General features: G+C 70.7%; 60 protein-coding genes, 1 other RNA gene and 4 pseudogenes. 33 read left to right on the forward strand and 32 right to left on the reverse strand.

From position 1 onward, the window contains the following. On the reverse strand, window positions 1-427 hold a 427-nt coding region (locus ACE3OG_RS07390; RefSeq protein ID WP_374307199.1), incomplete at its 3' end, for a hypothetical protein. Window positions 428-562: 135 nt separating this feature from the next. Between ACE3OG_RS07390 and ACE3OG_RS07395 the strand changes: the two genes are divergently transcribed. Together ACE3OG_RS07395 and ACE3OG_RS07400 are read left to right on the forward strand one after the other, a co-directional pair. Then, window positions 563-961, forward strand: a complete 399-nt coding sequence (locus ACE3OG_RS07395) for a helix-turn-helix domain-containing protein (RefSeq protein WP_374307201.1) — start codon at window positions 563-565, stop codon at window positions 959-961. Next, on the forward strand, window positions 958-2,208 hold the full coding sequence (locus ACE3OG_RS07400; protein WP_374307203.1) for a DNA primase: 1,251 nt from the start codon (window positions 958-960) through the stop codon (window positions 2,206-2,208). Before ACE3OG_RS07395 ends, ACE3OG_RS07400 begins: the two co-directional genes overlap by 4 nt. 70 nt (window positions 2,209-2,278) lie before the next feature. Here the strand turns inward: ACE3OG_RS07400 and ACE3OG_RS07405 are convergent, their stop codons facing one another. Beyond that, window positions 2,279-2,635 (reverse strand): helix-turn-helix domain-containing protein, encoded by a 357-nt coding sequence (locus ACE3OG_RS07405; RefSeq protein WP_374307205.1) that lies wholly within the window; start codon window positions 2,633-2,635, stop codon window positions 2,279-2,281. Window positions 2,636-2,647: 12 nt separating this feature from the next. Then, window positions 2,648-2,887, reverse strand: a complete 240-nt coding sequence (locus ACE3OG_RS07410) for a type II toxin-antitoxin system RelE/ParE family toxin (protein ID WP_374307207.1) — start codon at window positions 2,885-2,887, stop codon at window positions 2,648-2,650. 77 nt (window positions 2,888-2,964) lie between these two features. Here ACE3OG_RS07410 and ACE3OG_RS07415 point away from each other — a divergent pair, with 77 nt between their 5' ends. The 10 genes and pseudogenes from ACE3OG_RS07415 to ACE3OG_RS07460 form a co-directional block, all read left to right on the forward strand. Then, the gene (locus ACE3OG_RS07415; RefSeq protein ID WP_374307209.1) at window positions 2,965-4,578 is read left to right on the forward strand and encodes a primase-helicase family protein; all 1,614 of its coding nucleotides are present in this window, start codon (window positions 2,965-2,967) and stop codon (window positions 4,576-4,578) included. A gap of 312 nt (window positions 4,579-4,890) precedes the next feature. Then, on the forward strand, window positions 4,891-5,481 hold the full coding sequence (locus ACE3OG_RS07420) for a transcription termination/antitermination protein NusG (RefSeq protein ID WP_374307211.1): 591 nt from the start codon (window positions 4,891-4,893) through the stop codon (window positions 5,479-5,481). A gap of 90 nt (window positions 5,482-5,571) precedes the next feature. Next, complete coding sequence (locus ACE3OG_RS07425) at window positions 5,572-5,955, forward strand: HNH endonuclease (RefSeq protein WP_374307213.1); 384 nt, start codon at window positions 5,572-5,574, stop codon at window positions 5,953-5,955. Window positions 5,956-5,958: 3 nt separating this feature from the next. Next, a complete protein-coding gene (locus ACE3OG_RS07430; protein WP_374307214.1) occupies window positions 5,959-6,603 on the forward strand; it encodes a P27 family phage terminase small subunit in 645 nt (214 codons plus the stop codon). 12 nt (window positions 6,604-6,615) lie between these two features. Continuing rightward, entirely contained in the window at window positions 6,616-7,218 is a 603-nt protein-coding gene (locus ACE3OG_RS07435; RefSeq protein WP_374307216.1) for a hypothetical protein, read from the forward strand. Then, complete coding sequence (locus ACE3OG_RS07440; RefSeq protein ID WP_374307218.1) at window positions 7,119-7,367, forward strand: terminase TerL endonuclease subunit; 249 nt, start codon at window positions 7,119-7,121, stop codon at window positions 7,365-7,367. Before ACE3OG_RS07435 ends, ACE3OG_RS07440 begins: the two co-directional genes overlap by 100 nt. Window positions 7,368-7,505: 138 nt before the next feature. Next, window positions 7,506-7,817 (forward strand): hypothetical protein, encoded by a 312-nt coding sequence (locus tag ACE3OG_RS07445; RefSeq protein ID WP_374307220.1) that lies wholly within the window; start codon window positions 7,506-7,508, stop codon window positions 7,815-7,817. After that, window positions 7,811-8,467, forward strand: coding sequence for a hypothetical protein (locus tag ACE3OG_RS07450; protein ID WP_374307532.1), 657 nt, complete (start codon window positions 7,811-7,813; stop codon window positions 8,465-8,467). Before ACE3OG_RS07445 ends, ACE3OG_RS07450 begins: the two co-directional genes overlap by 7 nt. Continuing rightward, entirely contained in the window at window positions 8,380-8,658 is a 279-nt protein-coding gene (locus tag ACE3OG_RS07455; protein ID WP_374307551.1) for a hypothetical protein, read from the forward strand. The genes ACE3OG_RS07450 and ACE3OG_RS07455 overlap by 88 nt, the downstream gene beginning before the upstream one ends. Before the next feature lie 1,042 nt (window positions 8,659-9,700). Then, a pseudogene (locus ACE3OG_RS07460) lies at window positions 9,701-10,534 on the forward strand (TrbI/VirB10 family protein); the annotation flags it as partial. Between the two features lie 244 nt (window positions 10,535-10,778). Here the strand turns inward: ACE3OG_RS07460 and ACE3OG_RS07465 are convergent. The 14 genes and pseudogenes from ACE3OG_RS07465 to ACE3OG_RS07530 form a co-directional block, all read right to left on the reverse strand. Further along, a pseudogene (locus ACE3OG_RS07465) lies at window positions 10,779-11,012 on the reverse strand (transposase); the annotation flags it as partial. 136 nt (window positions 11,013-11,148) lie between these two features. Further along, window positions 11,149-12,084, reverse strand: coding sequence for a hypothetical protein (locus tag ACE3OG_RS07470; protein ID WP_374307222.1), 936 nt, complete (start codon window positions 12,082-12,084; stop codon window positions 11,149-11,151). Between the two features lie 221 nt (window positions 12,085-12,305). After that, window positions 12,306-13,063: pseudogene (locus tag ACE3OG_RS07475) on the reverse strand (IS5 family transposase). A 68-nt stretch (window positions 13,064-13,131) separates the two neighbouring features. Next, window positions 13,132-13,575 (reverse strand): hypothetical protein, encoded by a 444-nt coding sequence (locus tag ACE3OG_RS07480; RefSeq protein WP_374307224.1) that lies wholly within the window; start codon window positions 13,573-13,575, stop codon window positions 13,132-13,134. A gap of 163 nt (window positions 13,576-13,738) precedes the next feature. Continuing rightward, on the reverse strand, window positions 13,739-15,103 hold the full coding sequence (locus tag ACE3OG_RS07485; protein ID WP_374307225.1) for an MFS transporter: 1,365 nt from the start codon (window positions 15,101-15,103) through the stop codon (window positions 13,739-13,741). Next, on the reverse strand, window positions 15,100-15,615 hold the full coding sequence (locus ACE3OG_RS07490; RefSeq protein WP_374307227.1) for a MarR family winged helix-turn-helix transcriptional regulator: 516 nt from the start codon (window positions 15,613-15,615) through the stop codon (window positions 15,100-15,102). The genes ACE3OG_RS07485 and ACE3OG_RS07490 overlap by 4 nt, the downstream gene beginning before the upstream one ends. 111 nt (window positions 15,616-15,726) lie before the next feature. Further along, the gene (locus ACE3OG_RS07495; protein WP_374307534.1) at window positions 15,727-15,939 is read right to left on the reverse strand and encodes a cation transporter dimerization domain-containing protein; all 213 of its coding nucleotides are present in this window, start codon (window positions 15,937-15,939) and stop codon (window positions 15,727-15,729) included. Window positions 15,940-15,985: 46 nt separating this feature from the next. Next, window positions 15,986-16,636 (reverse strand): annotated as a pseudogene (locus ACE3OG_RS07500) (cation diffusion facilitator family transporter); the annotation flags it as partial. Window positions 16,637-16,665: 29 nt separating this feature from the next. After that, on the reverse strand, window positions 16,666-18,771 hold the full coding sequence (locus tag ACE3OG_RS07505; protein ID WP_374307229.1) for a hypothetical protein: 2,106 nt from the start codon (window positions 18,769-18,771) through the stop codon (window positions 16,666-16,668). Window positions 18,772-18,892: 121 nt separating this feature from the next. Continuing rightward, window positions 18,893-19,708, reverse strand: a complete 816-nt coding sequence (locus ACE3OG_RS07510) for a TIGR00282 family metallophosphoesterase (protein ID WP_374307230.1) — start codon at window positions 19,706-19,708, stop codon at window positions 18,893-18,895. Window positions 19,709-19,718: 10 nt separating this feature from the next. Then, window positions 19,719-20,330 (reverse strand): 5-formyltetrahydrofolate cyclo-ligase, encoded by a 612-nt coding sequence (locus ACE3OG_RS07515; RefSeq protein WP_374307232.1) that lies wholly within the window; start codon window positions 20,328-20,330, stop codon window positions 19,719-19,721. A gap of 83 nt (window positions 20,331-20,413) precedes the next feature. Continuing rightward, window positions 20,414-20,568: non-coding RNA, 6S RNA (gene ssrS / locus ACE3OG_RS07520), on the reverse strand. Between the two features lie 51 nt (window positions 20,569-20,619). Next, entirely contained in the window at window positions 20,620-20,985 is a 366-nt protein-coding gene (locus ACE3OG_RS07525; protein ID WP_374307233.1) for a cell division protein ZapA, read from the reverse strand. A 54-nt stretch (window positions 20,986-21,039) separates the two neighbouring features. Continuing rightward, on the reverse strand, window positions 21,040-21,369 hold the full coding sequence (locus ACE3OG_RS07530) for a DUF4164 domain-containing protein (RefSeq protein ID WP_374307235.1): 330 nt from the start codon (window positions 21,367-21,369) through the stop codon (window positions 21,040-21,042). 338 nt (window positions 21,370-21,707) lie between these two features. Here ACE3OG_RS07530 and gap point away from each other — a divergent pair, with 338 nt between their 5' ends. Together gap and pgk are read left to right on the forward strand one after the other, a co-directional pair. Then, window positions 21,708-22,712, forward strand: coding sequence for a type I glyceraldehyde-3-phosphate dehydrogenase (gap, locus tag ACE3OG_RS07535; RefSeq protein ID WP_374307237.1), 1,005 nt, complete (start codon window positions 21,708-21,710; stop codon window positions 22,710-22,712). Between the two features lie 2 nt (window positions 22,713-22,714). Then, window positions 22,715-23,938 carry a phosphoglycerate kinase gene (gene pgk / locus ACE3OG_RS07540; protein ID WP_374307239.1) on the forward strand — a complete coding sequence of 408 codons (1,224 nt, stop codon included), beginning with the start codon at window positions 22,715-22,717 and terminating at the stop codon, window positions 23,936-23,938. Between the two features lie 21 nt (window positions 23,939-23,959). Here pgk and ACE3OG_RS07545 read toward each other — a convergent pair whose 3' ends face one another. The 5 genes from ACE3OG_RS07545 to purE form a co-directional block, all read right to left on the reverse strand. Further along, complete coding sequence (locus tag ACE3OG_RS07545; RefSeq protein WP_374307240.1) at window positions 23,960-24,529, reverse strand: nucleoside 2-deoxyribosyltransferase; 570 nt, start codon at window positions 24,527-24,529, stop codon at window positions 23,960-23,962. Window positions 24,530-24,547: 18 nt separating this feature from the next. Continuing rightward, entirely contained in the window at window positions 24,548-25,444 is an 897-nt protein-coding gene (locus tag ACE3OG_RS07550) for a tetratricopeptide repeat protein (protein ID WP_374307242.1), read from the reverse strand. A 75-nt stretch (window positions 25,445-25,519) separates the two neighbouring features. After that, window positions 25,520-25,759 carry a 30S ribosomal protein S21 gene (rpsU, locus tag ACE3OG_RS07555; protein WP_374307243.1) on the reverse strand — a complete coding sequence of 80 codons (240 nt, stop codon included), beginning with the start codon at window positions 25,757-25,759 and terminating at the stop codon, window positions 25,520-25,522. A 193-nt stretch (window positions 25,760-25,952) separates the two neighbouring features. Next, a complete protein-coding gene (locus tag ACE3OG_RS07560; protein ID WP_374307536.1) occupies window positions 25,953-26,972 on the reverse strand; it encodes a 5-(carboxyamino)imidazole ribonucleotide synthase in 1,020 nt (339 codons plus the stop codon). Between the two features lie 91 nt (window positions 26,973-27,063). Beyond that, window positions 27,064-27,534, reverse strand: a complete 471-nt coding sequence (purE, locus tag ACE3OG_RS07565; protein WP_374307537.1) for a 5-(carboxyamino)imidazole ribonucleotide mutase — start codon at window positions 27,532-27,534, stop codon at window positions 27,064-27,066. 280 nt (window positions 27,535-27,814) lie between these two features. On the opposite strand from purE, the gene ACE3OG_RS07570 reads away from it, so the two are divergent. The 3 genes from ACE3OG_RS07570 to ACE3OG_RS07580 all read left to right on the forward strand — a co-directional run bounded on the left by ACE3OG_RS07570 (window position 27,815) and on the right by ACE3OG_RS07580 (window position 29,927). After that, on the forward strand, window positions 27,815-28,423 hold the full coding sequence (locus ACE3OG_RS07570; RefSeq protein WP_374307244.1) for a L,D-transpeptidase: 609 nt from the start codon (window positions 27,815-27,817) through the stop codon (window positions 28,421-28,423). 71 nt (window positions 28,424-28,494) lie between these two features. Continuing rightward, window positions 28,495-29,370, forward strand: a complete 876-nt coding sequence (locus ACE3OG_RS07575) for an S-methyl-5'-thioadenosine phosphorylase (RefSeq protein ID WP_374307246.1) — start codon at window positions 28,495-28,497, stop codon at window positions 29,368-29,370. Next, window positions 29,367-29,927 (forward strand): adenine phosphoribosyltransferase, encoded by a 561-nt coding sequence (locus ACE3OG_RS07580; RefSeq protein WP_374307248.1) that lies wholly within the window; start codon window positions 29,367-29,369, stop codon window positions 29,925-29,927. Before ACE3OG_RS07575 ends, ACE3OG_RS07580 begins: the two co-directional genes overlap by 4 nt. 12 nt (window positions 29,928-29,939) lie before the next feature. On the opposite strand, the gene ACE3OG_RS07585 is transcribed toward ACE3OG_RS07580, so the two are convergent. Beyond that, window positions 29,940-30,278, reverse strand: coding sequence for a hypothetical protein (locus ACE3OG_RS07585; protein ID WP_374307251.1), 339 nt, complete (start codon window positions 30,276-30,278; stop codon window positions 29,940-29,942). 142 nt (window positions 30,279-30,420) lie between these two features. Here ACE3OG_RS07585 and rph point away from each other — a divergent pair, with 142 nt between their 5' ends. The 6 genes from rph (at window position 30,421) to ACE3OG_RS07615 (ending at window position 36,131) form a co-directional block, all read left to right on the forward strand. Then, window positions 30,421-31,134: a ribonuclease PH gene (gene rph / locus ACE3OG_RS07590; RefSeq protein WP_374307253.1), complete on the forward strand. Its 714-nt coding sequence runs from the start codon at window positions 30,421-30,423 to the stop codon at window positions 31,132-31,134. Next, window positions 31,131-31,763 (forward strand): RdgB/HAM1 family non-canonical purine NTP pyrophosphatase, encoded by a 633-nt coding sequence (rdgB, locus tag ACE3OG_RS07595; protein ID WP_374307255.1) that lies wholly within the window; start codon window positions 31,131-31,133, stop codon window positions 31,761-31,763. The genes rph and rdgB overlap by 4 nt, the downstream gene beginning before the upstream one ends. A gap of 108 nt (window positions 31,764-31,871) precedes the next feature. Further along, window positions 31,872-32,168: a hypothetical protein gene (locus ACE3OG_RS07600; RefSeq protein WP_374307257.1), complete on the forward strand. Its 297-nt coding sequence runs from the start codon at window positions 31,872-31,874 to the stop codon at window positions 32,166-32,168. A gap of 137 nt (window positions 32,169-32,305) precedes the next feature. Then, on the forward strand, window positions 32,306-33,481 hold the full coding sequence (hemW, locus tag ACE3OG_RS07605; protein ID WP_374307259.1) for a radical SAM family heme chaperone HemW: 1,176 nt from the start codon (window positions 32,306-32,308) through the stop codon (window positions 33,479-33,481). 239 nt (window positions 33,482-33,720) lie between these two features. After that, entirely contained in the window at window positions 33,721-35,553 is a 1,833-nt protein-coding gene (locus ACE3OG_RS07610; protein WP_374307261.1) for a DUF882 domain-containing protein, read from the forward strand. 68 nt (window positions 35,554-35,621) lie between these two features. Then, window positions 35,622-36,131: an MmcB family DNA repair protein gene (locus tag ACE3OG_RS07615; RefSeq protein ID WP_374307263.1), complete on the forward strand. Its 510-nt coding sequence runs from the start codon at window positions 35,622-35,624 to the stop codon at window positions 36,129-36,131. Here ACE3OG_RS07615 and ACE3OG_RS07620 read toward each other — a convergent pair. Further along, a complete protein-coding gene (locus tag ACE3OG_RS07620; protein WP_374307265.1) occupies window positions 36,128-38,149 on the reverse strand; it encodes an AI-2E family transporter in 2,022 nt (673 codons plus the stop codon). The two genes, ACE3OG_RS07615 and ACE3OG_RS07620, sit on opposite strands and share 4 nt — an antisense overlap. Window positions 38,150-38,337: 188 nt before the next feature. Here ACE3OG_RS07620 and ACE3OG_RS07625 point away from each other — a divergent pair, with 188 nt between their 5' ends. The 3 genes from ACE3OG_RS07625 to ACE3OG_RS07635 all read left to right on the forward strand — a co-directional run bounded on the left by ACE3OG_RS07625 (window position 38,338) and on the right by ACE3OG_RS07635 (window position 40,724). Further along, window positions 38,338-39,303, forward strand: coding sequence for a flagellar motor protein MotA (locus ACE3OG_RS07625; RefSeq protein WP_374307267.1), 966 nt, complete (start codon window positions 38,338-38,340; stop codon window positions 39,301-39,303). Continuing rightward, window positions 39,303-40,301 (forward strand): peptidoglycan -binding protein, encoded by a 999-nt coding sequence (locus ACE3OG_RS07630; protein ID WP_374307268.1) that lies wholly within the window; start codon window positions 39,303-39,305, stop codon window positions 40,299-40,301. The genes ACE3OG_RS07625 and ACE3OG_RS07630 overlap by 1 nt, the downstream gene beginning before the upstream one ends. A 189-nt stretch (window positions 40,302-40,490) precedes the next feature. Then, window positions 40,491-40,724: a hypothetical protein gene (locus ACE3OG_RS07635; protein WP_374307270.1), complete on the forward strand. Its 234-nt coding sequence runs from the start codon at window positions 40,491-40,493 to the stop codon at window positions 40,722-40,724. Here ACE3OG_RS07635 and ACE3OG_RS07640 read toward each other — a convergent pair. Together ACE3OG_RS07640 and ACE3OG_RS07645 are read right to left on the reverse strand one after the other, a co-directional pair. Next, window positions 40,718-41,104, reverse strand: a complete 387-nt coding sequence (locus ACE3OG_RS07640) for a hypothetical protein (RefSeq protein WP_374307272.1) — start codon at window positions 41,102-41,104, stop codon at window positions 40,718-40,720. The genes ACE3OG_RS07635 and ACE3OG_RS07640 overlap by 7 nt on opposite strands. 77 nt (window positions 41,105-41,181) lie before the next feature. After that, window positions 41,182-42,192 (reverse strand): hypothetical protein, encoded by a 1,011-nt coding sequence (locus tag ACE3OG_RS07645; protein WP_374307274.1) that lies wholly within the window; start codon window positions 42,190-42,192, stop codon window positions 41,182-41,184. Window positions 42,193-42,340: 148 nt separating this feature from the next. Between ACE3OG_RS07645 and ACE3OG_RS07650 the strand changes: the two genes are divergently transcribed. The 5 genes from ACE3OG_RS07650 to ACE3OG_RS07670 all read left to right on the forward strand — a co-directional run bounded on the left by ACE3OG_RS07650 (window position 42,341) and on the right by ACE3OG_RS07670 (window position 46,302). Beyond that, on the forward strand, window positions 42,341-42,583 hold the full coding sequence (locus ACE3OG_RS07650) for a hypothetical protein (protein WP_374307276.1): 243 nt from the start codon (window positions 42,341-42,343) through the stop codon (window positions 42,581-42,583). A 1-nt stretch (window position 42,584) separates the two neighbouring features. Beyond that, the gene (gene mtnA, locus ACE3OG_RS07655; protein ID WP_374307278.1) at window positions 42,585-43,664 is read left to right on the forward strand and encodes an S-methyl-5-thioribose-1-phosphate isomerase; all 1,080 of its coding nucleotides are present in this window, start codon (window positions 42,585-42,587) and stop codon (window positions 43,662-43,664) included. A gap of 102 nt (window positions 43,665-43,766) precedes the next feature. After that, window positions 43,767-44,534, forward strand: a complete 768-nt coding sequence (locus ACE3OG_RS07660) for an extensin family protein (protein WP_374307280.1) — start codon at window positions 43,767-43,769, stop codon at window positions 44,532-44,534. 91 nt (window positions 44,535-44,625) lie between these two features. Further along, a complete protein-coding gene (locus tag ACE3OG_RS07665; RefSeq protein ID WP_374307282.1) occupies window positions 44,626-45,444 on the forward strand; it encodes a methyltransferase domain-containing protein in 819 nt (272 codons plus the stop codon). Window positions 45,445-45,612: 168 nt separating this feature from the next. After that, window positions 45,613-46,302, forward strand: a complete 690-nt coding sequence (locus ACE3OG_RS07670; RefSeq protein ID WP_374307285.1) for a Crp/Fnr family transcriptional regulator — start codon at window positions 45,613-45,615, stop codon at window positions 46,300-46,302. A 1-nt stretch (window position 46,303) separates the two neighbouring features. On the opposite strand, the gene ACE3OG_RS07675 is transcribed toward ACE3OG_RS07670, so the two are convergent. The 3 genes from ACE3OG_RS07675 to ACE3OG_RS07685 form a co-directional block, all read right to left on the reverse strand. Beyond that, on the reverse strand, window positions 46,304-48,208 hold the full coding sequence (locus ACE3OG_RS07675) for an AsmA family protein (RefSeq protein ID WP_374307288.1): 1,905 nt from the start codon (window positions 48,206-48,208) through the stop codon (window positions 46,304-46,306). Between the two features lie 92 nt (window positions 48,209-48,300). Continuing rightward, on the reverse strand, window positions 48,301-48,672 hold the full coding sequence (locus tag ACE3OG_RS07680; protein ID WP_374307291.1) for a response regulator: 372 nt from the start codon (window positions 48,670-48,672) through the stop codon (window positions 48,301-48,303). A gap of 101 nt (window positions 48,673-48,773) precedes the next feature. Then, on the reverse strand, window positions 48,774-49,169 hold the full coding sequence (locus ACE3OG_RS07685) for a DUF423 domain-containing protein (protein WP_374307293.1): 396 nt from the start codon (window positions 49,167-49,169) through the stop codon (window positions 48,774-48,776). A 138-nt stretch (window positions 49,170-49,307) separates the two neighbouring features. On the opposite strand from ACE3OG_RS07685, the gene ACE3OG_RS07690 reads away from it, so the two are divergent. After that, a complete protein-coding gene (locus tag ACE3OG_RS07690) occupies window positions 49,308-49,961 on the forward strand; it encodes an invasion associated locus B family protein (protein ID WP_374307295.1) in 654 nt (217 codons plus the stop codon). 131 nt (window positions 49,962-50,092) lie between these two features. Further along, window positions 50,093-51,022 (forward strand): penicillin-insensitive murein endopeptidase, encoded by a 930-nt coding sequence (gene mepA / locus ACE3OG_RS07695; protein ID WP_374307297.1) that lies wholly within the window; start codon window positions 50,093-50,095, stop codon window positions 51,020-51,022. Between the two features lie 7 nt (window positions 51,023-51,029). Here mepA and ACE3OG_RS07700 read toward each other — a convergent pair whose 3' ends face one another. The 3 genes from ACE3OG_RS07700 to ACE3OG_RS07710 form a co-directional block, all read right to left on the reverse strand. After that, a complete protein-coding gene (locus tag ACE3OG_RS07700) occupies window positions 51,030-51,335 on the reverse strand; it encodes a hypothetical protein (RefSeq protein WP_374307299.1) in 306 nt (101 codons plus the stop codon). Window positions 51,336-51,484: 149 nt separating this feature from the next. Next, the gene (gene msrA / locus ACE3OG_RS07705; protein ID WP_374307302.1) at window positions 51,485-52,132 is read right to left on the reverse strand and encodes a peptide-methionine (S)-S-oxide reductase MsrA; all 648 of its coding nucleotides are present in this window, start codon (window positions 52,130-52,132) and stop codon (window positions 51,485-51,487) included. 115 nt (window positions 52,133-52,247) lie between these two features. After that, window positions 52,248-52,544 (reverse strand): hypothetical protein, encoded by a 297-nt coding sequence (locus ACE3OG_RS07710; protein WP_374307304.1) that lies wholly within the window; start codon window positions 52,542-52,544, stop codon window positions 52,248-52,250. Between the last annotated feature and the right edge of the window lie 147 nt (window positions 52,545-52,691).

A 52,691-nucleotide genomic window follows, 5' to 3' on the forward strand; every position in this document is an offset into this window, starting at 1 on the left:
TTTCGCGCCGAAGCGCTCCTCTTCGCGCGTGCGCCCGGCGTGCTTGCGATGGCCGAAAATCTCGACGATGGCCCACTCCCATGCGGCCTCGTCGCCCGGCGCGGAAACCTCGACTCGCTCGTCCATACGGGTCGCGGGTCGAGATCGACATGGCGACGATCTCGCAGAAGGCGACCGTGAGATCGGCGAGCGGCGCGGCGGCGACGATTGGCAGCGCCTGGTCGAATCCCTCGCTCTCAATCGCCCGCAGAAGGCCGCTCGCCGCATCGCGTCCGGCAAAGGGGCTGACGCCGCCCGAAAGGGAGACGCAGGGCGAGGCGCCGCTTGAATAGACCGGCCCGAGCGCCGCCACGGCGATCGTCAACGCGAGGTCGGGCCGGTTGAGCACCGACGCCCGGAAGGCATCGGTCGAGGCGACCTCGAGCACCTCGCGCAGCGCCTTGCCCGTCTTCTCCGGCGCGGGCTTCTCGGGCGCGGCGGCCGGCTCGACAACAGCCGCCGCGCCCTTCCCCGGACGCGCCCCGTCGGGAGCGCCCGAAGCCTGTCGATTGGGGGCGACGCCATGACGCGCCGCGGAACGCCGCCGGCCTACATCGTCGGGAGCTTTGATCTCTTCGCCCTCGTCGAGCGCGCCCGCGCGGCGGCGCCCGGCGACGTCGTGCTTTCGACGCGGCTCAACATGATGGTGCGCGACGGCCGCCTGATCGAGCTGCCGCCGACGAAATTCCGGTTGGTCCTGGCGTTGGCCGGCCCCGCGGCGCTATCGGTCAAGGAGTCCATCGAGACGATGTGGGGCGACGACGCGGCGGGAGGGCCTGAAAACGCGCCCCGGACGCTCTACGTCCATATGTGCCAATTGCGGCCGTGGCTTGCGCGCTTGGGGCTGAGGATCGTCAGGCCGCTCGCCGGATATTACGCCATCGAGGCCGACAGGATCACGCTCACCGAGGCCGCCGAATGAGCGGCGGCCGCTGGAAAACGAATCTCGACGACTGGATCGGCCGGGCCCGCGCCGTCGGCGTGCGCGCCGAGCTCGAGCGACGGGGACTCTGGACGAAGGCGCTCATCGGCGATCGCGGCGCGCCGTGCCCGGGCTGCGGCGGCCGCGACCGCTTCGCGGTCAATGTGCGCAAGGACGTCTGGGTGTGCCGCGCCTCCTCGAGCGGCGGCGACGCCATCGCGCTGGCGCAGCACATCGACGGCTCGGATTTCCTGGCCGCGTGCGAGACCGTGCTCGGCGAGCCGCGGCCGGACGGGCGCGCGCTCTCCGACGCCGAAAAGCGGGACTTCGCCGCGCGCGCCGAGCGCATGCGCCGCGAGGAGGAGCGGCGGCGAACGGACGCCGCGGCCAGCCAGGCGCGGTTCCGCGAGCGCGAGCGCAAATCGGCGCACGAAATCTGGTCGAAGGCGCTCCCGCTCGCCGGGACGCAGGCCGAAGCCTATCTCGCCCTGCGCGGCCTCGTCGCGCCGCCGGGCGCGCGGCTGCGCTATGAGCCCGAAGCGCCGCTGTGGGACAGGCCGCCGGAGCACGGCGGGCGCGTCCTACACCGCGGACCGGCCATGGTTGCGGCGATCGAGGGGCCCGACGGCAGATTCGCCGGCGTCCATCGGACATGGATCGATCTTTCGCAACCCGGCGGCAAGGCGCTGGTCGCCGACCCGAAGACGGGCGAGCTCGCGCCGGCCAAAAAAGTGCGCGGCTCGGTGCGCGGCGGCTCGATCCTGCTGCGGCCTGCCTGCCTGCATGTCGGTTTTCCTGGCGATTGGTTCGCGCCGACGCGGCTGTTCCTCGGCGAGGGGAACGAGACCACGCTCGCGGTCTTCTGCGCGCTCGAGGCCGCCGGCTCGACGCTGCTCGAGCGCGCCGAGTTCCGCGCCGCGGTCAGCCTCGGCAATCTTGCCGGGCGCGCCGCAGGTCGGGTGCGGCACCCGACCTTGACGCGGCCCGACAAAAACGGCGTCGCGCGGCCGGTGTTCGTGCCCTCGGCCGAGCCGGCGGAGGATGACGGCGATCCGGTCATTCCGGTTCCGGCGAGCGTGCGCGAGCTCTGGCTGCTCGGCGACGGCGACAGCGAGCCCGTGTTCACGCGCCTCGCGCTCGAGCGTGCGGCGAGGCGCTTCATGCGCGCCCGGCCTGAGTTCGAGGCGGTGCGCCTCGCCATGGCGAAGCCGGGGCGCGATTTTAACGACATGTGGAGGGCGGCGTGATGGCGGCGGAAATTCAATGGCCGGCGGCCGACGCATGAGCGCCGCGACGCAGATCGCCGCAGCGCCGGCCTCACTCCTCGACGACGAGATCCTCGATCCGCACGTCGAGCGCCGCCGCGACGCGCTTCAGCACGCCGACGGTTCCGACCCGCGCGCCGCGCTCCATGTCGGCGATCGCGCCCTGCGACGCGCCGGCGCGCTCGGCCAGCGCCGCTTGCGTGAGGCCGCGCTTGCGTCGCCAGAAGGCGAGCGGCGTCGCCGCCTCGGCGAGCTCCAGCGCCTCCGCGGGCGAAAGACGCTCTTCGTCGCCGCGCGCGAGCGCGGCCATCGCCTTGGCGTGATCGGCGGCGTCGCGCAGCGCCTCAAACTCGTCGAGCGGCAGGACGACGAGCATCTCGCCGCCTGGGGTGGTGATGGTCTGGGCCATGGGCCTCTCCTTTCAGCGATAGACCTCGCCTCGCGGGGCGATCTTGGTGACGACGATCTCGGTTTCCGTCGGCTCGAAAATGACGCGGTAGTCGCCGACCCGCAGTCGCCACGCCGAGGAGCCGACGAGCTGCGTCGCGTCGCCGGCGCCGGTCTGCGCGTAGCGCTCGATCTTGGCGACGATGCGCTTGGCGTCGGCGCGGTGAGCGCGGAGGTCGGCGGCGGCGGAGCGAGTGAGCGATACCGTTTTCATGAATGGACTATCTCATATCGCGATATTAATTGCAAGCCTATTTATCGCAATATGCGATATAAGAAGGCTCGAGCAGCATGAGCGATCCGTCCGAAATCGTCGCCGCCGTCGAGGGCGCGGAAATCCTCGAATTTCGGCCGAAGGCCGCGCTGTCGGCGCAGGCGGAAGGCGGCGCGCCGCCCCCGCCCGACGAGCCGCCCCCGCCCGAGCCTCCGGCCGGCGGCGAGGGGGATGACGGCGCGGGCGGCCTCGTCGACGTCATGAACCGTGAATTCGCCTTCGTGCTCATGGGCTCGCGCGCCGTCATCCTGCGCGAGCGTCACGATGGGCCCGCCGAGGACCGCATCAGGATCCTCGGCCTTGATGCCTTCCGATCCTACCATTTCAACAAAGTGTATAAGCTGCGACGGCGCGTCCGCGGCGAGGACGGCGAATGGACCGAAAAGATTTCCTACGTCAAATGGGCGCCGACCTGGCTCAACTCGAAGCATCGACGCACTTATGACGGCGTCGAATTCTTCCCCGATCCCGGAAACGCGCCGGGAACGCCCGGTTATTTCAATTTGTGGCGGGGCTTCTCGGTCGCACCGAGCGCCGAGCCGCCGGAGGAGCGCGCGAAGCGCTATGCGGTTTTCCTAGACCATCTGAAAACTAACATCTGCAATGGCGATCGCGAAGTCTTCGCCTGGGTTTGGGCATGGCTCGCACATATGGTCCAGCGCCCGCGCGAGCGCGTCGGCACGGCGCTGTGCCTGCGCGGCAAGATGGGCACGGGCAAGACCAAGGTCGGCGAGGTCGTCGGCTCGCTGTTCGCGAGCCATTACTTCCTGGTCGACGATCCGCGTTATGTCACGGGGCAGTTCAACGCGCATATGGCTTCGTGCCTCTTGCTGCAGGTCGACGAAGGCTTCTGGGCCGGCGACAAGGCGGCGGAGGGCCGGCTCAAAGGCCTTGTCACTGCGCCAAAACAGATGATCGAGGCCAAGGGCGTCGATCCGATCCGCCTCGACAATTACGTGCGGCTGCTCTTCTCCTCTAACGAGGACTGGGTCGTTCCGGCGGGCATGGACGAACGGCGCTTCTGCGTCCTCGACGTCGCCCCGCACGCCGCGCAGAACCACGAATATTTTGCCGAGATGGACGCGCAGTTGGGCGCCGGCGGGCGCGAGGCGCTGCTAGCTGATCTACTCGCCTTCGATCTCGACGCTGCGGGAGCGCCGAACCTTCGCGTGATTCCGAAAACCGGCGCGCTTCTCGAGCAGAAAATCCGCTCGATGGATCCAGTGACGAGCTGGTGGTTCGAGCGATTGTGCGACGGCGCGCCAACCCGACGCGGGGGCGAGTGGCGTCGGCGCGTCCCGGTCGACACCCTTTTCGACGATTTTGTTCACATGGCCGAAAAGATCGGCGTGCGCCGGAAGGCTGAGTCCACAAGCTTCGGCATGCGAATGCGAAAGCTCGTGCCCGGCCTGATCAACAAAAAGATCACTGTCTATGTCGATCTGCCCAGCGGCGGATCGGAGCCGAGACGCGTGCGCGGCTTTGCTCTGCCGCCGCTGGCGGAATGCCGCAGTCTGTTCTGCGCGCTGGTCGGGCAGGACGTGCCATGGGGCGAATTCGGCGAAGAGGAAAGCGATCAGGGGGGCGAAGGAGGCGTTGCCCCTCCAGTCGATGAGGATGCGCGCTTCTGAGCGCCCAACCTGCCCAACCTTTTTGCGGCGTAGCGGAAAGGTTGGGCGCGAAAATAATACGATATTTCAAAGATATGCCCAACCTGCCCAACCTGCCCAACCTTTTTCCTCGCGCGTGAACGGCGGCTTGCGCCTGGCGGCGTCAACAGGCTGGCGATGGTTCTGATGTCGTTTTTAGGTTGGGCAGGTTGGGCAGGTTGGGCAACTGTTTGATGTATCAGCGGAAATGTGCGCCCAACCTTTTCAATAGTCTGAAAAGAGGTTGGGCAGGTTGGGCAGCGTGTTGTTTTTCAAGGTTTACGGCGGGGCGACATGAGCGAGGCGACGATCTGGTATGTGGCCTACACGGCGGCGAAGGCGGAGAGGCGGGCGGCCAAGGCGCTGGAGCGCGTCGGCTTCAAGACGTTCGCGCCAGTCATGCGGGTGACGCGGCAGAGGCGTGGGCGGCGCTTCTCGGCCGATCGGCTGGTGTTCCCGCGCTACCTGTTCGTCGGTATGGCGCCTGTTTGCACATGGCTCGCCTTTCGCGAGGCGGACGGCGTGCTGGCGGTGCTGTCGAATGACGACCGTCCTTTGCCTGTCGAGGCGTCGATCATCGAAGGCCTACGTGCGGCGATGGCGGGCGGCGCGTTCGCCCTTCGCGAAACAGAGGCGATCGGCCCCGGCTCGAAAGTACGCATCGCGTCTGGCGCGTTTGCCGGCTTTGAGGGCGTCTGTACGTCTGCGCTCGGCGATCGGCGCATCGAAGTTGTGGTCAAACTGTTCAATCAGCCGACGATCGTCAAAATTCCGCTTGACGGATTGATCAACATCGGCCCATCGTCCGCGACAGGACACCGGTCTTCGCCGTATCGTATCGATATCGGACCGGCCCGGGCGACGGGGAGCCGCAAGGCCAGCTGATCGCCGCGAAGGGCGGCTTGTGGCCGCGACCTGCGCCCGGAGCCATGAGCGTCCGGGCTTTTTCATGCCATCATGAAACGACCGAAAACCATGCAGCCGGCGCATCGGCCGACGCCGCGCGAACAGCGCCGCGACGCGGACAGGCTGCGCGGATCGGCGCATGAGCGCGGATACGACGCGCGCTGGCGTAAAGCGCGTCTGGTGTTCCTCGCGGCGCATCCGCTGTGCGCATGGTGTGAAGCGAAGGGCCGCGTGACGGCGGCGAGCGTCGTGCACCATCGCGTAGCGCATCGCGGCGACGCGGCGCTGTTTTGGGACGAGGCGAATTGGGAGGCGCTCTGCGCGCCGTGCCACGACGTCGACGCCCAGCGCGAGGAGGCCCGGGGGGTGCGGAAACCCTGGGGTCAGCACGCCCGAGACCGGCATCCAAACACCGAAGAAAATCCCGCGAAATCCTCGGAAATCTTTTTTTGAGCCATGGGCCGACGCAAAGCCAACCCGGACGACCAGAAAGCGCAGGGCTTCCCCGGGAAGCGGCGCACGAAGGTCGAGCGCCAGATCGAGCAGGCCGAGAAGTTGGCCGCGCTGCTCGCGTCGGCCCCGGCCGAATCGGGCGACCGCCTGGCGCCGCCGGCGTTGCTGCTCGATCCACGCTGCGCCCCGGCGCTCGGCGTCTGGCGCGACTACACGCCCAGGCTCGCCAAGCTCAACCTGTTCGGCGAGCTCGACCGGCACACCTTCGCGATCTTCTGCGTCTACTCGGCCGAGTTCGCAGCGGCGCAGCAGGACATCCTCGACAACGGCTACAGCCGCAACGTGAAAACCGTCTCTGGCGACCTCATGCCCCGCGTGAATCCTAGCGTCGACCGGCGCGATACCGCGCAGAAGATCATCCTCGAGATGGCGCGCCGCTTCGGCCTGACGCCGCTCGACCAGATGCAGCTGCTCGGCCAGCAGGCTGCGCTGCCGATGGGCGGCCTGTTCGCCGGTCAGTCCGTGCGCCCGGTGGCAGGCGCCGCGGCCGATCAGCCTTCGCCCCAGCCCGAAACCGCGCCGCCCGCGCAGGACGTCGTCGGCGTCCTCGACCAGCTCGATTCGCCGGCGCCCGGCCGTCTGCAGTAGACCGCGCCCCGCATGTCCGTAGCCGCCCCCGCCCGCCTGCTCTGGCCGGAGCCCGCCTGGATCGTCCGCGCCGCCGACGAGCGCGGCTGGGCCTGGGTCCGCACCGCCTGGCGCCGCGCGGCCGCGGTCCCGGGCGCATGGTACGACGCTGCCAAGGCCGACGCCGTCGTCGCGCTCTGGCCGCAGGTGTTTCGCCTGACGGAGGACCGCTTCGCCGGCCAGCCGTTCCACCTTTCGGCATGGCAGGAGTGTGTCGTTCGGCTGCTCGTCGGCTGGAAGGCGCCGATCGAGGTGCTCGATTCGGCGACCGGCGCGGGCATGCTGGTCCATGTGCGGCTCTTTCGCCGGCTCATGCTGTGGGTCCCGCGCAAGAACGGCAAGAGCGAGTTCCTGGCCGCCCTCGGCCTCCTCTTCTGGGCCGTCGAGGGCGTCGTTGGCGGCCAGGGATTTGTGTTCGCCCGTGACGAGAAGCAGGCGAAGAGCGCTTCGTTAAGGTGCGACAGGGCGTCCAGTCGATGGGCGAGGCGACGGCGGAGTTTGAGCGCCTCGTCTTCGCGAAACTGCTCGACCACGGGGGTCATCCGGTGCTGCGCTGGATGGCCGGAAACGCGCTGATCAGGTTCGACCGCAACATGAATTTCGTTCCCGACAAGCAGAGGTCGCGCGAGAAGATCGACGGAATCGTCGCGGCGATCATCGCGCTCGCCGCCGCGATCTCGGACGAGGGCGGCGACATGATCCGCTCAGGCGTCCTCGATGTTTGATCGCTGGCGCCGTAAGCGTGCGGAGCCGGTCGAACCCATTCGCCATCTCACGCCAGAGCAACTCGGGGCGATGCGCGGGCCGCCTGCGGTCATCAAGGCCGAGACGGCCGCGCCGATCCCGCTCGGCGATCCGGGCGCATGGGAGGCGCTGTTTGGCCCGAACCTCGCCGGCGTCTCGTCCGACTCTACGTCCAGTTTTTCGACGACGCATGGTCGCCGATCGGCTCGCCGCTCGCCTTCTGGTGCGGGACCATGGACACGATCAAGGCGACGGTCCGGCAGCAGACGGCGACCGTCGAGGTCACCGCCGAGACACTGTTCACGCGGCGCGGAAAACCGCCCTACGGCTGGCTCTCCGACTCGTCGCAGCGCGGGCTCTTCCCCGGCGATTTCGGCCTGGCGATGCTCTCGGCGATCCCCTTCAAATCAACCCCATGGCCGGCATGGTGACGCTTTCCGACTATCTCTCGGCCGCCGCGGCGCGTCCGTTCGCCTGGGGCGAATGCGACTGCGCGCTGTTCGGCGCCGATTGGGTTTTCGCCCGTCGCGGCTTCGATCCAGCCGCGGAATTCCGCGGAACCTACCGCCGGTCATGCCAGGCGCAGGACGTCCTCATCCTCAATCGCGGCCTGCTCGCCCTTGTCGCGCGCCAGCTCGCGGCGAATGACGTCGAGGAGACTTCCGATCCGCAGCCGGGCGACGTCGGCGTCGTCGAGGCGACGGAAGGCGCGACGGTCGCGATCCGCGTCGAGGGCGGCTGGGCCTGCAAGTCGCCGCGCGGCGTCGTCGTGTCCGCACGCGCCAGCAAATCCTCGCGTGGCGCGCGATCGAGGGCGCGCTCGACGGGCGCGCGGGGACGATCCTCGTTCCCGCTTACGACTGGTCGCGCTCGCCGGGCGGGCGATCTCGTCTGCCCTACAGCGACGGGACGCCACATGACGACGGCTCCGAATTCGTCGGCTACGCGAGCCAGATCGTCCTCGTCGAGGTCGCCGCGGCCAATGCGACGGCTTTGCAGGTCGGCTGGAAGTTCGGGCGCGGCCCGGAGGCGGGACAGCATTTCTCGCTCGGCCGGCGGCTGCATCGCGTCGTCGCCGTGACGCCGACGGGCGACGGCCTCGCCGAGATCGTCATCCGGCCATGGCTGCGCGAGGCGCAGCCGCTGATGGCGCGGCTCGATTTCGACGATCCGGCCTGTCTCTGCCGGCTCGAGAAAGACGACGGCATGTCGCTCGACCTCGACCTCTGGAAATTCGCCTCGCCGAGCGTGTCGTTCGTCGAAGCCTTCTGACCTCACGACCCCTCAAATCTTACGACATTGGAGCGATCATGGGATCGACATTGACGCTCGCCAGAACGGCGTGGCGATCGAGCGCGCTCGACGGCGTCCCCGCGTCGGGGCCGAACGACCCCGACAAGGGCGAGATCATCAAGGTGTTTCAGGACGCCGACGCGCGCCTCGGCTCGTCCGAGACGCGGCTCGCGACGCTCGAGGCGGGCGCGACGGCGGCGGCGCGCTATGCCTACTCGAAATTCGCCACGCTCTCCACGGCCTCGGCGCGCGTGCTGCCGTTCGACGCCGCGCGCTCCGCCCTGACCTTCATCAACAACAGCGACGTGGCGTCCATCTGGATCAACGACGTCGGCGGCGATCCGACGTCAGGCTACAAGCTCGCGCCGCGCCAGCAGATCGAATATGCGGCGGGGGAGGTCGGCCCGGCGCCCGTGACGGCGCTTTCCGACACGGCCGGATCGGTCCTGCAAATCCGCGTGTCGAATTCCTCCGGGCTCGATCCGTGGATCGACGACTTCATCGTCGCGTTGCCAAATCCCGTCGCTGCGATTCGCAAGACGATCATCGCGCAGCTTCGCGGGCCCCTTCTCAGCGCCGGAATCCTCGACGTCTGCGACACCTTCCGTGGCAAGCTCGCGCACGGCCGCGCCTGTCAGGGCATTGTGTGTCGAGGTTTTGAGCATCGCTTCGATCCGGGCCGCGTCGGCTCGCGCCTGCTCCCGAATCGCCGTGAGGCCGGCAATGCGCTCGGAAAGAGCGGATTCGGCCGGGTCGAGCGATCCCGCCTCGATGGCGTCATAAAGGCGATTGAGGCGGTGGTCGGCCTCGGTGGCGCGCTGGCGCAATTCCCCGATATGCTGGCTGTGCCGCTCGACGCCTTCCTGCCGGCGGTCCAGAAGCGAAGCAAGCACGTCTTCGATTCGTTCGGGGTCAAGCAACCGTTCCTCAAGGTGTGTCACCACCATGCGGTCGAGCTTGTCCATCGGGATTGCACGGCCCTTGCAACCGGTTTCGCCCTGCCGCGCCTTGATCGAGCAGGCAGCCGGTTGTTCCGCCGACGATCACCGCGCCGGCCGTGGATCGCGCCGAGGAACGCCGGCTCGCCGAGGCAGAATCCGCGCGCACCAGCCGCGTGTTCTTCCAGACCGAGGCGCGCACCGCGAGTCCGCCCGGCACGTCCACGCCGGGGCTTACCGGCCTCGACCTCGCCGGCCTCACAGGGCAGCCCGGCCAGCAGACCGCGCAGGACAAGCAGCTTGCTTTCCTCAATGCGCCCGTCGATCGCCGCACCACATCGGCGGATCGCGTCACGGCTCCCGCATCGCCCTTCGTGCTCCAGGCCGGGGCCGTGATCCCGGCCGCGCTCATCACCGGCATCCGCTCCGACTTGCCCGGCCAGATCACCGCCCAGGTGACGGAGCCGGTCTATGACAGTCCGACCGGCCGCATCCTGCTTGTCCCACAGGGGACGCGGATCATCGGCCAGTATGACAACAACGTGCAGTTCGGCCAGCGGCGCGTGCTGCTCATCTGGAATCGCCTCATTTTCCCGAATGGCCGCTCTATCGTGCTGGAGCGGCAGCCGGGCGCGGACAGCCAGGGCTATGCCGGGCTTGAGGATGGCGTCGATTATCATTGGGGCGAATTGTTCAAGGCCGCGCTGCTCTCGACCATCCTAAGCGTTGGCTCGGAAGCCGGGTATTCGGGCAACGAGAGCGACAGGGGTGCCGCCAGCACAGCAGCGCAAATGCGGCACGCTACGCGCCGCCGATCCCCCTCCATGCTTCGCCTAATTCCGGGGCTTCCAGCCGCCCGGAATCCAGCAGCGAACCACGGAGGATTCCATGCGCGCGAAACGCCGCCACGCCCATAGGGGCCGCCCACGCAGGCAAGCTCCGCAGACGCTTGATGTCTGCGACGCCGAAAGGATCGTGACCTTCAATCAGGCTCCCGTTGGGGCCAAGGCGCCGCACTTCGTCGCCCCATGCGAAGAAAACCCCTTCGCCCTGGCGCTCGTCCATTTCGGCCGGCTTCTCGCGCGACCATGCGGCGCGTCTCAGTTCGTCCAGCAGTTTCGCCTTCTCAGCGGGCTCGATGTCGTCGGCCGCCTCAAGCGTCTGAACGCAGGTCGAGTCGATCATCACGATGTCGCCGTCGTAAGCTGTGGAAACCGCTTCGAGAAGCCGGTCCCAGACGCCCGCCTTGCGCCAGCGGACAAAGCGATTGCGGCAGGTCGTCGGCGGACTGTAGCGCTCCGCAATCTCCGCCCAGGGCGATCCCGTCCGAAAGCGCCAGAGGACGCCGTTCAGCACCCGTCGATCATCGACCCGCGGCACGCCGCGCGGCTCCATTTCTACCTCCCGGCGCGCAGACGACGCCTCTCGGGCGTGCGATTACGAATCGAGCGTTCAGCTGGCTCGTCGCTTCCGATACAGCGACTTTGAGCGCGTCGGCAGAAGCGGAGCCGGGCATTGGCCGCCGGGAATTTCAGAATTCGACGCCGATCGTCATCTTCGCCCGACTGCGCGAGAAATTGACGAGATCGAGCGTGCGGCCGACGCCCGTCGCAGCGCCGGCGACCTGCGTAGAGAAGGCCGCGGCGAGAAACAGCTTGTCGTTGAAATGGATATAGGCGGTCGGGCCGACATAAAGCGCGCGGCCGAGAAAATCGGCGGGCGCCAACTGGTCATAGGCGCGAAGATAGCCGACCTCGGCGCCGAGCACGACCTGCTTCGCGCCAAAGCGGAACGGCTCGTCGAACGCCCAGGCGAGCGCCGCGGCGAAGCCGAGGCTGGATGTCCGCTCGACGCGACCCTGTTCGGGCGCGGAGGAGAATTCCGGCGCGTAGATCAGATTGGCGGCGGCGTAGAGCTTTTCCGGAATGAGCTCGGCGTCGACGATGAAGCGCGTCTCGGCGCCGAAGGACCAGCCGGCGCGCCCGCTCTCGTCGACGCGCGACCACTCCGGCTCGATCGAAAGGGTGACGCCGAACGGCGTCCGCGGGCTCCGGTGGACGAGCACGAAGCTGAATTTCGTCTCGACGCCGCCGAGCGTCGCGCCGCGGCTGTCGTCGAGGCCCTCGACGCCGGAAATGCGGTGGAAGCTCCCGACAAGCCCGGTGTCGATCTCGACCCAGTCGGTCGGATTGACTTCGAGCGTCGCGGCCTGCGAACCGAAGGCGTAGGCGCCCGTGCGCTTGCCGAAGGCGAGATTGGTTTCGAACTCGAGTTCGCGATCCTGGGCGGGGCCGATGTCGGTTCCTGAGGTGAAGCCGAAAATATTCTTGGTTTCGAGCGGACGGGCCGCGTCCTCGGCGTCATCGCGCACGCCGTCCTGCCCGGCGTGCGACGGCGCGACGCTGGCGAGGAAGGCCGCGACGAACGCCGCGCGCGCAGGGAGGCCAAAGGACGGTCGTCCGCGCAAGGAAACCTCTCGCCATATGGGCTGCGCCCGCTGTCGAGAATTATTCCCTAATAACGTGGAAGAATCCATAACCGGCGGCGCCGAAAGCATCGCGCCTATTCCTTGACCGGCTGGCGACGATAGGCTGGCGGCGTGCTCCAGGGTCTGTGGCGAGCCTCGCAGATTGACGACGAGGCGATTTTTCGCAGCGAGAGGCCGCAACCCCTAGGTCTCGTGGACATTTATCTGAGCCATAGGACGATGGCGGCGAGGGTGACGACGGCGAGGTAGTTTTTCGCCGTCTTCTCGAAGCGGGTGGCGACGCGGCGGAACTGCTTGAGCTTTGATAAGCGGCATTCGATGACATGGCGCTCGACGTAGAGCGCCCGATCGACGGGATGTTTTCTTGCGCGCGAGGGAGTGTTCGCAATGACGGCGCGCAGCCGGTCGCTGTCGTAGGCGGCGTCGGCCATGACGACCTTGGCGGGCAGGTCGGCGATCAGCGCTTCGGCCTGCGGCGAGTCGCCTCGCTGGCCGCCGGTGAGCGCGAAGCGGACCGGCAAGCCAAGCCCGCGCGCGGCCATGTGGATTTTCGCGCTCAGGCCGCCGCGGGAACGTCCAAGGGCTTGATCTGGGGCTTGATCTGGGGCTTGATCCTGAGCCCCTTTTTTGCGCCCGAGGCGTGCTGGCGGGCGCGGATGATAGTCGCATCGACGATCAGATAGTCAAAGTCCGGGTCATCCGACATCGCCGCGAAAATGCGCCGCCAAACACCCTTGGCGCTCCAGCGGCTGAAGCGGCGGAACACGCTGTTCCATTCGGCGAAGACTTCGGGAAGATCGCGCCAGGGCGAGCCCGTGCGCACGATCCAAAGCGCCGCCTCGACGAACATCCGATTGTCTTCGCCCGACGAGCCGCGCGTGCGCTCGTCGCCGATGATATGCGGTGAAATCCGCTCCCACTGGCCGTCGCTCAGGACAAGCCGATCCAAAACGCTCAAGGCCGCCTCCAAAAAACAGCCTTGAATCACAAGCTTCGCTGCAACGGAAGCTCAAGAGTCCACGAGACCTAACTTGGCGGGGCCATGACGAAAGATTTTTCCCCGCCCGTCATTCTGGCGAAAGCCGCTCGTAAGCTTGGGCGTGGCAGGGATGTTATTTTTTTGACCGCAAATGAGGGGCGAAATGTGAGTTTGCGCAAAATGGCAAACTGACCCTTATGCTTGACTTCGTTCACGTCGCCCCGCCGTCGGCGATCCGGTCGACCCAGCCCTCGAGCTGAGCGACGCGCCGGCACAGCCGCCCACGCCTCCATCAAAGCGCGGCGCTTCTCGAGCGCGTCGGAGCGGCGATAGCTCTGCTCGGCCTTGTCGCCGATCACATGGGCGAGGGCGGCTTCCGCGAGCTCGCGCGCGAAATGCGTCTCGTTGCCGGCCCAGTCGCGGAACGACGAGCGGAAGCCGTGAACGGTGACGCCGGAGGGTTTCGTCAGTTTTGTCGGTTCCCGCTTCAAGCGTTTTCGTGTTTTTCGCCTCGTCCTCGCCCATGCGCCGCAGCAGCATCTCCATCGCCGCTGACGACAGCGGCCGGTCCGATCGCTGGCCGGGAAAGACGAAGGCGCCCATCCTCGCCCTAGCGAGCTCCCGCACTGGTTGGAAGCCGGACGGGCGGGCGCGTCAGCTCGCCGAGCGCGCCGTCTTCCCCGCCTCGGCGCGCAGGGCGTCAGGCCGTCGCCGGGGCCCCCTCCCCGGGCGCGCGGAGCCGCCCAAGGTCATGGCCAGCGCGGCGGCGAGGAGGCAGAAGCCTCCCGCGACGAACAGGGCGGGCAGATAGGTTCCAAATTCGGTGCGCGTCGCCCCGGCGCCGAAGGCGGCGGTCGCAGCGCCAAGCTGATGGCCGGTGAAGATCCAGCCGAACACCAGCGGCGCGCGCTCGCGGCCGAAGCGGTCCGCGGCGAGTTTCACGGTCGGGGGAACGGTGGCCACCCAGTCGAGCCCGTAGATCACCGCGAAAGCGGAAAGCGCGACGACGTTGAAATCCGAGAACGGCAGATAAAGCAGCGAAAGGCCGCGCAGCCCGTAGAAGCAGAACAGGAGCCAGCGGTTGTCGAAGCGGTCGGACAGCCAGCCGGACAGGATCGTGCCGAAGAAGTCGAACACGCCGATGGCCGCGAGCATGCCGGCCGCGCCGACCGGAACGACGCCGAAGTCGCCGCAGAGGCTGACCCAATGCGTCTGGATGAGGCCGTTGGTGCTGAGGCCGCAGATGAAGAAGGTGAGGAACAGCACCCAGAAGGCGCGCGTGCGCGAGGCCTCGCGCAGCGCTGCGAGCGGGCTCGTCAGGAGCGCGGCGAGCCCCTGCCCCTCCGCCGGCGGCGGGACGATCGCCGCCTCGCCGTAGGGAGGCAGGCTCACGTCGGCCGGATAGTTCCTCATAAGGAGCGCGGCGAGCGCGAAGGCGAGGGCCAGCATCGCGAGGACGAAGGCGAGCGCCTGCCGCCAGCCGAAGCTCGACGACAGGCTCGCCAGCATCGGCAGAAACACGAGCTGTCCCGTCGCGGTGCTCGCCGTCATCAGCCCGACCACGAGGCCGCGCCGCTTGCCGAACCAGCGCGTCGCGACGGTCGCGCCGAGGACAAGGGCCGTCATGCCGGCTCCCGTTCCGACGACGACGCCCCAAAGCAGCATGAGCTGCCAGGTCGCCGTCATGAAGAAGGACAGGAAAAGACCGCCGAAGATCATGGATAGCGCGGTCAGCGCCACCTGCCGCACGCCGAAGCGGTTCATCAGCGCGGCCGCGAACGGACCCATGAGGCCGAACAGCGCGAACCGCACGGCGAGCGCCGCCGAGATCTCGGCGTTGGTCCAGCCGAACTCGGCCTGCAGAGGTCCGATCAGGACGCCGGCCGAACCGAGCGCGCCGGCGGTCGCCAGCATGACGAGGAAGGTCGAGGCGGCGACGACCCATCCGTAATGGACGCCGAAGTGGGCGAAGAGCCGCGCGATCCCCGACGCCGCGCGCGGGTCGCGGACGGAGCTCATGGACGGACGTCCTTCCCGCCGGCGCGCGGCGAGGCTTTCGCGAAGGCTTGGGCGAAGGCTTCCGCGAATTCGTCCTGGACGAGAAAGCGCAGCGCCTCGCCCAGCGCGTCGGTTCGCTCCTTGCCGAACGCGGCTTCGAATCCCGCCTGGGCGCGGGCCCACAGCGCCTCGGTCTCGGCGAGCTTCGCCCGGCCTGACGCGGTCAGGCCGATCAGCCTGTTGCGACGGTCGGCGGGATCGACGGCGGCCTCGACGAAGCCGTCGCGCTCGAGCGGCTTGAGCGAATGGGCCAGCGCTCCCGGATCCATGACGAGCGCCTGCGCGAGCGCGCCGACGGTCGCCGGCGCCGAGCGGTTGATCTGGCCCAGAATCGCCCGCTGGGTGGTCTTCAGGCCGGCCGGGGCCATGGCGGCGTCGTAAAGCTGCGAGACGCGGCGCGTCGCCTTGCGCAGCGCGGTGCAGTTGCACGGACTCGCCCTGACCTCGCCCCGATCCGGCTTCGATTTCGTCACGCCCCGCTCCCGCCTGGTTCAGCGATCGTCAGCATATGCTGATAATCGACCAATGCAAGCGTATGCGGGCGAATCATCGATCCCGGAAGCTGCGCCCGTCCTGGCGGGCTCTCATCCCGCCCTGTAGACGACGCGCCCGCGGCCCGTCCCCTTCGCCTCGTTCTCGGGCTCGACGTGGATCAGCGTCTGCGCGCCGGGCTCGGCGGCGGCGGCCGCCTCGATCTTGTCGCAGAGCGCGTGGGCGCGCGCGACGCTCGTCTCCCCGTTCATGACCAGATGCAGATCGACGAACAGGACGCCGCCGGCGCGGCGCGCGCAAATCATGCGCCTCGACGACGCCGGCGCCGCCGGCCTGCAACGCCGCGGCGAGCGCCGCGTCGATCTTCTCCATCCCGGCGGCGGGCGGAGCCTCGTCCATCAGCGCGCCGGCGTTCTCGCGCAGCACATGCAGCCCGCTCCACAACACGCTCAGCGCGACGAGCGCGGCGATGATCGCGTCGAGGCGCAGGAAGCCGGTGAGCGCGACGAGCGCGACGCCGGCGAGCACGCCGGCCGAGGTCACGACGTCGGACATCAGATGGCGCCCGTCCGCCTCGAGCGTCGCCGAGCGCTTCGTCCGGCCGGCGCGGATCAGCGCATAGCTCCACGCCGCGTTGAGCGCCGTGGCGAAGACGCCGACGGCGATCCCGAGCGCCGGCGCGTCGAGGGGTTTGGGATCGAGCCAGCCGTCATAGGCCTCGCGCAGGATGGCGAGCGCGGCGAGGACGATGAGCGCGCCGATGACCGCGGCCGAGAGATATTCGGCCTTGGCGTGGCCATAGAGATGGCTGGGGTCGGGCGGACGCGCCGCGAAACGGACCGCGACGATGGCGACGAGCGCGGTCGCGACGTTGACGAGGCTTTCGAGCGCGTCCGAATAGAGCGCGACGCCGCCGGTGAGCCGGAAGGCCAGAAATTTGACGGCGAGGACGACCAGGCTGACCGCAAGGCTCGCGGCCGAAATGAACTTCACGTCGCCCATTCGACCCGCGCCCGTCTCGTCGGGGGCCGTCACCCTTGCGCCCGCGCCCCGGCGCGACCTTCATAGAGCCAGGGCGCGACGACGCCGGCGAGCAGCGCGGCGAGCCCGAGGAAGCCGAGGGCGAGCTGCGTCGAGCCGACGCTCCTCACCTCGCTCGCGCCGTTGCGCCGCACGGCGACATAGTCCGGGCCGGCGTAGACCGGGCTTTCGCGCATCGAGACGACGCGCGGCAGGGCGACCTCCTCCCCGCCCGGGACGCCGACGCGGCGCACCGAGCCGCCCGAGGCGTCCGCGGCCGGACGCAGCCTGTCGAGCGTCGAGACCACCTCCTGGAACTCGCGCGGGTTCGGCGGACCGACGACGGCGAGCGCGGAGAGGGTTCCGTCGCTGACCTTGTAGAGCCCCTCCTCGCGCGCCGGAAAGCTCGCGCGCGACAGGCCGGGCTCGGCCGGGGCGAGCGCAAGGACGCTCTGCGCGCCGGACGGCGAGGTCACGGTCGCCGGCGCCGCCTCCGCCTTGAGGCTCTGGCGCTCGACGTCGATCGTCGCGCCATGAGCGACGGCGCGCAGCGCCTCCTCCTCGAGCTCGGGCTCCTTCATCAGCCAGTGCGCGAGGCGGCGCAGGAGGTCGAGGTGCGGCCCGCCGCCGTCGTAGCCGCGCGCCCAGAGCCACATCTGGTCGGTGAGCAGCAGCGCGACGCGGCCCTTGCCCTCGCGCGAGAGCACGAGCAGCGGCTTGTCGTTCGCCCCGTTCAGCACGTTGAAGCCGCGCGTCGCCTCGGCGTCGACCTGGCGGAACCATTCGCCCCATGCGGGCGGGCTCTGGTCGGCGCCGGGCAGACCGCGCGTGACGGGGTGCTTCTCGCCGTCCTTCGACACGACGGCGCGGAACGGCTTCTCGGTGAGCCGCCCGTCCGGCCGCGCCGGGGCGATGCGCCCGAGCGGCGAGAAATAGAGCCCCTCCGGCCCGGAGAAATCGGGCCCGGCGGCGAGCATCAGGGCGCCCCCTTCGCGCACATAGCGCACGATATTCTCGAAATAGACGAGCGGCAGCACGCTCTGGTTCGAGTAGCGGTCGAAGACGATGAGGTCGAAGTCCTTGATCTTGCGCCCGAACAGGTCGGCGGTCGGGAAGGCGATCAGGGACAGCTCGTTGATCGGCGTGCCGTCCTGCTTCTCCGGCGGGCGCAGGATGGTGAAATGCACGAGATCGACGTTGGCGTCCGACTTCAGGAGGTTGCGCCACATGCGCTCGCCCGAGTGCGGCTCGCCGGAGACGAGCAGCACCTTGAGCTTGTCGCGCACGCCCTCGATGGTCACGACGGCCTTGTTGTTGACGAGGGTCAGCTCGTCGGGCGCGGCCTCGACCTCGATCTCGACGACGTTCGGGCCGCCGTGGTCGATGCGCACGGGCGCGCGCAAAAGCTGGCCGGGCGTCGCGGCGAGCGTCGCCACCGAAGCGCCGTCGCGGCGCACCTTGACCGCGACCGGGCCGCCGCCGGCCGTGTCGAGCACCTTGAGCTCGATGGTCTGGTCCTTGCCGACGATGCCGAAGCGCGGCGCCTCGACGAGCTCGATGCGCCGGTCGCGCTCGCCCTCATGGCCGCTGATCAGCGCGTGAAGGGGCGCGCGCAGGCCGAGCGCCGCCGCGGCGTCGGCGTCGGCGGGCGCGTCGTGGACGACGCCGTCGGTGATCATGAACACCGCCCCTAACCGCTCGGCCGGCACGTCGGCGAGCCCCTCGGCGAGCCCGGCGAACAGCCGCGTGCCGTCCTGCGCCGAGGCGCCCGAGCGTCCCGCCTCGATCACCCGCGTCTCGACGCCGCCAAGCCCGTCGAGCGCGGCGCGCAGCTTCTCGAGCGCCTTGCGCGTCTGCTCCGGCCGCTCGGCGAGGGTCTGGCTGCCGCTCTCGTCGACGACGATCGCCGCGACGTCCTTCAGCGGCTCGCGGTCCTCGCGCACCAGCGAGGGGCCGGCGAGGGCGCCGAGCAGCAGGGCGAGGCCGAGCGCCCGCAAGAAGGCGCCGCGCCGACGCTGGACAAGGAAGGCCGTGACGACGACGATCGCCAGCGCGCAGAAGCCGGCGAGGACCGGCCAGGGCAGCAGCGGATCGAAGGCGAGGTTGAACTGGTTCATCGGCGCTCCAGCCTGCAGGCCGCGCTCGGGCTCTCGCCTGGCGCGCCGGGCCGATTATGCCGACGGCGCCGCGCGCCGCGACAGTTTAAGCGTCGAATGCGGTCAAATTTTTTCGCGCGGCTCACCAGAAATCCGGACGCGCCGGCGCGAGCGCGCCGCCGATCCTGACCGGCGCGACCTTCACGGCGAGCCCCTGCGCGTTCGTCTCAACGGCGACGCCGCACAGCGTCGCGGGGCCGGAGGCCGGCTCGAAGCGGCTCGTCGGCAGCCTGGTCGTGAAGCGGCGCACCGGCTCGTCCTTCTCCATGCCGATGACCGAATCATAGTCTCCGGTCATGCCGGCGTCGCTCATGTAGGCGGCGCCCCCCGGCAGGATCCGCGCGTCGGCGGTCGGGACATGGGTGTGCGTGCCGACGACGAGCGAGGCGCGTCCGTCGACGAACCAGGCGAAGGCCTGCTTCTCGCTCGTCGCCTCGGCGTGGAAGTCGATCACCGCCGCGTCGCACGCCGTCCCGAGCGGGCAGGCGGCGAGCTCGCGCTCGATCGTCGCGAAGGGGTCGTCGAGCGCGTCGAGGAAGACGCGCCCGAGCAGGTTGACGACGAGGACGCGCGCGCCCGAGGCGCTCTCGATCAGGTTCGCGCCGCGCCCGGGCGTCCCTTTCGGATAATTAGCTGGCCGAATCAGACGCGGCTGGCGCTCGATGAAGACGAGCGCCTCGCGCTGGTCGAAGGCGTGGTTGCCGAGCGTGACGCAATCGGCGCCGGCGTTGAGGAGATCGTCGCAGATCGCCTCGGTGATTCCGAAGCCGCCGGCGGCGTTCTCGCCGTTGACCACGACGAAGTCGAGCGCGTAGGCGGCGCGCAGCTTCGGCAGTTCGGCGAGGACGACGGCGCGGCCGGCCTTGCCGACCACGTCGCCGATGAAGAGAAGGCGCATCGAGAGTCCTTCAGGCGGCGGAGGCCGGAGGAGACGGGCGGCAGGCGATCAGCTCCTTCTCCGTCAGCACGAAGTCGAGCGGCTCGTCGTGGTCTTCGTGAGGAATCTTCGCCGCCTCCTGGCTGGCGTAGGCGACGCCGACGGCGACGATCGGCTTGACGGCGCGCAGCCCGGCGAGCGTGCGGTCGTAGAAGCCCGCGCCATAGCCGATGCGGTGGCCGGCGCGGTCGAAGGCGGCGAGCGGCACGAACAGAAGGTCGGGCGCGACTTCCGGCGCCTCGGACGCGGGCTCGGCGATGCCCATTTTGCCTTCGACGAGCGGGTCGCCCGGCCGCCACAGGCGGAAGACGAGCGGCGTCCCGCGCCGGCCGGTGATCGGCAGCGCCGTCCGCGCCCCGTCGGCGGCGAGCCGCTCGAGGAGCAGCGCCGTCGAGGCCTCGTCGCGCAGGGAGAAATAGGCCGAGACGACGCCGGGCCTGAATTTTTCGACGAGCGCGGCGCCGGCCTGCGCGAGGTGGGCGGCGAAGGCGTCCGCGTCGACCTGCGTCTCGCGCCGGCGGGCGAGCGCCTGAGCGCGCAAGTCGGCCTTGGAGGGAACGGGACCGGCGTCTGCTGAGGTCATGCGGGCGAGAAGGGCTTGCGGGTGAGAAGGACTTGGGAGTGAGAAGGACTTGCGAGCGAGAAGAATTTGCGGGCGGGACAAGGCGCGGGGCCGCAAAAGCCGTGGGATATCGATCCCGGGAACCTACAACGTAGGTGGGCGCCGTGTGTCCCGGCCCACGGGCCGGGTCAGGGACAGCTCCCTTTGAGATCGATAAGGCCCCGGGGTATGTGATCCAGCACGAGCCCCGCAGCTCCGCCGGCTGAATTTAGGCGCGCGCGCGCGAAAACGCCAGCGGGGGCATGAAAATTCAGTCGTCCCGTCCGGTGAGCTCGAGGGCGGCCTCCTCGATGCGCCGGCTCGCCTCGCCGACGGCGGCGACGACGCGCTCGACCCATTCCTCGCGGCCGCCCTGGGCGGCGGCGGCCTCGCGGCGCAGCGCCGCGAGCGCGGCTTCAAGCGCCTCGACGCGCCGGCGCTCCTCGAAAAGCTCGTCGGCGAGGGTCACCGCGGCCATCACGGTGAGCTTCTGGTCGCCCATCTCGCCGAATTTCTCGCGCATATAGGCTATCTTGCCGTCGACGATCCCGGCGAGGTCGCCAAGATGAGCCTCCTCGCCCTCCCCGCACGCGACGCGGTAGACGCGTCCGGCGATCTGCATCGCGACCTGGGCCATCGCTTCCTCCTGCCCACCTGCCGCGCGCCGACGGCGCCGGCGGCCAAAACTGCGTCAGGGCGCTTGCGCCTCGACCTCGGCGAGCACGTCGCGGATCGCCGCGCCGGCGCCATGCACTTTTCGCGCAACGTCCTCGACGGCGGCCTCGACGCTCGCCGCCCGGGCGAGCGCGGCGTCGAGCTCGACGCCGAGGCGCGAGCGGTCGTCCTGGAGCACGGCGAGCTCCTCCTCGAGGTCGGCGCGCAGCGCGTCGGCCTTGACCCTTCGCCCGACCGCCGCCTCGAGCTTCTCCAGCGCCGTCGAGAGCCGCCGCAGGGCGTCCTCGACGCGCGGCGGCGCCGGCGGCGACCCTTGCGGCGGCGAAAAATTCTCCCAACTGTTCAACTCATCCGCCCCCGCCGCGCGCATGCGCCGATCCCGCGCGATCTTAGCGTCCGTCCGCCGCAGGCGTCCGAAATTTCCCTCAGCGCGCGGCGCGCGAAGAAATCGCCAATCGCGCTCAATATTTGCGCGCTTCGCGCGCGCGGCGCAACCACGAGACGAAAATTGCGACGTCGGCCCGCCAGCCGGCGCGACGGGCCGCGAGCGCGTCAATTCCACGCGGCCCGATAATCGCTTTTGCGGCGTTGACGGCCCCCCCGTCTACGGGACATATCACCACGCCTGCCATCGAAACGAGGGACCGGGCCGCGCTCGACGGCGCCGGCGAAAAGGAGCACGGGATGCCGGTTAGAGTCGCGATCAACGGTTTTGGCCGAATCGGGCGCAACGTCCTGCGGGCGATCGCCGAATCCGGGCGCGCCGACGTCGAGGTCGTCGCGATCAACGATCTCGGCTCCGTCGAGACGAACGCCCATCTCCTGCGCTTCGATTCCGTGCACGGACGCTTCCCCGGGGTCGTCAAGGTCGAGGGCGACGCGATCGACGTCGGCATGGGCCCGATCAAGGTCACGGCGGTGCGCGATCCCGCGCAGCTGCCGCACAAGGAGCTCGGCGTCGACGTCGCGCTCGAATGCACCGGCCTGTTCACCGCGCGCGACAAGGCCGCCGCGCATCTTGCGGCCGGCGCCAGGCGCGTGCTGATCTCGGCGCCGGGCGAAAAGGCCGACCTCACCGTCGTCTACGGCGTCAACCACGACAAGCTCAAGGCCGAGCATCTCGTCGTCTCCAACGCCTCCTGCACCACGAACTGCCTCGCCCCCGTCGCCAAGGTCCTCAACGACGCGATCGGCGTCGAGCGCGGCTTCATGACGACGATCCATTCCTACACCGGCGACCAGCCGACGCTCGACACCTTCCACAAGGACCTCTACCGCGCCCGCGCGGCGGCGCTGTCGATGATCCCGACGACGACCGGCGCGGCCAAGGCGGTCGGCCTCGTGCTGCCCGAGCTCGACGGCAAGCTCGACGGCTCGGCGATCCGCGTGCCGACGCCGAACGTCTCGGTGGTCGACCTCAAGTTCATCGCCAGGCGGCCGACGACGAAGGAGGAGATCGCCGAAGCGATCAAGGCGGCCGCCGACGGCCCCCTCAAGGGAATCCTCGCCTACACCGAGAGCCCGAACGTGTCCTCCGACTTCAACCACGACCCCCATTCCTCGGTGTTCCACATCGACCAGACCCGCGTCATCGACGGGACGCTCGCGCGCGTCGTCTCATGGTATGACAATGAATGGGGCTTCTCGAACAGGATGGTCGACACCGCCGCCGCCATGGGGAAACTTTAAAGATGACGAGATCCGGCCAAGCTTCTCCCTTTCCGACGATCGACGACGCGATCCTGACCAACAAGCGCGTGCTCGTCAGGGTCGATCTGAACGTGCCGATGGAGAACGGCCGGATCACCGACCTCACCCGCATCGACCGCGTGCTCGCCAACATCCGCGAGATTTCGCAAAAAGGGGCGAAGGTCATCATCCTGTCCCATCTCGGCCGGCCGAAGAACGGGCCGGAGGCGGAGACCTCGCTGAAATCGGTCGCCGTCGCCCTCGAGCATGAACTGGGGCAGATGGTCTATTTCGCCTCCGACTGCGTCGGACCGGTCGCCAAGTCGGCCGTCTCGGCGCTGCGCAACGGCGAGATCCTGCTGCTCGAGAACACCCGCTTCCATCCCGGCGAGACGAAGAACGACCCGACCTTCGTCAATGAGCTCGCCGAGCTCGGCGACATCTACGTCAACGACGCCTTCTCGACCTCGCACCGCGCGCACGCCTCGACGGAGGGCATCGCGCGCAAGCTGCCGGCCTACGCCGGCCGCACCATGCAGCGCGAGCTGGAGATGCTGACCGGCATGCTCGCCCACCCCGAGCGGCCGATGGCGGCGATCGTCGGCGGGGCCAAGGTCTCGACCAAGCTCGAGCTGCTCGGCAACCTCATGCGCAAGGTCGAGTTCCTGTTCATCGGCGGCGGCATGGCCAACACGTTCCTCGCCGCCTCGGGCAAGAAGATCGGCAAGTCGCTGTGCGAGATCCAGCTCGCCGAGACGGCGCGCAGGATCATGGCCGACGCCGACGAGGCCAACTGCCAGCTGATCCTACCCGTCGACGCCGTCGTCGCGACCAGATTCGAGCCCAACGCCTCCTGCCGCGCGGTCGACATCGACTCGGTCGGCGACGACGACATGATCCTCGACATCGGGCCGCGCACCATCTCGAAGCTCGTCGGCGTGCTCGCCGCCGCGCGCACGGTGGTGTGGAACGGCCCCGTCGGCGCCTTCGAGACGCCGCCGTTCCAGACCGGCACGGTGGCCATCGCCAAGGTCGCGGCGGTGCTGACCAGGACGAAGTCGCTCGAGACCATCGCCGGCGGCGGCGACACCATCGCCGCGCTCAACCAGGCGAGCGCCTTCAACGACTTCACCTATGTCTCGACCGCCGGCGGCGCCTTCCTCGAGTGGCTCGAGGGCAAGATCCTGCCGGGCGTCGAGGCCCTTCGCGCACAGAAGGCCGCGTAAGTTGCGTCGCGCGCCGCCCCTCTAGCGGCCAAAATGAGCGCGCGCCGCCTCGAGGGCGCGCGCGAAGCCCGCGAGATCGTCGTGGCTTTCGTCGTCCGCCGCCTTGCGCGCGAAACCGCCCGAGGCGGCGAGGCATTCGTCGATCATCAGATTGTCGGCGCGCCCGAAGTCCTCGATCCGCAGCCCCTCGCCGTCGCGCCAGCAGCGATCGTCCGCATCGAAACGCGCGCAGGCGTCCGCGGCGCGCGCCCGCTCGAGCAGGGTCGAGGCGCAGGCGCCATAGCCGAACACGGGCCTTTCGAGCGCGGCGAGAAAGCCGAGCTCGAACACGGTCCCGACGTCGGCGCTGAGGCTCCGGAACGGCGTCAGGTTGAAGATTCCGCCGTCGGCGCGGCGCAGCAGCGCGAGATTGGCGCGGTAGACGCGCGCCGCGGCGTCCGGCGCGGCGGCGTGAAGCTCATTGTCGAAGGGATGCAGCGCCGCGAAGCCGAAGCGCGCGCAAAGCTCGCGCTTCGCCCGCGCGATCTCGTCGGCGTTCGGCAGGAAAATGTCGGGACCGGCGAGATAGAGCCTCGGGCGCGCGTCGGCCATGGGCCGATGGCCCGTCCGTCAGCCGCGCTGGACGCGCGACAGGCCGTCCCTGGCGAGCTGGTTGCCCGAATCGAAGGACAGCGCGCGCTGGTAGGATTCGGCGGCTTTCGTCCGGTCGCCCGACTTCTCATAGGCGAGGCCAAGGCCGGCCCAGGCTTCCGCGTTGCGGTTGTCGACGTTCAGCGCCGAATTGAAGTCTTCGATCGCCTTGTCGTACTTGCCGATGGCGAGCAGGCTCTGTCCCCGCGCGAGATAGGGGGCGCCGGCGAAGGGGTCGCGGTCGATGGCGTTGTCGAAGTCGGTGATCGCCTGCGGGTGGTCGCCCTGCTTCTGGTAGATCAGCCCGCGGGCGTGGAAGGCCTGCGCGTTCTCCGGGTTCAGGCGGATCGCCTGGTCGAGGTCGGCGTGGGCGGCGTCGAGGGCGCCCTGCGTGCGGCGCAGATTGGCGCGGCCGAGATAGGCGGGAGCGTGGTTGGGGTCGAGCGTGATCGCCTGGTCGAAGTCGGCCATGGCCGCGTCGTTGCGGCCGATCTGGCGATAGGCGAGCGCGCGGTTGGTGTAGGCGGCCGCCGTCGGGGAGAGCTTCACCGCCTGCGAGAAGTCGGCGATCGCCTCGTTGAAGCGTCCGGTCTTGGCGTAGGCGACGCCGCGCGTGTTGTAGGCGTCGGCGCTGCCGGGATTGCGCTGCACCACCTCGGTGAGGGAGGCGATGTTGGCCTGAGCCTCCTGCGGCGACTGCGCCGCGACCTCGGCGACGCCCGGGGTCTTGATGGCGTTGCCCGCGGACTCGCAGCCGGCGAGCGAGAGCGCGCCGAGGGCGAAGACGCAGAGGTGGAGGCGCGGCGAGCCGAGGCTCCCGAAGCGCGCACGGAACGAGGCCGCCGCGTTGCTTCCCGAGGCCGCGCAAGCCGTCATTCGATCACCTCTGCGATCACCGCTACGCCGGGCGGGCCGACGATTCGGTCCGCGTCAATGCTTCGTGGACGCGCCTCAGCGCATGCCGACGACGGGCTTGGGCTTCATCGGCAGCAGGCCTTCGCGCTGCATCTTCTTGCGGGCGAGCTTGCGGGCGCGGCGAACGGCTTCAGCTTTTTCGCGAGCGCGCTTCTCCGACGGCTTTTCGTAATGGCCGCGCAGCTTCATCTCACGGAAAATGCCCTCGCGCTGCATCTTCTTCTTGAGCGCCTTGAGGGCCTGATCGACATTGTTGTCGCGAACGAGAACTTGCACGCAGAAGTCCTTGGCATGACGGCAGCCCGCGCGCCGCGCGCCCTGGCTGACCGGAGTTGGAAAACCGGATTGACGGAACAGGAGATCGGGCGCTCAGACCGGAGGCCTGACGCTCGGAAGCCAGCGAAATAGCAGCATCGCGCGCGCCTGTCCAGTCAAGCCTGCGCGCCGGGCGCGGCGCTTTCCCCGCGCGTCAATCCCTGATCCGCGTGACATGGCCCATCTTGCGGCCGGGCCGCGCCTGCGCCTTGCCGTAGAGATGCAGGCAGGCGCCTTTCTCGCGCAGGACGGCGTCGTAGGCCAGCGCCTCCTCGCCGATCAGGTTCTCCATCTCGACCTCGCGGCCGCGCCGGTCGGTCGCGCCGAGCGGCCAGCCGGCGACCGCCCGCATGTGCTGCTCGAACTGCGAGGTGAGCGCGCCGTCGAGCGTCCAGTGGCCGGAGTTGTGGACGCGCGGGGCGATCTCGTTGACGCGCAGCTCCTCGCCGGCGGCCGTCTCGACGACGAACATCTCGACGGCGAGCACGCCGACGTAGTCGAGCGCCTCGGCGATCCTGCGCGCAAGGCCGACGGCGCGCTCGGCGGTCTGCGGCGCGATCCGCGCCGGCGCCGTCGTGAGCTTGAGGATATGGTTCTCGTGCCGATTCTCGCAGACGTCATAGGCGGCGAAGGCGCCGTCGATCCCGCGTGCGGCGACCACCGACACCTCGCGCGAAAAAGGCACGACGGCCTCGAGGATGGCCGGGCCGCCGCCGAGCGAGCGGAAGATGACGGCGAGGTCGGCGCCCTCGCGCACCAGCGCCTGCCCCTTGCCGTCGTAGCCGAATCGGCGGGTCTTGAGGATCGAGGGGCGGCCGAACTGCGCCACGGCGCGCGCCATCGCGCCGGCGTCGTCGACGCGCATGTAGGGCGCGGTCGCGATCCCGAGCTCGGCGAGCAGCTCCTTCTCGACGAGGCGGTCCTGCGTCGCGGCGAGCGCCGCCGGGCTCGGGCGCACCGGCCGCAGGCCGGCGAGCAGCGCCGCCGTGCGCGCGGGCACGTTCTCGAACTCGTAGGTGACGACGTCGACGGCCGCGGCGAACGCCGCCAGCGCCTGCTCGTCGTCATAGGCGGCGATCGTGCGCGCGGCGCAGACGTCGAAGGCCGGGCTGTCCGCCTCCGGCGCGAAGACATGGGTCTTGAGGCCGAGCCGGGCGCCGGCGCAGGCGAGCATGCGGGCGAGCTGGCCGCCGCCGAGCACGCCGACCGTCGCGCCGGGCTTCAAGACGCCCGGCCCTTCCGCATGATCCTGCCCGCTCACGCGCTCACTCCTCCCCGTCGGCGACCGGCTCGAGCGCCACCGCCTGCGTCTGCGCCTCGCGCCAGGCGAACAGGCGGGCGTCGAGCGAGGCGTCGTTCAGGGCGAGGATGGCGACGGCGAGCAGCGCCGCGTTGACCGCGCCCGAGCGGCCGATGGCCAGCGTGCCGACCGGCACGCCGGCCGGCATCTGCACGATGGACAGAAGCGAGTCCTGCCCGCGCAGCGACTTGCTCTCGACCGGCACGCCGAGCACCGGCAGCGAGGTCATCGCCGCGGTCATGCCCGGCAGATGGGCGGCGCCGCCGGCGCCGGCGATGATGACGCGAAACCCCTCCGTCTTGGCCGAGCGGGCGAAGTCGCAAAGGCGCTGCGGCGTGCGGTGGGCGGAGACGATCCGCGCCTGATAGCCGACGTCGAGCTCCTCGAGGATCGCGCAGGCGAAGCGCATCGTGTCCCAGTCGGACTGGCTGCCCATGATGACGGCGACGGGGGTCGGCGAAGCGAACAAGGCGGCCCTGGCGCGAGCGTTGGCGAAGCGAGCGGCTATAGACCAAGGGGGGCGGCCGCGCAAGGCGGGGCGGGCATACGGAATTTCGCCCTGTTTTGAGAGGAAGCGGAGGCGTCGAGGCGGCGGGCGGGCGCGGCGGAGCGATCGGGAGATCGGCTTTCGCGCGGGCCGGCGCGCGGCGAATAAGGTTGTTTTCAGGATTTTCTGCGATGTGGACCGCCGACGCATCGCCAACCGACGCAGGACCATGACCCGTCCCTTTGCAAGTCCCCGCCTAGTTGAACGCGCGCGCGGGCTCGGCCTTTGCGCCGCGCTCCTTCTCGCCGGCGCCGTGCCCGCCGCCGCCGACCCGGCCGGCCAGCAGTTCGCCGCGCTCGGCCCGCTCGGCGATTTCCTCGACCTCTTCCGCGAGCCGGCCAACAAGCGCCAGCTCGTCGCCTGGAGCGGGCCGCAGGAGGCCGGCTCGATCGTCGTGCGCACGAGCGAGCGCAAGCTCTATTATATCCTCGGCGACGGGCGGGCGATCCAGTACGGCGTCGGCGTCGGACGCGAGGGCTTCACCTGGTCGGGGACGAAGAAGATCACGGCGATCAAGGAATGGCCGACCTGGACGCCGCCGCCGCAGATGCTGAAGCGCCGTCCGGACCTGCCGCGCCAGATGAAGGGTGGGATCGACAATCCGCTCGGCGCCCGCGCGCTCTATCTCGGCTCCTCGATGTACCGCATCCATGGCTCGAACGAGCCCGAGACGATCGGCGCGGCGGTGTCCTCGGGCTGCATCCGCATGACCAACGAGGACGTCGTCGACCTCGCCGAGCGCGTGAAAGTCGGAACGAAGGTGACCGTCGAGCTGTGACGCGCGGCTCGCGCTTTTCCTTGCGCGCCCCTCGCCACTGATTAAAACTGCCCCGCTCAAGGGGCGGAACAATGGTCAAGGCGGTCGTTGGAATCATCGGCGGGTCGGGCGTCTATCATCTGCCCGGCCTCACCGACATGCGCGAGGAGCGGGTCTCGACGCCCTGGGGCGAGCCGTCCGACGCGCTGTTGTTCGGACGCGTCGGCGAGACGGAGGCCGTGTTCCTGCCCCGCCACGGGCGCGGGCACGTCTATTCGCCCTCCGGCATCAACTACCGCGCCAACATCGCGGCGATGAAGCAGGCCGGCGTCACCGACCTCGTCTCGGTCTCGGCTTGCGGCTCCTTCAAGGAGGAGCTCTATCCCGGCCTCTTCGTGCTCGTCGACCAGTTCGTCGACCGCACCTTTTCGCGCGAGAGCTCGTTCTTCGGAAACGGCTGCGTCGCCCATGTGTCCATGGCCCATCCCGTCGCCCCCGCCCTGCAGGCGCGCGTCGCGCTCGCGGCGCAGGCCGAATCGATCCGCTTCCTCACCGGCGGAACCTATGTCTGCATGGAGGGGCCGCAATTCTCCTCGCTCGCCGAATCGCGGGCCTACAGGGCGGCGGGCTTCGACGTGATCGGCATGACCGCGATGCCCGAGGCCAAGCTCGCGCGCGAGGCGCAGATGTCCTATTGCACGGTGGCGATGGTCACCGACTACGACTGCTGGCACCCGGACCATGACGACGTCGACGTCGCCTCCGTCATCGCCGTGGTCGAGGCCAACGCCGACGCGGCGGCGCGCCTGCTCGCTCGGCTGCTGCGCGACTTCCCGGCCGAGCATGAGCCCTGCCCGGTCGGCTCCGACTGCGCGCTCGAGAACGCCGTGCTGACCGCGCCTTCGGCGCGCGACCCCGAAATCATGAAGAAACTGGAGACGATCATGGCGCCGGCGGGGAAACGATGAGCGGCGACAAGCTCTGGGACCTCGACCGCCAGGACCTCAAGGCGGCCATCCGCACCATTCCCGACTATCCGAAGCCCGGCATCCTGTTTCGCGACATCACCACCCTGCTCGGCGACGCGCGCGCTTTCCGCAGCGCCATCGACGCGCTGGTGCAGCCCTGGTGCGGCGCCAAGATCGACAAGGTGGCGGGCATGGAGGCGCGCGGCTTCATCCTCGGCGGCGCGGTGGCGCATCAGCTCTCCGCCGGCTTCGCGCCGATCCGCAAGAAAGGCAAGCTGCCGCATGCGAAGGTCTCGATCGCCTATTCGCTGGAGTACGGCCTCGACGAGATGGAGATCCATTCCGACGCCGTCGTTCCGGGCGAGAAGGTGATTCTCGTCGACGACCTCATCGCCACCGGCGGCACGGCGCTCGGCGCGGCGAGCCTGTTGAAGAAGATCGGCGCCGACGTGGTGGCCGCGTGCTTCGTCATCGACCTGCCGGACTTAGGGGGCGCCGACAAGCTGCGCGAGGCGGGCGTGCCGGTGCGCACGCTGATGAGTTTCGAGGGGCACTGAGGACGCGCGTCCTCACTTGCACTCGAGCTCCTTGTCCTCGATCGAGAACACCTCCCCCTTCTCGACCTTGACGTTCTTCGCGAGGCAGGTCTTGCCGTCCTCGAAGCCGACCTTCACGTCATAGACGCCGCTTTCCACCCCCTTCACCGCGACGCGCTCGTCGTGGTCGACCGTCTTGTCCTTGTCGTTCAGCGTCTGGTTGTCGCCGAAGGCGGTCGTTCCGGCCGGGGCGAGGCGCAGCTCGCTCACCGTCTTCGAGGTGAGGTTCCAGAAGCGCGTCGGCTTCTCGGCGAGCGCGCCGCAGGCTGACGCGAGAACGGCGAGCATCGACAGTGCGAGCGCTTTGCGCATGGCTTTCTCCGGCGTTTCGTCCCGCGCCTGTCTAGCGCAAGCGCGCGCGGCCGAACAGCCCGTGGTTGCGCGCGAAGTCGCGAGCTTCTAGAGACAGGCGCAAGCTTTGCGCCGCCCGCCGGCCCTTCCCGAAGGATTTCGAATGCGACCCTCGAAGCGCGCCGCCGGCGAGTTGCGGCCCGTCACTCTCGAACGCGGCGTCGCGCGCTACGCCGAGGGCTCCTGCCTCGTCAAATTCGGCGAGACGCATGTGCTGTGCACGGCCTCGCTCGAGGACAAGCCGCCGCCGTGGCTGCGCGGCCAGGGGCGCGGCTGGATCACCGCCGAATACGCCATGCTGCCGCGCGCCACCCACACCCGCACGCGCCGCGAGTCGACGTCCGGCAAGCCGTCAGGCCGCACGCAGGAGATCCAGCGCCTGATCGGCCGCAGCCTGCGCGCGGTGGCCAACCTGCAGGCGCTCGGCGAGCGCCAGATCGCCATCGATTGCGACGTGCTGCAGGCGGACGGCGGCACGCGCACCGCCTCGATCACCGGGGCCTGGGTCGCCCTGCACGACTGCCTGAAATGGATGCGCGCGCGCTCGATCATCAAGGACATGCCGCTGCGCGACCATGTCGCCGCCGTCTCCTGCGGCGTCTCCGCCGGCGAGACCGTGCTCGATCTCGACTACGCCGAGGATTCGGCGGCGCAGACGGACGCCAATTTCGTGATCACCGGCGCCGGCGGGCTCGTCGAGGTGCAGGCGACGGCGGAGGGCGCCGTGTTCGAGCAGGAGCAGCTCCTCGCCATGCTGGCGCTCGCCCGCTCCGGCTGCGAGCAGCTCGTCGCCTTGCAGAAGGCGACGGTGGCGTGAGCTCGGCGCTGAAGGGCCGCATCGTCGTCGCGACGCACAACGCCGGCAAGCTCGCCGAGATGCGCGAGCTCTTGAACCATTACGGCGTCGATGCGGTCTCCGCCGGCGAGCTCGGCCTGCCCGAGCCCGAGGAGACGGGGACGACTTTCCTCGAGAATTCGCGGCTCAAGGCGCTGGCGGCGGCGATAGGCTCCGGCGCGCCGGCGCTCGCCGACGATTCGGGCCTCTGCGTCGACGCGCTCGGCGGCGCGCCGGGAATCTACTCCGCCCGCTGGGCCGGCGAGACGCGCGACTTCGCCGTCGCTCGCGCGGCGGTCAGGGAGGCGCTGCGGCAGGCCGACGCGAAGCCGCCGTTCCGGGCCCATTTCATCTGCGTGCTGACGCTCGCCCGGCCGGACGGAACGATGGAGAGCTTCGAGGGCCGCGTCGACGGCGAGCTCGTCTTTCCCGAGCGCGGCTCGCTCGTATTCGGCTACGACCCGATCTTCCTCGCGGACGGACAAGCGAAGACCTTCGGCGAGATGACGCTCGAGGAGAAACAGGCGATTCCGCCCGACGGCTCGCCGGCGCTCTCGCATCGCGCGCGCGCCTTCCAGGCCTTCGCCGCGGCGCGGCTCTCGACCAGCTGAAAATGCGAAAAAGCCGCAGGCGAAGCTCCGCCTCGACGCTTGATTCCGACCGCAGCGCGACATAGGATATTGCGGTGCAATATAACGCGTCGCGCGAGGTTGGCCGCCATGTCGGCAGTCTGGAACACGAAATACGGGACCCGGCGGGTGCGCCATGATCCCCCGACCCTGAAGGAGGCGATCCTCGCCGCGCAGGGCCTGACCGACCAGCTCATGGAGCAGGTCGAGATCGCCGCGGCGCTGATGGACATGCCGATCGCGGAGGTGCGCGCCGAGCTTTTGAAGAATGCGACGCCGCGCCGCTCGGAGCAGATCGTCGCCACCTCCGGCCGCACGCCGCGCACCGTCGTCGTCGAGCGCAGGACGAGCCGCCGCATTCCTCTCGGCGCGCGCCCCGTCCGCTGACCTTTCCGGCGCATTCTACGGCTGGCGCGTAGCCGCCTTCGCGCCTGAACGCGGATTGACGCCGGCGCCGCGCCGGTCGTAAGCCCGTTGGGGCGCCGGCGTGAAATCCGCGGCGCGCATCCGGCGAGGAGAGCAATTTGGCGAACGCAGGCGCGCCGCCGCGCGGGTCCGAGGCGGGATTCGGCGTCTATGTCCACTGGCCGTTCTGCCTGGCGAAATGCCCCTATTGCGACTTCAACAGCCATGTGCGCCATGAGGCGGTCGACGAAGCGCGCCATCGCGACGCGCTGATCCGCGAGATCGAGCATCGCGCCGCGCTCGCCGGGCCGCGAATCGTCGATTCGATCTTCTTCGGCGGCGGCACGCCGTCCCTGATGTCCGCGCGCACGGTCGGCGCCGCGATCGAGGCGATCGCGGCGAGTTTCAGCCTTGCGCCCGACGCGGAGATCACCCTCGAGGCCAATCCGACGAGCGTCGAGGCCGGCCGCTTCCGCGGCTTCCGCGCCGCGGGCGTCAACCGCGTCTCGATCGGGGTGCAGGCGCTCCATGACGCCGACCTCGCGGCGCTCGGGCGCCGCCACTCCGCGGCGGAGGCGCTCGAAGCGCTGGAGATCGCGCGCAAGAACTTTGAACGCTTCTCCTTCGACCTCATCTACGCCCGCCCCGGCCAGGCGCTCGCGTCGTGGCGCGCGGAGCTCGAGCGCGCGCTTTCCCATGCCGGCGGGCATCTGTCGCTCTATCAGCTGACCATCGAGCCGGGCACCATGTTCGAGCGGCTGCGCGACGCGGGCCGCCTCGAGCTCCCCTCGCCCGACCTCTCGCGCGACTTCTTCGACGCGACGCAGGAGATCATGGAGAAGGCGGGCCTTCCCGCCTATGAAGTCTCGAATCACGCAGCCCCCGGCGAAGAAAGCCGGCACAATCTGGTCTACTGGCGCAGCGGCGAATGGGCCGGCGTCGGGCCCGGCGCGCACGGACGCCTGATCCTCGCCGGCGCGCGGCGCGCCCAGGCCGTCGAGCGCGATCCGGCCGTCTGGCTCGATCTCGTCGAGCGCGACGGGCACGGCCTCGTCGAGGACGTCGCGCTCACCCGCGAGGAGCAGGGCGACGAATTCCTGCTGATGGGGCTGCGCCTCGCCGAGGGCGTGGAGATCGCCCGGTTCGAGGCGGCGGCCGGACGCAGCCTCGACGCGCGCCGCGTCGAGACGCTGCGCGCCGAGGGCATGATCGAGGTGACCGCGCAGGGCCGGCTGAAGGTCGCGCCGCAGGGCTTTCCCCTGCTCGACGCCGTCGTCGCCGACCTCGCCGCCTGAAGCGCGGTCAAACGTCTCCAAACCGGACGCCGCCGCAAGGGCGCCACATTCGCGGCCTTTCTTGACCTTCGCGGGAAGCGGGCGCCCTCGCCGCCTTCGCGCAAGGAGCGTGCGTCACCTTCGGGCGACAGGCGTCGCGCAAAGCGCCGCTGCGTCACCGGCCGTTAACGGTTGCAGGTCTAGCTACTGCGTTCAGCATCCCGGCGGCCGCCGCCGGTTCTCAAGACGAAAGATCCGCCTTGCGATCAGCCCGCCGCCTCGCCTCCCGCCAGAAGGCGCGCCGCCTCGCCGCCGCGGCCGCCGCCGGCCTCGCCGTCACCCTCGCCGCGGGGTCCTCGACCGAGACGGCGGAGGCCAACGGCGACACGCGCACGCTCTACCTGCTGCATTCGCACACCGGCGAGACGATCGCGGCGACCTTCAGGGTCAACGGCTCCTATGATCCGGCGGTGCTGGCGCAGCTCAATCATTTCCTGCGCGACTGGCGCAACGACGACCAGACGCGCATGGACCCGCGCCTGTTCGACGTCGTCTGGGAGGTCTACCGCACGGCCGGGGCGACGCAGCCGATCGTCGTCTATTCCGCCTATCGCTCGCCCGAGACCAACGCCATGCTGCGCCGCCGCTCGAAGGCGGTCGCCGAATATTCCCAGCATATCCTCGGCAAGGCGATGGACACGACCATGCCGGGCATGTCGATGGAGCAGATCCGCGAGATCGGCATGAAGCTGCAAAGGGGCGGCGTCGGCTATTACGCGCGCGAGAATTTCGTCCATCTCGACGTCGGGGGCGTGCGCAGCTGGCCGCGCATGGGCTACGACCAGCTCGCCCGCCTGTTTCCCGACGGCAAATCCGCGCACATCGCCGCCAACGGCAAGACGCTGCCCCGCTACGAGGAGGCGCGCGCCGAGATCGCCGCGCGCGGCGGCGCCGTCGACGACGCGCCGGTGCAGATGGCGGGCGGCGGCTTCTTTTCCTGGCTGTTCGGCGCCGGCCGCGACCGGCAGGAGCAGGCGGAGGCCGATCGCGGCGCGGCGCCCGCCAGAGCGCCGACGCAGGTCGCCGCGCTCGAGAAGCCGGCGCGCATGAGCGCCGCCGAGCGGCGCGCGGCGGCCAGACTCGCGCGCGAGGCGCCGGCCGTCGCCGCCATCGAGGCCGCCAACAACCGGCCCGACGAGGCGCGCCCGGCCGACCGCACCCTGCTCGCGGCGCTCGCGCCGCAGCCTCCCGCCGCGCAGGCCCCCGCCGCGCCTCCGGCGCCGGCCCCTGTCGTGGCGCAGGCTCCCGTCGCCGCGCCGGCCGCGCCGGCGACGCAGTCCCGCTTCGCCGCCGCCCCCGTTCCTCCGCCGCCAGAACGTCCCGCGCCCGCGCGCGAGGCTGCGCCGGCGAAGCTCGTCGCCGAGGCGTCCGAGCCCGCCGCCAGGGACCGGCGCGAGGACGACGCCCGCGCGGTTCTCGCCAAGGCGCTTCTCGCGGCGCCGGTCCCGCCCGCGCGGCCCGCGGCGCCGGCGGAGCCCGCCGTGCTCGCCTACGCCGACGCGCCGCTGCCCCCCGCCCGCCCCCGCCTCGAGGTCGCGGCGCTCGCGCCCGCCGCCGCGCAGGCGGCCGCCGGGCCGGTCCAGGCCGGCGACGCCGGCAAGACCGCTGCGATCCTCGCCCGCGCCGCGAGCCTTCCCGTCGTCATCACGCGCGGACCGAAGGACAGGCAGGCGATGCCCTCCACCGTGCTCGGCTACGCCTCGGACGCCGGCGCGAGCCGGCTCGACGGCGCCCCGCAGATCGTCTCGGCGCGGCTCGACCGCTCGAACTTCGCCGAGCTCACCAGCGACACGCCGGCGGCGGAAGCCGCCCCCTCCTCGCTGCTCGGCGAGGCGTTGACCGGGCTGCGCCGCGCCGCCCGCGTCGTCCCCGACCTGCTCGCCGCCGCCCCTTCGGCCGGCTACCGGATGATCTACGGCGCGGCGACCAGCGTCGCCGACGCGGCGCAATTCTCGAAGATCGAGACCGCCGAAGCGCAGGCGGCCCCGCCGGCCTTGGACGACGTGAAGATTTCGGACGTGTCCGCCCGCTAGGCCGCGCCGGCGCGGCTTGAACCGCGCAGCCCGCTGACGCATGATTCGCGCGCGAACCCCACGGGCCCATGCGCGAAAACTCTCTTCTGCGCCGTCCGTCCGCCGGCTTTGAGGCGACGGACGCTCCCCCACGCGACGGACGCCAGTCCGACGCCGCGCTCGCCGTCGCGCGCGGGACGCGCAGGCTTTTGCGCAGCATGAATTTCGCGTCCGTGACGGAGTTGCCGCTGCTCTCGGGCCGACGCGCCGACATCGTCGCCCTGTCGGGGGCGGGCGAATTGCTGATCGTCGAAGTCAAGTCCTGCGTCGCCGATTTCCGCGCCGACCACAAATGGCCCGACTATCGCGCGCATTGCGACTGGCTCTATTTCGCCATTCCTCCCGGCATGCCCGCCGAGATCATGCCGCAGGACGCCGGGCTGATCGTCGCCGACGCCTGGGGGGCCGAGATTTTGCGCGAGGCGCCGCACCATAAAATCGCGCCGGCGACGCGCCGCGCGGTGCTGCTGCGCTTCGCGCAGGCCGCCGCCCATCGCCTGCATGGGCTCTGCGACCCCGAGGCGGCGGGCGGATTTTAGGCCGCGGCCGGCGCCGGCCCGTCGAAGACCGGCGGCGTCGGGACCGCGAGCGGCGCCTCGGGCGCCGGCGCCGCGGCCTGCGCCTCCTGCGCGAACAGGCGCGCCGCCTCGGCGAAGCTCGTGACGCAGGCGTCGGCGCGCGTTTGGGCGCAAAGCTCCTCCGCCGCCGCAGGCGCCGCGCCCCAGGCGCCGACGACGATCTTCGCATTCGGCAGGCGCCGGCGCAGGCGCCGCACGGCGTAGCGCATGTGCGCCGCGCCTTGCTCGCGGCCGACATAGGAGAGGCAGATCATCTGCGGCCCCGTCCCCGGATGGTGCAGCACGCCGCCGACGCGCAGAAGGTCCGGCGGCTCGACCTTCGTCGTCATCCCGTGCTTTTCGAGGATCTGCGCGAGCATCGCGGCCGCCGCCTCGTCGAGGGCGCCGCGGCCGCCGACGCACAGCACGGGCTTGCGCGGCGGCTCGGGGTCGGGCGGCGCCTGATCGAGCCGCGTCCCGACGCGCAGGCGCGGCGCCGCGTCCTCGCCGACGACCGCGGGCGGCTCGCCTCCCTCGCGCGCCGCCGCATCCTCATGGTCGTCGAGGTCCTCGACCACCTCCTTCACCGTGTCCCTGACGCGCTTCTGACGCTCCTCCGCCAGGCTTCCGCGGCGCGCGTCGGCCTCGGCGAGCATGAGGCCGGGCAGCGCGACCTCGTCGTAATAGGAGACGAGCGCGCCGTCCTTCAGGAAAGCCTCCGCCTGGTCGGCGATCTCCGAGGCGTCCTCGACCAGCGCGCGCTGGTAGAAATGCTCGGCCGGCGTCAGCGGCGGCGCGTCGCCGAACATCACGTCGAGGAAGCCGAGCTGCTCGACGTGGCGCCCGAGCACGACAAGACAGACGGTGAGCGGCGTCGACAGCACGAGGCCGACGGGGCCCCAGAGCCATGTCCAGAAGGTCGCCGAGACGACGACGGCGATCGGCGACAGGCCGGTGTTGCGGCCATACAGCATCGGCTCGATGAAATGGCCGACGGCGACCTCGACCACGACGAACATCGCCGCCGTTTCGAGCGCCATGGTCCAGCCGGGATCGACCGCGGCGGCGAGCGCGACCGGCAGGGCGGCGGTGACGATCGCGCCGATATAGGGCACGAAACGCATCATGAAGCCGATCAGGCCGAACAGGATCGCCCCCGGCACGCCGATCAGCGACAGGCCGACGGCGACGACCGCGCCGAAGGTCGCGTTGACGAGGAACTGCACGAGGAAATAGCGCGACAGGCGCGAGGCCGCATCGTTCATCGCGACGCTTGCGCGCTGGAGGTCGCCTGACCCCGCGAGCCGGATGAAGCGATTGCGCAGGTCCTCGCGCTGCAGCAGGATGAAGATCACGAAGATCGCCACGACGGCGATGGTCTCGAGCGGCGACAGCGCCGTGCCGAGGATCGTCTGCAGCATCGAGAGGGCGTTCGGCGCGGGCTCATGGACGACCACCGGCACCGGCTGCGGCGCCTGCGCCGCGTCGTCGTTTCCCGCGTTCCCGCCCGCCGCCGGCGCGCCCTTGTCAGAAACGCCCTCGCCCGAAATCCCCTTGTCCGAAGCGCCCTTGCCGAGATCGCCGATGTCGCGCAGCAGGTCCGCGCCTCTCTCGAGCGCCGAATTGGCGGCGAGAAGCCCGCGCAGCGCGCTCGCCTTGGCCTTGAAGGTCTCCTGGTACTGCGGCAGGCTCGCCGCGAGGTCGGCCACCTGCCGGGTCACCGTCACGCTCGCCGCGAAGGTGGCGGCGAGGGCGGCGAAGACGACGACCAGGGCCGCGAGCAGCCGGCTGAAGCCGACGCGCCGCAACGCCCGCATCGGGATCGACAGCACGAAGCTGAGCAGGACGGCGATGGCGATCGGCACGAAGACGCCGCGCGCGGCGTAGAGCGCGACGACGCAGAGCGCGGCGATCAGCAGGATGGAGAGAATCTCGACGGTGCGGGCGAGGTCGCGGCGCCCGGCCGGACGCGCATGAGGACCTTCGAACACGTCGCTCATGCCGACCCCTGAAAGCTGCGCCGCCGGACGCCAACGTGGGCGCGGCGCCAAAGTTCCGCGCCGGCGCCTGCGGCCGCTGGCCTGCGGCGGCCGAAGCGCATAAGCTTCACGCGAGTCAACCGGACCTCCCCGCCCCATGATCGCGACGCACGCGCAAAGCGAGAGCCGCCCAGCCCGGACCAACGCCCATGGTCGGTGACGCGCGCCGCCTGTCCATGCCGGTCGTCTATCTCGTCCGCATGGTCGTCTTTCTGATCCTCGCCGGCTTCTGCGCGCTGATCCTGCATCGCCAGATCGCGACCGCCTTCATGGCCAATCCGGCGCTGAACGGACTCATCCTCGGCGTGCTGGCGCTCGGGATCGTGCTCGGTCTGCGCCAGGTGCTGCGGCTGTTCCGCGAGGCGAGATGGGCGAACGCGCTTCTCGCCGGGGGAAGCGCGAAGAAGATCAAGCCGCCCGTCCTGCTCGCGCCGGTCGCCCGGCTGTTCCGCGCCCGTCCGCTCGCCGCCAGCGCGCCGGGCGAGCTTTCGCTGCGCGCCGTGCTCGACACGATCGGCGCGCGGCTCGACGAATCGCGCGACACCGCCCGCTACCTGACGGGCCTGCTCGTCTTCCTAGGCCTGCTCGGCACGTTCTGGGGCCTGCTCGAGACCGTCAGCTCGATCGGCGGCGTCATCAATTCGATGCGGGGCGGCGGCGACGCGGCGGCGATGTTCGACGATCTCAAGAGCGGCCTCTCCGCGCCGATCGGCGGCATGAGCATCTCCTTCACCTCCTCGCTGTTCGGCCTCGCCGGCTCGCTCGTGCTCGGCTTTCTCGACCTGCAGGCGGGGCACGCGCAGAACCGCTTCTACAGCGAGCTCGAGGACGCCCTGACCGCCCTGCCGCTCGCCGCGACGCCGGCGCGCTTCGAGGGTCTGCCGCCCGAGCTTTCGGCCGCGCTCGCCGAGATCGCCGCCGCCTGCGATCCGGCGCAGGCCAAGGCGACGACGACGGCCCTCGCCAACCTCGCCGACGGCGTGCAGGCGCTGGCGCAGCACATGCGCTCCGAGCAGCAGATCATCCGCGACTGGGTCGAGGAGCAGGCCGAGCGCAACCTCGCCGTCAAGGAGGCGCTGGAGCGCCTCGCCGATGGGCTGAAGGAGCGCAGCTGATGGCGCGGGCGCGGACGCGCGCGCGTCCGTTCGACTACTGGCCGGGCTTCGTCGACGCGCTGTCGACCATGCTGCTCCTCTTCACCTTCCTGCTCACCGTGTTCATGCTGGCGCAGTTCTTCCTCGCGCGCGAGGTGACCGGCAAGGACGAGGCGATGGCCAGGCTCAACCGCCAGATCGAGGAGTTGAGCTCGCTGCTGGCGCTGGAGCGCGCCGGCAAGACCGAGGCCGACGAGAAGGCGAGCCTGCTCGCCTCCAATCTCGACGTCTCGGAAAAGGAGCGCGCGAAGCTGCAGGGAAGCCTCGCCCAGCGCGCCGCCGGCGACGCCGGCGCGCTCGCGCTCTCCGCCGAGAAGGACGCGACAGCCAGGGCGCTTGGGCAGATCGAGATCCTGAACCAGCAGATCGCGGCGCTGCGCCGCCAGCTCGCCGCGCTCGAGGACGCGCTCGCGGCGTCCGAGAAGGAGGGCGCGCAATCGCAGGCGAAGATCGCCGACCTCGGCTCGCGGCTTAACATCGCCCTCGCGCAGAAGGTGCAGGAGCTTTCGCGCTACCGCTCCGACTTCTTCGGCCGGCTGCGCCAGATCCTCGGCGAGCGGCCCGGCGTCACGGTGTCCGGCGACCGCTTCGTGCTGCAGTCGGAGGTGCTGTTCCAGTCCGGCCAGGCGAGCCTCGACGACGCCGGCCGCGCGGAGCTCGACAAGATCGCCGTCGCGCTCGTCGAGCTCCAGAACGAGATACCTCCGGACATCCCGTGGATCGCCCGCGTCGACGGGCACACCGACAAGCGGCCGATCCAGTCCTCGCAATACGCCTCGAACTGGGCGCTGTCGGCGGCGCGCGCTATCGCGGTCGCGCAATATCTCGTGTCGAAGGGCGTCTCGCCGCAGCGCGTCGCGGCGACCGGCTTCGGCGAGTTCCAGCCGCTCGATTCCGGCGAGGGCCCCGACGCCGACAAACGCAACCGTCGCATAGAGCTCAAGATCACCGAGCGGTAGGAGCGCTTTCGCGCGGCGCGCGGATTTGACGTGGCCATAGGGCGCCCGGCGCAATAGCGTCGGAAGCTTCAAAGTTCTTCGCCGCGCGGGCTCATGAGACTAGGACGAATCCATTCAACGCAGCCATAGATCGATTGCGACGAAGTCGACCGCGCCGCCGTCCGCCGCCTGCTGGCGCGCTCGAGCCTGATGCACGAGATCATCGAGGCGAGCGACGGCGCCCGCGGCCTCGCGCTGGCGCGGGCATTCCGCCCGGGCGCGTCGACGACCTCTTTCGGCTCGACCGGCGCGCCTCCACGCCGGGCGCGGCCGGCGAGCGCGGCGGCGGCCTTGGCCTCCTCCTGCGCCGCGACCTTCCGCTTCATGCAGCCCGTGGCCGAAGCCGCCGCGCCGGTCGGCGGCGCGGCGGTCGGGCCTCAGTAGCGATAATAGCCCGTCGGCGGCGGTCCGGGCGGCGGCGGAGGCGGCGGAAGCGCGCCCCAGCCGGGCGGCGGCGGCCTCCAGCCCCAGCCGGGCGGCGGAGGCGGAGGCGGCGGGCCCCAGCCGGGAGCGGCGTTGATCCAGACATTGCGGCAGCGCCGCTGCGGGCCCCACGGGCCGTTGACCCAGACGCAGCGCGGCGCCCAATAGACGTTCTCGAATCCCGCCGCGGGCGGCGCGGCCTCGTAGGCCGCCGGAGGCGGCGACCCTTGCGTCGGCGGCGCGGGATAAGGCGCGTCGGCGGCGCTGGCGGCGGCTGCGCCGGCGGCGAGCGCGGCGAGGACGACCGTCGCCTTGAGGAAAGGGGGCCTCGTCAGCATCATTGGAAACTCTCCAGCCAGTTCGCCGGAAAGGCTACGTCCCCGTTCCTGAACGCCGGGTGTACGCGCAAAGACCGCCCTCACGGCGTCAGGCTGCGGTCATAGTCGATGACGCCCTGGCTGGTGACGACGATCCAGCCGGGCCCGCGCCGCTCGATCGAGCGCACGGCGCCGGCGCCGGGGATGCGGTCGCCGATCGCGACCTCCATCGAGCCGCGCGCGTTCTCGATCAGGGCGACGCCGTCGTAGACGTCGCGCACGACCCAGCTGGTGATGAGCTGCGGCCGCTTGCCCGCGTCGGGCGCCAGCGTCTTCGGCGCGCCGCCTTTCTGGTCGGCCGTCGCCGCCTTTACCATCGGCGCGATCGAGCCCGTCGCCGCGCCGGCCTGCTTCTCGATCCGCTCGAGCCGCTCGGCGACCTGCTTCAGCGTCGGATCGCGCTGCATCTTGTCGACCTTCGTCCCGAGCTCGGCGAGATTGGCCGAGACGTCGGACTTCACGGCGTCGACGCGCACCTTCAGGGCGTCGACGCTTTTCTCGAGGCTGCGCATGTCCTTCGATCCGGCCGCCGGCTGGGCGAGGCTCGCGCGCAGCGCCTCGACGTTGGCCTTGAGCGCGGCGACGTCGGAGGCCATCGCGGCGTTCTGCGCCTGCGCGCGCCGCAGCGCCTCGCCGCGCTCGGCGTCCTCGCGCGCGGTCTGCGCGGCCTGACGCTGGGCGCCCTGGTCCTGACCGAAAAAGTACGTGCCGGCGGCGAAGGCGAAGCCGAGCACGGCGAGCACGAAGCCGGCGCTCGCCGCATGGTTGAGCAGGGCGGAGACGCGGCCCGGCGGCGGCTTCTCCTCCTCGCGCTCGCCCGCCGCGAAGAGCGGCAGGAGATCGCTGAGTCCGGCGTCCGCCGGGCGCGCCGGCTCGGCCGCGCCCTCGCCGGCGAGGGAATCGGCGCGCGAGGCGCGCAGCGCGCCGGCGGGGCGCGCCTCTTCGGCGGACGCGCCGCAATCCGCGCCTTCGCCCGCTGGCGCGGCGTCAGCCTCCGCGCTCGCTCGCGGCGCAGGCAGGCCCGCGTCCCCCGACTGATCCATTGCAGTCATGTCCCTCGTCCGGTTCGACTTCGCTTACGACAGATGGGCCTTTATGCTTAAATCCGCGTTAAGAGTTTGACGGGGCGAATCGCGTTTGCGTGACGCGGGCGGTCCCGCGCCGGGTCCCGCGAAACCGGCGAGACGAAGGAGCCGGACGATGAGACATCTTCTTGCGGCGGCGGGCGCGCTGGCGCTGGCCCAGGGCGTGGCGCTCGCCCAGAACGCGCCGTCCGCGCAGCCCGACGCGTCCGACCGCCTCCTCAACCGCGACTATATAACCTCGACCGGCGAGACCGTGCCGAAGCCCGGCCAGCCGCAGTCCTCGGGCGAGACGCCGGCCGAGCGCAAGATCGAGAAGCGCGACGACAAGATCGACCGCAGCATCTGCAGCAATTGCTGACATGAAGATAGCCGGCCGGCCGCATACGACCATCTGGCCGACCCCGGCCGGCGTCGAGATCATAGACCAGACGCGCCTGCCGCATCGTTTCGAGACGGTCGAGATCGCCGACCTCGAGGCCGCCGCGCGCGCCATCTCGCATATGCAGGTGCGCGGCGCGCCGCTGATCGGCGTCACGGCCGCCTACGGGCTCGCCTTCGGCCTTTCCGCCGACCCGTCCGACGCCGGCCTCGCGGCGGCCAAGGCGCGCCTTCGCGCGACGCGCCCCACCGCCGTCAACCTGCGCTGGGCGCTGGAGCGCGTCGGCGCGCGCGTCGCCCCGCTGCCGGCGGAAGAGCGCTTCGCCGCCGCCCGCGCCGAGGCCGCCCTCATCGCGCAGGAGGACGTCGCGCTGTGCGAGGCGATCGGCGAGCACGGCCTCGCGCTCGTCCGCGAGGCGGCGACGCGCAAGGGCGGCGGCAGGGTCAACGTTCTGACCCATTGCAACGCCGGCTGGCTCGCCACCGTCGATTGGGGCACGGCGACGGCGCCGATCTACAAGGCGCATGACGCCGGAATCGACGTGCATGTCTATGTCGACGAGACCCGCCCGCGCAATCAGGGCGCCTCGCTCACCGCCTTCGAGCTCGGCGAGCACGGCGTGCCGCACACGCTCGTCGTCGACAACGCCGGCGGACACCTGATGCAGCACGGCGAGATCGACCTCGTCCTCGTCGGTACCGACCGCACGACCGCCTCCGGCGACGTGTGCAACAAGATCGGCACCTACCTCAAGGCGCTCGCCGCCTTCGACAACGACGTGCCTTTCTACGTCTGCGCGCCCTCCCCCTCGATCGACTTCTCCATGTCCGACGGGGTCGCGCAGATCCCGATCGAGCTGCGCGCCGAGGAGGAGGTCACCCATATTTGCGGGCTCGGCGACGACGGCGAGCTCGCGCGCGTGCGCCTTTCGCCGAAGGGGACGAAAGCGCTCAACCCGGCCTTCGACGTGACCCCGGCGCGGCTCGTGACCGGGCTCGTCACCGAGCGCGGCGTGATCGCCGCGAACGCGCGGGCGATCGCCGCGACGTTCCGGCGCTGAACGCGAAAACGAACTTTTCGCCGCGCCGCGCGCTATCGCCCCATGACGGGAGGCGGAGATAGGCGCAAGGGACGCAGCGCGGGACCTGCCCTGGCGCTCGCCTTGACGTTCGCCTGCGCCTTCGCTCCGGCCGGCGCGGCGCAGGACGCGGGCGCCCCGCCCCTGCCGCCGCGACGTCCGCCGGAGGCGCCGCAAGCGCCGGCGCCGGAAGCGGCGCCGCAGCCGCCGCCCAAGCCAGGGCCCGCGCCCGCCGCCGAGCCTGCGGCGCAGGCTCCGCAGCCCGACGCGCCGGCGACGCGCGGCCCTGCTCAGCCTTCCGCGTGCCGCGCCGCCCTCGCCGCGCTCGGCGCGCACGTGCGGCCGGCTCCGGCCATGACCCCTGCGGACCCGCGCTGCGTCATGGACGATCCGCTGAGCCTAGACTCGGTCGAAGCGCTCGACGGCGGCCGGATCGAATTCCCCGACGCCCCGACGCTCGACTGCGCGGCGGCCGAGGTCTTCGCGCGCTTCGTCGCGGAGGCGCTCGCCCCGCTTGCCGCGGCCGCGCTCGAGGCGCCGCTCGCGAGCGTCTCGACCGGCCCCGGCTATGTCTGCCGGCCGCGCGACAACGCGCCGGGCGCGAGGCTCAGCGCCCACGGACGCGGCCTCGCCGTCGACGTCGCGGCGCTGAGGCTGCGCGGCGGGCGGACCTACGAGGTCGGCAGGCTCGTCGACGAGCGCGAGCGCGCGCTCGACCGCGCCGCCCGCGCCGCCGGCTGCGGCTATTTCAACACCGCGCTCGGCCCCGGCGCCGATTCCTTCCACGCCTCCCACTGGCATTTCGACGTCGAGCCGCGCGGCGCCGGCGGCAAGGCCAAGTTCTGCCAGTGAAGGCCCGCGCGGCCGGGAAGGCCGCTCGAATTTGACCGGCTCGCGGCCGCGTGAGAACCTGCCCGAAACGGGTCGCGCAAGGGGCGCGAGCATGGTCGAACACCCCGCTTACGCGCTTGGCCACGCCGATCCGGAAATCGAGCGGCTGAAGCTTCAGGCGCGTCTGATCGAGGGCGTGACGCGCCGCCTGATCGAGGCGTGCGGCGTCGGCCGGGGCATGAGGGCGCTGGACATCGGCTGCGGGCCCGGCGACGTCGCCATGTTGCTCGCCGAAGCCGTCGGCCCGGAGGGCGTCGTCGTCGCCCTCGACCGCGAGCCGCGCGTCGTCGCCCTCGCGCGCGAACGGGCCGCGCAGGCGGGCCTTCGACAGATCGATTTCGCCGTCGGTTCGGACGAGGCCCTTTCGGACTATCCGCCTTTCGACGTCGCCATCGGCCGCTACGTGCTGATTCACCAGGCGACGCCGGCGGACACGGTGCGCCGCGCCGCGGCCGCCGTCAGGCGCGGCGGAACCGTGGCCTTTCACGAGCTCGCCCTCGGCCCGGCGTTCGCCGCGTCGCCGGCGGACGATCTTTTCGTCAGGGTGGGCGCCGCCGTCAGCGCGGCGTGCCGCGCCGCCATGCCGGGCGCCGACGCCGGAACGCGCCTCGTCGCCATTTTCGAGGACGCCGGCCTCGGCGAACCGAACCTGATCTTCGAGTCCGTCGCGGGCGGCCCCTCTTCGCCGGTCATCCCCTGGCTCGCCCTGACCTACCGCGCGATGCTGCCGGTCATCCGCAGCCTCGGCCTCGAGGACGCCGCCTTCGGCGATCCGCAACGGCTCGCGGCGGCGATGCGGTCGGCGGCGCAGGCGAAGCGCGCGCAGATCGTCTCCCCGCCGCAGGCCTGCGCCTGGGCGAGGCGGGAGTGAGCGGGCAGGCCAACGCGCGCGATTGACAGCTTCGCCCCGCGCGAGACTTAATCGGCGCGTCGGCGCTTCCCGTCCGGCTTCAAACCCTTGAGCGCCATCCTGTCGCCCGGATCGAACGGGTCCGATCGGGGGACGCTTCCGCCGCAACGCGAGCCTTTTGGATCAGCCATGCAAAGCCTCCGGCGCGTCGCCTTCTTCAAGGATGTGGCCGATCTCGACTTCGAGCGTTTCGACCGCCAGTGCAACTGGCGGCGCTTCGACGAGGGCGAGCTCGTCGTCGACTATGAGGACGAGACCTCGGACGTCTATTTCATCGTCGCCGGCGAGGTGCGCATCCTCATCCGCACCGTCGCCGGCAAGGAGGTGATTCTCGGCGAGAGCAAGGCCGGCCAGTTCTTCGGCGAGATGACCGCGATCGACGGCTCGAAGCGCTCGGCCAACGTCACGGCGCTGACCAAGTCCGAGCTGTGCATCATGCCGGCGCACGTCTTCCGCGAGATCATCTTCGCCTCGAACACGGCCTGCGAGCGCATCCTGCGCATGCTCGTCGGCCGCATCCGCGAGCTCAACGCCCGGCTCGCCGAGCATTCGATCTTCGACCTCAAGCACCGGCTTTATTCCGAGCTTCTGCGCATGGCCCATCCGCGTCCGGGCCGCCCGCACGAGCGCGCGCTGACGCCGCCGCCGTTCCATCACGTGCTCGCCGCGCGCATCGGCTGCCGGCGCGAGCAGGTGACGCGCGAACTGTCGGCGCTGTCGCATGAGGGCGTGATCGAGAAGACGCGCGGCGCGCTGGTGCTGCTGAAGCCCGCCGTGCTCCAGAGCCGCCTCGAGGAGGCGCTGCGGGAGGGGGGCTAGGCTAATTCGCCGGCGCGGGCTTGACGCCGCGCCCGAACAGCGGCGCGGCGGCGTCCGAGCGCCGGAGCAGGCTCTGCGCGTCGGGCGTGAGGACGAGGTCGTCGAACGGCCCCGACACCTCGAACGAGAAGCGGCGCGGCGTCCTGTCCGAGGCGTCGGCCGGCTTCGCCGTCGACTGCGCGGTCGCCTGCGCGTCGAGCGCGCGCTCGCCGAGGTCGATCCGCCCGGCGAAGGCGAGCTCGAACGAGCGGCCGTCGAGGCGCCCGTCGACGATCTGCGCGACGCCATGCGCGATCTTCAGCCCGAAGCCGGCGCTTTCGAAGCTCGTCGAGCCGTAGCGGATGTCCTGCGCGAGCGAGAGCGGACGCCCCTCCACCGAGCGCAGGCCGGCGGCGAGGTTGAGGCCGAGGATTTCGCCCTGCGCGAGGCTCGCCTGCGCGCTCCCCTCGAGGCTGCGCATCAGCTCGGCCATGGAGCGCCCCGTCCCTTGCGCGCTGGCGGAGGCGACGGCCGCGCCCGAGAGGCGCCGCGGCTCGCCGCCGGAGGGCTGCAGCGCCGCGGCGTCGACGCCGTTGAGCGCCGCCGAGACGCGCGCCTCGAGCCCCGCCTCCGTCTTGACGAAGGAGGCCCGTCCCTTGATCGTCCCCTGCCCCACGCCCGCCTCGATCAGCCCGACGTCGAGGCGCGGGCCGCGCTTCATGAGCGAGACGGCGGCGTCCTTGAGGTCGAGGCCCGGCAGCGCGAGGCGCGAGGCCGAGATCCTGAGGTCGAGATCGGCGAGATCATGCTCGTCGAGTTCGAAGGGCTCGCGCGTCCACTGGCCCTCGCGCGAGACGAGCGGGGCGAGCCGCGCGAAGAAAGGCCGCAGCGAGACGCGCCCGGCGGCGAGCGTGCCGGCGAGCGCGGGGCGCTCCTCCTCGGTCAGCACGGCGAGCGCGCCTTCATATTCGTTGCCGTCGAGCCGCAGCCGCAGGTTGGAGAAGCTGGCGGCGGGCGTCGTGAGGTTGACGTCGGCGGTCAGGGAGAAATCCTCGAGCGGCGCCGGCAGGGCGACGAAATAGCCGCCCGCCTCGGCCAGCTTGCGCAGGGAGGCGGCGGAGGCGGCGAGCCGTCCCGAAAACTGCGGCTTCGGCGCGAAGGCGGCCTCGCCCTGCCCCGAAAGCGACAGCCTCGGCCCGTCGAGCGAAAGGTTGACGTTCGAGGATGCGCCGCGCAGCAGGTCGGCCGGCCGGTCGACGACGACGGAGAATTCGGCGGCGTAGCCGCGGAAGGCGGCCGATCCCGCAAGACGCGCCGGATCGCCGGGACGGCGCCAGTCGAGCGTGGCGTCGATCCTTTCGAGGACGGATTCCGTCCCCGAGGCGGCGACGACGGCGGCGCGGCCCTCGACGATGGTCAGCGCGCCGAGCCTCGCCTCGTCGGCGTGCGCCTGCGGCGTCGCGGCGGGAGCGGCGAGCGCGCGCGCGAGGGAGCTGTCGGGCGCGCCGACGACGGGAGCGCCGCGCGCCGAAAGGTCGACGTGGATGTCAGGGCGCACCAGCGTCGCCGAGGCGACCTCGAGCCGCCCGCGCAGCAGCGCGCCGACGCGCAGATAGGCCTTGAGCTCCTGCGCCTCGACGCGCAGCGCGCCGGCGGGGTCGGCGAAGCTCACCGCCTCGACGTTGACGTGGGGCTGCGGCAGCACGACCAGCACGGCCCTGCCCTGCGCCAGCGCGGCGAGCCCCGTGGCCTTGCGGATCTCGGCGATCATCGCCTCGCGCAGCGCCGCCGGCGAAAAGGTCAGCGAGGCGACGCCGGCGAGGGCGGCGGGAACGGCGAGCAGACACAGCGCCGCGAGAAGCGCCCGGGCGCGCCGCCGGGCGCCCGCCGCGCGGACCGGCGTCCTTCCCGATTCGCTGTCGCCCACCGCCTGAAAGCTCCGCTCAAAACCAGTCCGGCGCGACTATTCGGCGACGAAGGCGGCGAAATTGCGCTGGCGCGCCCACGCGCCGGGCTCGATCAGTCGCCGAACACGCGCTCGAGCATGCGGGCGAGCTCGGCGCCGCCGAAGGGCTTGCGCAGCACGGCGCGCTTCGCATGCGCCGGCGGCAGGTCCGCCTGGTCGAAGCCGGTGGTGAAGAAGAACGGGCAGTCGCGCAGCGCCAGAAGGTCGGCGACGGCGTCGGACCGCTCGCCGCCGAGCCTGACGTCGAGCAGCGCGCCGTCGAGCCGCTCGCGCCCGATGACGTCGATCGCCCCGCGCACGTCGCCGACGCAGGCGGCGACGTCGAAGCCGAACTCGTTCAGCGCGTCCTGCAGCGAGACGGCGACGAACGGCTCGTCCTCGACGATCAGGATGCGCTTGCCCGCGGGACCGCTCGAGCGCGTCATCAGGCTCCCTTTTCTCCAGAGGTCCAAACTTTGCTACGAGGCCGGCGCCTTGTCCAGACGACGCGCGCGCGAGGCGCGCCAGATCGCGATAAGACCTTCCCTTAGCCGTGTTTTCGCCGCATCAGGGCGACGAGGGCGCAGACCGCGACGAGAATCCAGCCGCCGATCATCAGCGAGCCGCCGATCGGCGCGGCCATCGGAAACAGCCGGCCGCCGAGAAAGGCGCGCGAGGAGAGGTCGCCGCTGAACAGCAGCGCGCCGACGAGCAGCAGGGCGCCGGCGAGGGCGAAGCCGGACGCGGGCGCCGCCGGCGCGGCGAGCGTGAGGCCGGAGAGGCCGAGCAGCGCGAGCGCGTTGAAGAGCAGGAACGAGGCGGCCGTCGAAACGAGCGGGCTTGACCCGGCGTGCGCGCCGACGGCGCTGAGCGCGACGCCGAGCGCGCCGAGAATCCCGGCGAGGGCGGCTCCGGCGAGCCCGAGGACGAAATTGTCGCGCATCGGCGGCCGGTCTCCGGACGTCGCGAGAAATCCTGTCGCCGCCGGCGGGCGCGTGCTATTGCGCTCGCCGGCGCGCAGACAAGACGCCAAGACGCGCCGCCGCGCAAGAGGACGCGCAAAGTCCCGCACGAGGAGCCCATGGCCGCCAGCACCCGCCTCACCCTTTGCGCCGCGCTGCTCGCAGGCGCCGCGCTCGCGGGCGCCGCCCGCGCCCAGACGAAGCCCGAGGCCAACGCGCCGGAAGTGGTGATGTTCGGCGAATGGACGCTGCGCTGCGGCGTCGGGCCGACGGGCGAGCGCGCCTGCGAAATCGGATCGACGGTCAAGCGGGTCGGCCAGAAGGACCCGGTCGCCCAGATCGCCATCGGGCGGCAGATCGCCCCGGCGCCCGCCGCGCCCAAGGATTCCAAGGAGGCGAAGGCCGCGCCCGCCGCGGCGGCGAAGGCGCAAACGCCGCCGCCGGCGGCGCAGCCGGCTGCGCCGCAGCCTGCGGCGTCGGCGCCCGCAGCGCCGATGAAGCTCATCATCCTCATTCCGGTCAACGTGATGATCGCGCCCGGCGTCGAGTTCGCCGGCGATCCCGCCGCGCCGCCGCTCAAGCTGCCGATCAAGGCCTGCGTGCAGGCCGCCTGCATCGCCGAGGCGCCGCTGACCGAAGAGGAGGTCAAGGCCTTCCGCGGCCGCGCCCAGCCAGGGCGGCTCACCTTCACCGACCCGGCCGAGAGGCCGGTCTCGGTCGAGGTTTCGTTCGAGGGTTTCGACAAGGCGCTCGACACGCTCGCCAGGCGGTGAGCGCGGCGCCCCTGCGGTTAACGACGGATTAACCGCTTCGGGCGAAAGCTCCGGCGGGCGACGCGACGAAAAAAAGCCGCGCTCGCGCGCTTCAACCCTCATCGTCGCGGCGCGGCGAAGGAGGCGGATCGATGCGAAGGCTTGCGCTCAAACTGACGTCGCTGTGCGCGCCTTTCGCCCTCGCGATCTCCTGCGCCGCGGCGCAGGAGCGCGGAACGGTCGAGGCGCGCGTCCTGCCGCCGCTCGCCGCGCCGCAAAGCCCCTCGACGCCGGCCAAGGAGCTGTTCGGGCGCGTCGACGGCCCGGCGCCGCTCGCCTCCCGCACCATCGGCTTCTATTCGCGCGGCTGCCTCGCCGGCGGCAAGGCCCTGCCGCTGACCGGCGACTCCTGGCAGGTGATGCGCCTCTCGCGCGACCGCTACTGGGGCCACCCGGCGATGATCGCCTTCCTGCAGAGCTTCGCGCGCAAGGCGCGGCAGGTCAGCAGCTGGCCGGGAATTCTCGTCGGCGACATCTCGCAGCCGCGCGGCGGTCCGATGCTGACCGGCCACGCCTCGCACCAGATCGGCCTCGACGCCGACATCTGGCTGCGGCCGATGCCCTCGCGCGAGCTCTCCCGCTCCGAGCGCGAGGAGATGTCCTCGACCATGGTGGTGCGCGCCGACCGCCTCGACGTCGACCCAACCCGCTGGACGCCGGACCATATGGCGGTGATCAAGGCGGCGGCGGAGGATCCGCGGGTGCAGCGCGTGTTCGTCAACGCCGCGATCAAGAAGGCGATCTGCCGCGACGCGCGCGGCGACCGCTCATGGCTCGGCAAGGTGCGCCCGATCTTCGGGCACGACTATCATTTCCACATCCGCCTCGCCTGCCCCGCCGGCGAGGACGCCTGCCGCGACCAGGAGCCGACGCCGCCCGGCGACGGCTGCGACGCCTCGCTCGACTGGTGGTTCTCGGACGCCGTGCTGCATCCGCGGCCCGGCCCACCCGGCAAGCCGAAGCCGCCGCTCACCATGGCGCAGCTTCCCGCCGAATGCCGCTTGGTGCTGCGCACGCCGTGAGGCGAGGCTATTTCGCCGTTTCGGGCTGCGGGTCGAGAGCCGCGCCCTGCGCGTCGGCGAGATCCGGCGCGCTGACGAGGAGGGGATCCGGCTTCATCCTGACGTGATGGAGCCTCGAGCCGCGCCGCGAGGCGACGCTGCGGCCGGAGACGATCGGCGCCTCATGCGCGGCCTGCGGCGCTTCATGGGCGGCCTGAAGCGCCGGGGGCGCCGCGTTCGGCGTCGCCGGGGCGGCGAAAGCCGGCAGGACGACGGCCGCCGCGCAGACGGAGAAAAGCGAGGCGAAAACGAAGGCGGGACTGGTCGAAATCATCGCCGGATCTCCAGCTCGCGCAGGCGACGCCACAGATTGGCCATTTTTACGCCGGATTTATAACACGAATCCTAAGCGCGCGGGCTATTCACACTTAAAGTTCGTCGCCCTTGCGCCGGCCGTGCGCCAGCGCACGAAACCGGCGCCCGTCAGACGGCGGCGACGCCGACCGGGCACGAGATGCCGGTGCCGCCGAGGCCGCAATAGCCGTTGGGGTTCTTGGCGAGATATTGCTGGTGGTAGCCTTCGGCGTAATAGAACGGGGGCCGGTCGATGATCTCGGTGGTGACCGGGCCGAAGCCGGAGCGGGCGAGGATCTCGCCATAAGCGCGCCGGCTCGCTTCGGCCGCCGCGCGCTGCGCCGGGCCGTCGACATAGATCCCCGAACGATACTGGGTGCCGACGTCCGCGCCCTGCCGCATTCCCTGCGTCGGATCGTGGCTCTCCCAGAAGAGCCCGAGCAGGCGCTCATAGGAAATGAGCTTCGGATCGAAGACGACGAGGACGACCTCGTTGTGGCCGGTGAGGCCCGAGCAGACCTCCTCATAGGTCGGATTGGGCGTCGCGCCGCCCGCGTAGCCGACGGCGGTGGCGTAAATCCCCTCGCCCGCCCGCCAGAACTTCCGCTCCGCGCCCCAGAAGCAGCCGAGCCCGAACAGCGCGGTCTCGAGCCCCTCGGGAAAGGGCGGGACGATGCGTCGTCCGGTCACGAAATGGGTCTGGGCGGTGAGCAGGGGATCGGGACGCCCCGGCAGGGCTTCGGCGGCGCTCGGCAGAGTCATCGGCTTGCGGAACATCGGCGGTTCTTCCGGGCTGGGCGCGCGAGGCGCGCGGCGTGAAGAGGCGAGCCTAGCGAAGATGGGAACGGCGGCCGCGTTCGGCAATGCGCGCCTTCCGAAAGGGCGCAGGCGCTCAGCCGCGGACGTCGAAGCCGGCGCGGCCAGCTGGCGGGCGGGAGAGACGCAGGGCGAGCGCCGCCGCCGCCGTGAGCAGGAGCGCCGCCGGGATCGCGCCGACGAGCTCGAGCGCGGCCAGGGGCGCGCGCGCCGCGGCGGCGGAGGCGAGGTTCGGGGCGAGCAGGGGCGCGAGCGCCTTCGCCAGCGCGTCGGCGCTGGTCACGACGAGGCGTCGCTGGACGAGGCCGTGCGCGACGTCGACGACCGCGAGCGCGAAGGCGCCGGAGCCGGCGGCGAGGGCGATCAGACGCATGAGCGCGCGGATCATCGCCGCGGGGGCCTCGCGCGTTTGCCTTCGGACGCGCCGGCGCCTATATTCCCGCCATTCCCGTCATGGCTGATGTCGAGGCTCGCGTGCCTCGCCTCGCGGGCGCCGCCCCCGCGGCGCGGCGCCCCCGCC

The sequence above is a fragment of the Methylocella sp. genome, from assembly GCF_041905455.1.
Classification (GTDB): Bacteria; Pseudomonadota; Alphaproteobacteria; order Rhizobiales; family Beijerinckiaceae; genus Methylocapsa.

Bases quoted from the DNA above. Each gene is read 5' to 3' on its own strand.
- ACE3OG_RS07395 (WP_374307201.1), top strand. From the start codon at position 563: ATGACGCGCCGCGGAACGCCGCCGGCCTACATCGTCGGGAGCTTTGAT.
- ACE3OG_RS07400 (WP_374307203.1), top strand. From the start codon at position 958: ATGAGCGGCGGCCGCTGGAAAACGAATCTCGACGACTGGATCGGCCGG.
- ACE3OG_RS07405 (WP_374307205.1), bottom strand. From the start codon at position 2,635: ATGGCCCAGACCATCACCACCCCAGGCGGCGAGATGCTCGTCGTCCTG.
- ACE3OG_RS07410 (WP_374307207.1), bottom strand. From the start codon at position 2,887: ATGAAAACGGTATCGCTCACTCGCTCCGCCGCCGCCGACCTCCGCGCT.
- ACE3OG_RS07415 (WP_374307209.1), top strand. From the start codon at position 2,965: ATGAGCGATCCGTCCGAAATCGTCGCCGCCGTCGAGGGCGCGGAAATC.
- ACE3OG_RS07420 (WP_374307211.1), top strand. From the start codon at position 4,891: ATGAGCGAGGCGACGATCTGGTATGTGGCCTACACGGCGGCGAAGGCG.
- ACE3OG_RS07425 (WP_374307213.1), top strand. From the start codon at position 5,572: ATGCAGCCGGCGCATCGGCCGACGCCGCGCGAACAGCGCCGCGACGCG.
- ACE3OG_RS07430 (WP_374307214.1), top strand. From the start codon at position 5,959: ATGGGCCGACGCAAAGCCAACCCGGACGACCAGAAAGCGCAGGGCTTC.
- ACE3OG_RS07435 (WP_374307216.1), top strand. From the start codon at position 6,616: ATGTCCGTAGCCGCCCCCGCCCGCCTGCTCTGGCCGGAGCCCGCCTGG.
- ACE3OG_RS07440 (WP_374307218.1), top strand. From the start codon at position 7,119: ATGGGCGAGGCGACGGCGGAGTTTGAGCGCCTCGTCTTCGCGAAACTG.
- ACE3OG_RS07445 (WP_374307220.1), top strand. From the start codon at position 7,506: ATGGGAGGCGCTGTTTGGCCCGAACCTCGCCGGCGTCTCGTCCGACTC.
- ACE3OG_RS07450 (WP_374307532.1), top strand. From the start codon at position 7,811: ATGGTGACGCTTTCCGACTATCTCTCGGCCGCCGCGGCGCGTCCGTTC.
- ACE3OG_RS07485 (WP_374307225.1), bottom strand. From the start codon at position 15,103: ATGAGCTCCGTCCGCGACCCGCGCGCGGCGTCGGGGATCGCGCGGCTC.
- ACE3OG_RS07495 (WP_374307534.1), bottom strand. From the start codon at position 15,939: ATGATTTGCGCGCGCCGCGCCGGCGGCGTCCTGTTCGTCGATCTGCAT.
- ACE3OG_RS07505 (WP_374307229.1), bottom strand. From the start codon at position 18,771: ATGAACCAGTTCAACCTCGCCTTCGATCCGCTGCTGCCCTGGCCGGTC.
- ACE3OG_RS07510 (WP_374307230.1), bottom strand. From the start codon at position 19,708: ATGCGCCTTCTCTTCATCGGCGACGTGGTCGGCAAGGCCGGCCGCGCC.
- ACE3OG_RS07515 (WP_374307232.1), bottom strand. From the start codon at position 20,330: ATGACCTCAGCAGACGCCGGTCCCGTTCCCTCCAAGGCCGACTTGCGC.
- ACE3OG_RS07525 (WP_374307233.1), bottom strand. From the start codon at position 20,985: ATGGCCCAGGTCGCGATGCAGATCGCCGGACGCGTCTACCGCGTCGCG.
- gap (WP_374307237.1), top strand. From the start codon at position 21,708: ATGCCGGTTAGAGTCGCGATCAACGGTTTTGGCCGAATCGGGCGCAAC.
- pgk (WP_374307239.1), top strand. From the start codon at position 22,715: ATGACGAGATCCGGCCAAGCTTCTCCCTTTCCGACGATCGACGACGCG.
- ACE3OG_RS07545 (WP_374307240.1), bottom strand. From the start codon at position 24,529: ATGGCCGACGCGCGCCCGAGGCTCTATCTCGCCGGTCCCGACATTTTC.
- ACE3OG_RS07550 (WP_374307242.1), bottom strand. From the start codon at position 25,444: ATGACGGCTTGCGCGGCCTCGGGAAGCAACGCGGCGGCCTCGTTCCGT.
- ACE3OG_RS07560 (WP_374307536.1), bottom strand. From the start codon at position 26,972: ATGCTCGCCTGCGCCGGCGCCCGGCTCGGCCTCAAGACCCATGTCTTC.
- purE (WP_374307537.1), bottom strand. From the start codon at position 27,534: ATGGGCAGCCAGTCCGACTGGGACACGATGCGCTTCGCCTGCGCGATC.
- ACE3OG_RS07570 (WP_374307244.1), top strand. From the start codon at position 27,815: ATGACCCGTCCCTTTGCAAGTCCCCGCCTAGTTGAACGCGCGCGCGGG.
- ACE3OG_RS07575 (WP_374307246.1), top strand. From the start codon at position 28,495: ATGGTCAAGGCGGTCGTTGGAATCATCGGCGGGTCGGGCGTCTATCAT.
- ACE3OG_RS07580 (WP_374307248.1), top strand. From the start codon at position 29,367: ATGAGCGGCGACAAGCTCTGGGACCTCGACCGCCAGGACCTCAAGGCG.
- ACE3OG_RS07585 (WP_374307251.1), bottom strand. From the start codon at position 30,278: ATGCGCAAAGCGCTCGCACTGTCGATGCTCGCCGTTCTCGCGTCAGCC.
- rph (WP_374307253.1), top strand. From the start codon at position 30,421: ATGCGACCCTCGAAGCGCGCCGCCGGCGAGTTGCGGCCCGTCACTCTC.
- ACE3OG_RS07600 (WP_374307257.1), top strand. From the start codon at position 31,872: ATGTCGGCAGTCTGGAACACGAAATACGGGACCCGGCGGGTGCGCCAT.
- ACE3OG_RS07615 (WP_374307263.1), top strand. From the start codon at position 35,622: ATGCGCGAAAACTCTCTTCTGCGCCGTCCGTCCGCCGGCTTTGAGGCG.
- ACE3OG_RS07620 (WP_374307265.1), bottom strand. From the start codon at position 38,149: ATGAGCGACGTGTTCGAAGGTCCTCATGCGCGTCCGGCCGGGCGCCGC.
- ACE3OG_RS07625 (WP_374307267.1), top strand. From the start codon at position 38,338: ATGGTCGGTGACGCGCGCCGCCTGTCCATGCCGGTCGTCTATCTCGTC.
- ACE3OG_RS07630 (WP_374307268.1), top strand. From the start codon at position 39,303: ATGGCGCGGGCGCGGACGCGCGCGCGTCCGTTCGACTACTGGCCGGGC.
- ACE3OG_RS07635 (WP_374307270.1), top strand. From the start codon at position 40,491: ATGCACGAGATCATCGAGGCGAGCGACGGCGCCCGCGGCCTCGCGCTG.
- ACE3OG_RS07640 (WP_374307272.1), bottom strand. From the start codon at position 41,104: ATGATGCTGACGAGGCCCCCTTTCCTCAAGGCGACGGTCGTCCTCGCC.
- ACE3OG_RS07645 (WP_374307274.1), bottom strand. From the start codon at position 42,192: ATGACTGCAATGGATCAGTCGGGGGACGCGGGCCTGCCTGCGCCGCGA.
- ACE3OG_RS07650 (WP_374307276.1), top strand. From the start codon at position 42,341: ATGAGACATCTTCTTGCGGCGGCGGGCGCGCTGGCGCTGGCCCAGGGC.
- mtnA (WP_374307278.1), top strand. From the start codon at position 42,585: ATGAAGATAGCCGGCCGGCCGCATACGACCATCTGGCCGACCCCGGCC.
- ACE3OG_RS07665 (WP_374307282.1), top strand. From the start codon at position 44,626: ATGGTCGAACACCCCGCTTACGCGCTTGGCCACGCCGATCCGGAAATC.
- ACE3OG_RS07670 (WP_374307285.1), top strand. From the start codon at position 45,613: ATGCAAAGCCTCCGGCGCGTCGCCTTCTTCAAGGATGTGGCCGATCTC.
- ACE3OG_RS07680 (WP_374307291.1), bottom strand. From the start codon at position 48,672: ATGACGCGCTCGAGCGGTCCCGCGGGCAAGCGCATCCTGATCGTCGAG.
- ACE3OG_RS07685 (WP_374307293.1), bottom strand. From the start codon at position 49,169: ATGCGCGACAATTTCGTCCTCGGGCTCGCCGGAGCCGCCCTCGCCGGG.
- ACE3OG_RS07690 (WP_374307295.1), top strand. From the start codon at position 49,308: ATGGCCGCCAGCACCCGCCTCACCCTTTGCGCCGCGCTGCTCGCAGGC.
- mepA (WP_374307297.1), top strand. From the start codon at position 50,093: ATGCGAAGGCTTGCGCTCAAACTGACGTCGCTGTGCGCGCCTTTCGCC.
- ACE3OG_RS07700 (WP_374307299.1), bottom strand. From the start codon at position 51,335: ATGATTTCGACCAGTCCCGCCTTCGTTTTCGCCTCGCTTTTCTCCGTC.
- msrA (WP_374307302.1), bottom strand. From the start codon at position 52,132: ATGTTCCGCAAGCCGATGACTCTGCCGAGCGCCGCCGAAGCCCTGCCG.
- ACE3OG_RS07710 (WP_374307304.1), bottom strand. From the start codon at position 52,544: ATGCGTCTGATCGCCCTCGCCGCCGGCTCCGGCGCCTTCGCGCTCGCG.